Annotated in this window: 35 protein-coding genes and 2 pseudogenes; 21 read left to right on the top strand and 16 right to left on the bottom strand. The window is 69.8% G+C overall.

Annotated elements, in window-relative coordinates; translation table 11 throughout:
• Positions 1–423 precede the first annotated feature (423 nt).
• Entirely contained in the window at positions 424–1,653 is a 1,230-nt protein-coding gene (locus ACGFU7_RS21570; RefSeq protein WP_393697610.1) for a cytochrome P450, read from the top strand.
• A 133-nt stretch (positions 1,654–1,786) separates the two neighbouring features.
• On the opposite strand, the gene ACGFU7_RS21565 is transcribed toward ACGFU7_RS21570, so the two are convergent.
• From ACGFU7_RS21565 to ACGFU7_RS21545, 5 genes are all read right to left on the bottom strand, one after another.
• Positions 1,787–3,043 carry a cytochrome P450 gene (locus ACGFU7_RS21565; protein WP_393697609.1) on the bottom strand — a complete coding sequence of 419 codons (1,257 nt, stop codon included), beginning with the start codon at positions 3,041–3,043 and terminating at the stop codon, positions 1,787–1,789.
• Complete coding sequence (locus ACGFU7_RS21560; protein WP_393697608.1) at positions 3,040–3,657, bottom strand: ATP/GTP-binding protein; 618 nt, start codon at positions 3,655–3,657, stop codon at positions 3,040–3,042. The genes ACGFU7_RS21565 and ACGFU7_RS21560 overlap by 4 nt, the downstream gene beginning before the upstream one ends.
• Positions 3,638–3,994 carry a DUF742 domain-containing protein gene (locus ACGFU7_RS21555; protein ID WP_389803439.1) on the bottom strand — a complete coding sequence of 119 codons (357 nt, stop codon included), beginning with the start codon at positions 3,992–3,994 and terminating at the stop codon, positions 3,638–3,640. Before ACGFU7_RS21555 ends, ACGFU7_RS21560 begins: the two co-directional genes overlap by 20 nt.
• Positions 3,991–4,410, bottom strand: a complete 420-nt coding sequence (locus ACGFU7_RS21550; RefSeq protein WP_393697607.1) for a roadblock/LC7 domain-containing protein — start codon at positions 4,408–4,410, stop codon at positions 3,991–3,993. The genes ACGFU7_RS21555 and ACGFU7_RS21550 overlap by 4 nt, the downstream gene beginning before the upstream one ends.
• A 120-nt stretch (positions 4,411–4,530) precedes the next feature.
• Positions 4,531–6,321 carry an ATP-binding protein gene (locus tag ACGFU7_RS21545; RefSeq protein ID WP_393697606.1) on the bottom strand — a complete coding sequence of 597 codons (1,791 nt, stop codon included), beginning with the start codon at positions 6,319–6,321 and terminating at the stop codon, positions 4,531–4,533.
• A 599-nt stretch (positions 6,322–6,920) separates the two neighbouring features.
• Here ACGFU7_RS21545 and ACGFU7_RS21540 point away from each other — a divergent pair.
• Positions 6,921–7,235 (top strand): hypothetical protein, encoded by a 315-nt coding sequence (locus tag ACGFU7_RS21540; protein ID WP_393697605.1) that lies wholly within the window; start codon positions 6,921–6,923, stop codon positions 7,233–7,235.
• 85 nt (positions 7,236–7,320) lie between these two features.
• Positions 7,321–7,491: pseudogene (locus ACGFU7_RS21535) on the top strand (IS630 family transposase); the annotation flags it as partial.
• An 85-nt stretch (positions 7,492–7,576) separates the two neighbouring features.
• On the opposite strand, the pseudogene ACGFU7_RS21530 reads toward ACGFU7_RS21535, so the two are convergent.
• From ACGFU7_RS21530 to ACGFU7_RS21515, 4 genes and pseudogenes are all read right to left on the bottom strand, one after another.
• A pseudogene (locus tag ACGFU7_RS21530) lies at positions 7,577–7,965 on the bottom strand (dihydrodipicolinate synthase family protein); the annotation flags it as partial.
• 178 nt (positions 7,966–8,143) lie between these two features.
• Complete coding sequence (locus ACGFU7_RS21525; protein ID WP_393697604.1) at positions 8,144–9,325, bottom strand: FAD-dependent monooxygenase; 1,182 nt, start codon at positions 9,323–9,325, stop codon at positions 8,144–8,146.
• A 123-nt stretch (positions 9,326–9,448) separates the two neighbouring features.
• Complete coding sequence (locus ACGFU7_RS21520) at positions 9,449–10,186, bottom strand: FadR/GntR family transcriptional regulator (RefSeq protein WP_393697603.1); 738 nt, start codon at positions 10,184–10,186, stop codon at positions 9,449–9,451.
• Between the two features lie 170 nt (positions 10,187–10,356).
• Positions 10,357–11,151: a chaplin gene (locus ACGFU7_RS21515; RefSeq protein ID WP_393697602.1), complete on the bottom strand. Its 795-nt coding sequence runs from the start codon at positions 11,149–11,151 to the stop codon at positions 10,357–10,359.
• Between the two features lie 527 nt (positions 11,152–11,678).
• Here ACGFU7_RS21515 and ACGFU7_RS21510 point away from each other — a divergent pair.
• The 6 genes from ACGFU7_RS21510 to ACGFU7_RS21485 all read left to right on the top strand — a co-directional run bounded on the left by ACGFU7_RS21510 (position 11,679) and on the right by ACGFU7_RS21485 (position 14,746).
• On the top strand, positions 11,679–12,074 hold the full coding sequence (locus ACGFU7_RS21510; protein ID WP_393697601.1) for a rodlin: 396 nt from the start codon (positions 11,679–11,681) through the stop codon (positions 12,072–12,074).
• A 293-nt stretch (positions 12,075–12,367) separates the two neighbouring features.
• On the top strand, positions 12,368–12,601 hold the full coding sequence (locus ACGFU7_RS21505; protein WP_393697622.1) for a chaplin: 234 nt from the start codon (positions 12,368–12,370) through the stop codon (positions 12,599–12,601).
• A 241-nt stretch (positions 12,602–12,842) separates the two neighbouring features.
• Positions 12,843–13,133 carry a hypothetical protein gene (locus ACGFU7_RS21500; protein WP_393697600.1) on the top strand — a complete coding sequence of 97 codons (291 nt, stop codon included), beginning with the start codon at positions 12,843–12,845 and terminating at the stop codon, positions 13,131–13,133.
• Between the two features lie 206 nt (positions 13,134–13,339).
• Positions 13,340–13,750, top strand: coding sequence for a rodlin (locus tag ACGFU7_RS21495; protein WP_393697599.1), 411 nt, complete (start codon positions 13,340–13,342; stop codon positions 13,748–13,750).
• A 265-nt stretch (positions 13,751–14,015) separates the two neighbouring features.
• Complete coding sequence (locus ACGFU7_RS21490) at positions 14,016–14,216, top strand: hypothetical protein (protein ID WP_393697598.1); 201 nt, start codon at positions 14,016–14,018, stop codon at positions 14,214–14,216.
• 119 nt (positions 14,217–14,335) lie between these two features.
• Positions 14,336–14,746, top strand: a complete 411-nt coding sequence (locus tag ACGFU7_RS21485) for a rodlin (protein ID WP_393697597.1) — start codon at positions 14,336–14,338, stop codon at positions 14,744–14,746.
• Positions 14,747–14,907: 161 nt separating this feature from the next.
• On the opposite strand, the gene ACGFU7_RS21480 is transcribed toward ACGFU7_RS21485, so the two are convergent.
• Positions 14,908–15,408 (bottom strand): DUF5949 family protein, encoded by a 501-nt coding sequence (locus ACGFU7_RS21480; protein WP_393697596.1) that lies wholly within the window; start codon positions 15,406–15,408, stop codon positions 14,908–14,910.
• Between the two features lie 376 nt (positions 15,409–15,784).
• Here ACGFU7_RS21480 and rsgA point away from each other — a divergent pair, with 376 nt between their 5' ends.
• Together rsgA and ACGFU7_RS21470 are read left to right on the top strand one after the other, a co-directional pair.
• Positions 15,785–16,960: a ribosome small subunit-dependent GTPase A gene (rsgA, locus tag ACGFU7_RS21475; RefSeq protein ID WP_393697595.1), complete on the top strand. Its 1,176-nt coding sequence runs from the start codon at positions 15,785–15,787 to the stop codon at positions 16,958–16,960.
• Positions 16,961–17,031: 71 nt separating this feature from the next.
• A complete protein-coding gene (locus ACGFU7_RS21470) occupies positions 17,032–18,381 on the top strand; it encodes a DNA-3-methyladenine glycosylase 2 family protein (protein ID WP_393697621.1) in 1,350 nt (449 codons plus the stop codon).
• Between the two features lie 12 nt (positions 18,382–18,393).
• Here ACGFU7_RS21470 and ACGFU7_RS21465 read toward each other — a convergent pair whose 3' ends face one another.
• The 4 genes from ACGFU7_RS21465 to ACGFU7_RS21450 all read right to left on the bottom strand — a co-directional run bounded on the left by ACGFU7_RS21465 (position 18,394) and on the right by ACGFU7_RS21450 (position 22,998).
• A complete protein-coding gene (locus ACGFU7_RS21465) occupies positions 18,394–18,768 on the bottom strand; it encodes a PPOX class F420-dependent oxidoreductase (protein WP_393697594.1) in 375 nt (124 codons plus the stop codon).
• Between the two features lie 79 nt (positions 18,769–18,847).
• Positions 18,848–21,232: a glycoside hydrolase family 95-like protein gene (locus ACGFU7_RS21460; RefSeq protein WP_393697593.1), complete on the bottom strand. Its 2,385-nt coding sequence runs from the start codon at positions 21,230–21,232 to the stop codon at positions 18,848–18,850.
• A 170-nt stretch (positions 21,233–21,402) separates the two neighbouring features.
• Positions 21,403–21,885 carry a DUF456 domain-containing protein gene (locus ACGFU7_RS21455; RefSeq protein ID WP_393697592.1) on the bottom strand — a complete coding sequence of 161 codons (483 nt, stop codon included), beginning with the start codon at positions 21,883–21,885 and terminating at the stop codon, positions 21,403–21,405.
• Between the two features lie 123 nt (positions 21,886–22,008).
• Positions 22,009–22,998 carry a helix-turn-helix domain-containing protein gene (locus tag ACGFU7_RS21450; RefSeq protein ID WP_393697591.1) on the bottom strand — a complete coding sequence of 330 codons (990 nt, stop codon included), beginning with the start codon at positions 22,996–22,998 and terminating at the stop codon, positions 22,009–22,011.
• A gap of 210 nt (positions 22,999–23,208) precedes the next feature.
• Between ACGFU7_RS21450 and ACGFU7_RS21445 the strand changes: the two genes are divergently transcribed.
• The 3 genes from ACGFU7_RS21445 (at position 23,209) to ACGFU7_RS21435 (ending at position 30,611) form a co-directional block, all read left to right on the top strand.
• A complete protein-coding gene (locus tag ACGFU7_RS21445) occupies positions 23,209–26,976 on the top strand; it encodes a S8 family serine peptidase (RefSeq protein WP_393697590.1) in 3,768 nt (1,255 codons plus the stop codon).
• Between the two features lie 126 nt (positions 26,977–27,102).
• Positions 27,103–28,803, top strand: coding sequence for a protein phosphatase 2C domain-containing protein (locus ACGFU7_RS21440; RefSeq protein ID WP_393697589.1), 1,701 nt, complete (start codon positions 27,103–27,105; stop codon positions 28,801–28,803).
• A 65-nt stretch (positions 28,804–28,868) separates the two neighbouring features.
• A complete protein-coding gene (locus ACGFU7_RS21435) occupies positions 28,869–30,611 on the top strand; it encodes a pyruvate dehydrogenase (RefSeq protein ID WP_393697588.1) in 1,743 nt (580 codons plus the stop codon).
• 30 nt (positions 30,612–30,641) lie between these two features.
• On the opposite strand, the gene ACGFU7_RS21430 is transcribed toward ACGFU7_RS21435, so the two are convergent.
• Positions 30,642–33,779 carry an alpha-mannosidase gene (locus ACGFU7_RS21430; RefSeq protein ID WP_393697587.1) on the bottom strand — a complete coding sequence of 1,046 codons (3,138 nt, stop codon included), beginning with the start codon at positions 33,777–33,779 and terminating at the stop codon, positions 30,642–30,644.
• Between the two features lie 156 nt (positions 33,780–33,935).
• On the opposite strand from ACGFU7_RS21430, the gene ACGFU7_RS21425 reads away from it, so the two are divergent.
• From ACGFU7_RS21425 to ACGFU7_RS21395, 7 genes are all read left to right on the top strand, one after another.
• Positions 33,936–35,102 (top strand): NAD(P)/FAD-dependent oxidoreductase, encoded by a 1,167-nt coding sequence (locus tag ACGFU7_RS21425; RefSeq protein WP_393697586.1) that lies wholly within the window; start codon positions 33,936–33,938, stop codon positions 35,100–35,102.
• Between the two features lie 37 nt (positions 35,103–35,139).
• Complete coding sequence (locus tag ACGFU7_RS21420) at positions 35,140–35,466, top strand: (2Fe-2S)-binding protein (RefSeq protein WP_393697585.1); 327 nt, start codon at positions 35,140–35,142, stop codon at positions 35,464–35,466.
• Complete coding sequence (locus ACGFU7_RS21415) at positions 35,447–36,925, top strand: NAD(P)/FAD-dependent oxidoreductase (RefSeq protein WP_393697584.1); 1,479 nt, start codon at positions 35,447–35,449, stop codon at positions 36,923–36,925. Before ACGFU7_RS21420 ends, ACGFU7_RS21415 begins: the two co-directional genes overlap by 20 nt.
• 112 nt (positions 36,926–37,037) lie before the next feature.
• Positions 37,038–37,946, top strand: coding sequence for a dihydrodipicolinate synthase family protein (locus ACGFU7_RS21410; RefSeq protein ID WP_393697583.1), 909 nt, complete (start codon positions 37,038–37,040; stop codon positions 37,944–37,946).
• 89 nt (positions 37,947–38,035) lie between these two features.
• Entirely contained in the window at positions 38,036–39,037 is a 1,002-nt protein-coding gene (locus ACGFU7_RS21405) for a proline racemase family protein (protein ID WP_393697582.1), read from the top strand.
• Complete coding sequence (locus ACGFU7_RS21400; RefSeq protein WP_393697581.1) at positions 39,034–39,978, top strand: ornithine cyclodeaminase family protein; 945 nt, start codon at positions 39,034–39,036, stop codon at positions 39,976–39,978. The genes ACGFU7_RS21405 and ACGFU7_RS21400 overlap by 4 nt, the downstream gene beginning before the upstream one ends.
• A gap of 88 nt (positions 39,979–40,066) precedes the next feature.
• Positions 40,067–40,795, top strand: a complete 729-nt coding sequence (locus tag ACGFU7_RS21395; RefSeq protein WP_393697580.1) for a GntR family transcriptional regulator — start codon at positions 40,067–40,069, stop codon at positions 40,793–40,795.
• Positions 40,796–40,912: 117 nt separating this feature from the next.
• Here ACGFU7_RS21395 and ACGFU7_RS21390 read toward each other — a convergent pair whose 3' ends face one another.
• Entirely contained in the window at positions 40,913–42,385 is a 1,473-nt protein-coding gene (locus ACGFU7_RS21390) for an aminopeptidase P family protein (protein ID WP_393697579.1), read from the bottom strand.
• Positions 42,386–42,591: the final 206 nt, after the last annotated feature.

The raw sequence follows: 42,591 nt of genomic DNA, 5'->3' as shown, positions 1-42,591 counted from the left end.
GAGCTGCAGACACTCTTCGCGATCTGGACCGGCGCCTGCCCCACCTGTCACCGCGACATGCCAGACCTCGCACCAACATGACCAAGCCCTACTAGTGCCGTGACCGCATTGGTTCGCCGGGTTGATCAGGCTGCGATCTTGAGAGGGCGTCCGCCCCAGCGGATGCCTTTCTCACCGCGGATGCGGGCGCGTTCCCGACGTTGCTCGGCCTACACGGCGGACGCTGCCGCCCCCGAGGTGCAGGCGAACAGGCATGCAGGCATGGGCCGATACGACGGCATGGCCGCTTCGGCCAAGTTCAATTGGCGATTTTTAGCCAACGGTTGCCGGTGGGGCAGCAGGGAAGGCGGTGGGGGCTGTCTTGGTTGACCATTGATCAATTACCTTGTGCCGTAAGCCAGTCACTGACCTTGAGGGAGCCCCATGTCCACCGCGCAGCAGGTGCCCGACATCCTCTCGCCCGAGTTCGCCGCGGACCCCTACCCGGCGTACCGTCTGATGCGCGACACCGCGCCCCTCATCTGGCACGAGGCCACGCAGAGTTACATCATCTCGCGCTACGAGGACGTCGAGCGCGTCTTCAAGGACAAGAACGGCGAGTTCACCACCGACAACTACGACTGGCAGATCGAGCCCGTGCACGGCAAGACGATCCTCCAGCTCAGCGGCCGTGAGCACGCCGTGCGCCGCGCCCTCGTCGCCCCCGCCTTCCGCGGCGCCGACCTCCAGGAGAAGTTCCTCCCCGTCATCGAGCGCAACTCGCGCGAACTGATCGACGCCTTCCGGAACTCCGGCTCCGCCGACCTGGTCAACGACTACGCCACCCGCTTCCCGGTCAACGTGATCGCCGACATGCTGGGCCTCGACAAGGCGGACCACGCGCGCTTCCACCGTTGGTACACGTCCGTCATCGCCTTCCTCGGCAACCTCTCGGGTGACCCCGAGGTGGCCGCGGCGGGCGAGCGGACCCGTGTCGAGTTCGCCGAGTACATGCTGCCGATCATCCGGGAACGCCGCGAGAACCTGGGCGACGACCTGCTGTCCACGCTGTGCGCCGCCGAGGTCGACGGTGTGCGGATGAGCGACGAGGACATAAAGGCGTTCTGCAGCCTGCTGCTCGCCGCCGGCGGCGAGACCACCGACAAGGCGATCGCCAGCATCTTCGCGAACCTGCTGCTCCACCCCGACCAGCTCGCCGCTGTCCGCGCGGACCGCGACCTGATCCCGCGGGCCTTCGCCGAGACCCTGCGGTACACCCCGCCCGTCCACATGATCATGCGGCAGTCCGCGACCGAGGTGAAGCTCAGCGGCGGCACCATACCCGCCGGTGTCACCGTCACCTGCCTGATAGGCGCCGCCAACCGCGACGAGAGCCGCTACCGCGACCCCGACCGCTTCGACATCTTCCGCGACGACCTGACCACCACGACCGCCTTCTCCGCCGCCGCCGACCACCTCGCCTTCGCGCTCGGCCGGCACTTCTGCGTCGGCGCGCTGCTCGCCAAGGCGGAGGTCGAGATCGGCGTCAGCCAGCTGCTGGACGCCATGCCCGACATACGCCTCGCCGACGGCTTCGACCCGGTCGAGGAAGGCGTCTTCACCCGCGGACCGCAGCGCCTGCCGGTGCGGTTCACGCCCGTGACGGCCGCCTGACCGCCTTACCGGCACCACCGCCGAGGTGATGGGCCCCGCCCAAGGGCCCATGTGCCCGCGCTGCCGCACCACCGGGTGGGCCGGGCTGCCGCGCGACCGGGCGCCCGCCCTACCGGGTCATCGGGCGCCCGCTCTACTGCACCACCGGCGTGAACTGCACCGGCAGCGCCGTCAGCCCCCGCATCCAGATCGACGGACGCCAGGTCAGCGTCTCCGGCTCCACCGACAGCACCAGGTCGGGCAGCCGCTCCAGCAGCGTCTCGACCGCCGTCCGCGCCATCACGTCCGCAAGCAGCGGTGCCGGATAGGGGCAGCGGTGCTCGCCGTTGCTGAACGACAGGTGCGCGGCGTTCTCCGCGCCCACGTGCGTCTCCGGCCAGATCTGCGGATCGGTGTTGGCCGCGGCCAGCCCCAGCACCAGGCAGTCGCCCGCCCTGATCTGTCGCCCGCCCAGCTGGGTGTCCCGAACGGCCCAGCGCCCGATGAAGTTCTGCGTCGGCGTGTCCAGCCACAGCGCCTCGTTGAGCGCCTCGCCCACACTGAGCCGGCCGCCCGACACGTTCACCGCGAACCGCTCGTCCGTCAGCAGCAGCCGCAGCGTGTTGCAGATCCAGTTCGCGGTCGGCTGCTGCGCCGCGGCGATCACCGAGATCAGGTCCTGGACGATCTCCTCGTCCGTCAGTCCCGCCGGATCCAGCAGCATGCGCGAGGTGACGTCCGGACCGGGGCTTTCCCGCTTGTCCTTCACCAGCTGCCGCAGCCGCTCGCCCACGCGCCCGTACGCCGCCACCGGGTCGTCGCCCTCCGCCGCGTCCAGCGAGATCCGCAGGTCCTCGACGAGCTGCTGGGTGTCCTCACCCGAGGTCGGCATCCCGCACATCTGCACCACGGCCCGCATCGGCAGGGCGTGCGCGTATCCGGTCATCAGCTCCGCCTGCCCGCTGCCCGCGAAGTCGGCGATGAGCCGGTCGGCGATCAGCTGGCAGTTGCGCGCCAGCTCGAACTGGTCGACGCCCTCCAGCGCCTGAGTGATCACTCCGGCCCGCCGCCGGTGCTCGTCGCCCTCGGTGAACAGCACCGACGGCTGGTAGCCGACGTACGGCAGCAGCGGCCAGTCCGCCGGGATGTTCTCCCACTGGTTCCAGCGCCGGGAGTCCCGCGCGAACAGCTCGTCGTGGCTGGTCACGTACGTAACCTCGGAATAGCCGAGCACCAGCCAGGCCGGGATGTCCCCGTCGAGCAGCACCGGCGCGACCGCGCCGTGCTCGCGGCGCATCGCGCGGTACAGCTGCGACGGCGTCTGCTGGTACTCGAGCCCCGCCAGGCGCACCGCGTCGGTGTGGGCGGGGCAGCCCGGCGGAGCCGGTTGCGCGGAAGAGGGGTCGGTCATGGTGTCGCCTCCTGGGCCATCGCCCGTTCGTACAGGTGGTCCACGAGGGTGACCAGCACGTCCTTGCCGGACTGCCGGACCCGCGCGTCGCAGTCGAGCATCGGCACGTGCTCGGGCAGCGCGAGCGCCTGGCGGATCTCCTCCAGGGAGTACCGGTGGGTGTCGTCGTCGAACCGATTGACGGCCACCACGAACGGCGTCTTGTGGTGCTCCAGCCGGTCTATCGCGTACCAGGAGTCGTTCATCCGGCGCGTGTCCACGAGCACCACGGCACCCAGCGTTCCGGAGAACAGCCTGTCCCACAGGAACCAGAAGCGTTCCTGGCCCGGCGCGCCGAACAGGTACAGCACCATGCGTTCGTTGAGGCTGATCCGCCCGAAGTCGAACGCCACCGTCGTGGTCGTCTTCGTCGAGACCGCACTGGTCTCGTCGACGCCGACGCCGGCCTGCGTCATCACCTCCTCGGTGTTCAGCGGCCGGATCTCGCTCACCGAGCGGACCAGGGTCGTCTTGCCGACACCGAAACCGCCCACGATGACGATCTTCAGGCCGGTCTCCGCCGCGTCGGCCAGTGGCGTGCGGTGGGAGGGCAGCTCAGAGGTTGCGGAGCCCATGGAGCACCTCCTTGAGAAGGGCGGAATCGGGGAGCGAGGCGACGGACTGCGCCGCGCGCGGGTGGCGGGCGGTGATGCGGCCCATGTCGAGCAGGTCGCCGAGCAGGATCCGCACCACCGTGATGGGCAGTTTCAGCTCCGCGGCGATCTCGACGACAGCCGTGGGGTGTTGGCACAGCTCCAGGATCCGGGCGTGCTCCGACTGCATTCCCGCCGTGGGCCGGCACTCACTGACGATCAGGGTGACCAGGTCGAAGGAGTCGTCGGCGCGGCTCCGGCCGGCCGTGACCGTGTAGAGCCGGTCGGGGGCACCGGTGTCCACGGGCTTGCGCATCACGACGCGGCACTCCCCGGAACGGGCTCTCGGGGCTCGGCGCGCAGGTGCTCGCCGATCTGCTCCACCAGCTCCGTCATCTGATGGCCCACCACGCCGGGGTCGGCGTCCTCCTCGGCGAGGACGGCCAGATGCGCTCCCTCGCCGGCCTCCACGATGAACAGCAGGCCGCCGTGGAACTCGGTCATGGACTGCCGGACGCCGCCGGTGCCGTCGCCGAACTCCACGGACGCGCCTTGGGCCAGGGCCTGGATGCCGGAGCAGATCGCCGCCAGCTGGTCGCCCTGGTCGAGCGTCAGGTGTTCGGTCCAGCAGAGCTTCAGGCCGTCCCGGGACAGGGCCAGAGCGTGCCGGGTGCCGGGGGTGCACTTCAGGAGGCTCTGGAGGAGCCAGGTGAGGCTGTTGTCGGTGGTCTGCATGATGGGTGATGGGACGGTGGTGCCGGTTGACCGGTCACCGGCCCGTTCCTCCAATCTCAGGAACTCGAGCGGGAAGTGGGCGCCGACGCCCCGGGCGCCGTACGGGAAAGGGGTTGGCGGCTACGGGGCGGCCGGCGGCTCGGACTCGGGCCGGGCATCCGGTCCGGCGGTGCCGCCCGCGGCCCGGCGCCCGCGGTGGAAGGCGCCGAACCGGGCGCCCGCGTCGCGTGCCGGGCGCTGCTCCGGGCGGTCTCCGTCCGCCGTCTCGGACGCGGCCCCGGATGCCGCCTCGGACGCCGACCGGCGCTGCTCGCGCTCCCGCTCCGCCTCGGCCATGGTGCGGCCGGGGGCACGGACGGGCAGGCCGTTCAGCGTGGAGCCGGTGGCGCGCCGGGGCTGTCCCTGTTCGGGCAGCTCCGGCCGGGCGGCGGGCCGCTCCGGGACGCCGGGGCGCGAGGTGGGCTCGGACGCCGGGGCCGGGGCGGGCGAGGCGGCGGGGGCGGGGCCCGGCGTGGGCGCGGTCCCCGCGGCGGGGCGGCCGGCCGGCCCGCGCGACACCGACTCGCGCTGCTGAGCGAGCAGTTGCTGGGGCAGCAGTACGACGACGCCGGTGCCGCCGCGCGACGAGGGGCGGTAGTTGACGCTGATGCCGTACTTCACCGCGAGCCGTCCGACCACGGCGAGGCCGAGGCGGGTGCCCTGGAGCGAGGCGAGGTCGGTCATGTGACCGGACACCGCCTCCTCGGCGCGGCGCATGGCCGCGTCGGCCATCTTCAGGCCGCTGTCCTCGATGGTGACGACCATGCCGGCGCTGCGGTCCTCGACGTAGACGTGCACCTCGTCGATGGGCGGGGAGAAGTTCGCGGCGTTGTCCATCAGTTCGGCGAGCAGATGCATGACGCCCTCGGCGGCGAAGCCGGAGATCGCGGCGGTGGTGGAGCAGTGCAGGCGCACCCGCTGGTAGGCGGCGATTCGGCCGACGGCGCCGCGCAGGATGCTCTCCATCACGATCGGCTTGTTCCAGGCGCGGCTGGACCGGCCGCCCATGAGCAGCGCGAGCCGGTCGGTCATCAGGCCGAGCTGGGAGGTGCTGTGGTCCAGCTTCAGCAGGTCGCCGAAGACCTCCTCGCCGTATCGTTCCTGCATGTCCCGCAGGTCGGCGAGCATGCTGACGGACTTGGCCTGGACGCGGCTGAGCGCCCTGGCGGAGGCGGCCTGTGCCGCGGCGGCGCGCCGCTCGCTGTGGGCGAGTTCGCGGACGAACGACTCGGTCGGGGTGCGGACCATGGGCAGCCGCGGCAGGTCGAGTTCGGCGAGCACCGTGTCGGCAGACCGGCCCTCGCGCAGCCGGGCGACCACGGCGGGCAGGGTCTCCTGCGCCAGCCGCTCCAGCGCGGCGGCCGCCTCGTTCAGCTCGTACTGGGCCTGCCGGCGCTCGCCGTCCAGGGCGGCCGCGTGCTGTACGCCTTCCTCGACGGCGGCGGCGAAGGTGTGCACGATCCGGCCCGGCTGCGGGTCGGACGGCAGGGGCACGCTGCCCAGCGCGTCGGCCGCGCTCGTGCCGTCCCGCAGCTGCTTGGCCACGGCGGGCAACGTCACGTTGACCAGGTGCGCGGTCTCCGCCGACAGCTGCGCCGACTGCGCCTTGAGACGGCCGGTCTCGGATGTCTGCGCGGCGGCCGTGCGCCGGGCCCGCTGGACGAGCCGGTGGCTGACGAGGACGGCCGCGGCCACGCACACCCAGGCGACCGCCGCCACGGTCAGCGCCCAGGTGCGGGCGCCGGACGGCGCCAGGGCGACGGCCACGCCGCCGGCCGCGGCACTCACCACCAGTACGACCAGGGGCGTGGTCGGCGAGGTGCGCGGCCCCTTCGCCGGCCGGTGCTGACTGAGCGGTGCAGGCACTGACATTCCGCGGTCCCTCGGTCCATGAGATCAGAAGAAACGGGGCAGCCGACTCACGGCGGCCGCAGGTCGGAAAGGGGGTCGCCAAGTGGACGACGATCTTCCGACCGGGTACCTGCTCATGCTAGCCACACTGCCGCGCGAGAAGATCTGACTAGCTGCACAGTCCGCCGGTGACCCAAGTTCGTCGTGAACCAACCGCCTGAACGTCAGTCCGTGATAAAGGAGATGACGTCCCCTCAGTCCGGCTGACACACAGGGACAGGCTGCAAATGCGTTGACAAAGTGTCAAAATTGTAAAAGTGAACGCCTTCCACACGTCAACTTCGAACACCAACAACCACTTTCCAGCCAACCAAACGCAGGCCGAAGCCGAACCCAACCAACTTCCATTGCTGTTGGGACACCCGGCGAGGGCGGCGGCGACTGAGGTGAACCCCGGTCAGTGGAAGGACGGCACGCCCCGGGCGAGGTGAGCGGCAGACGAGTCGGGCTGTACGCCGGGTTCTGTTCCCCGGGTTCCTCGCGGAGCCCCGGGCGACGGCCATCCGTCTGGTGCCGTGACCGCATTGGTTCGCCGGGTGGGATCCGGCAGGATCTTGTGCATGTTCGAAGAGAAGCTCGAAGCGCTCTCGCAGGCGATGGCCGAGCACATGGCCATGCCGTTCCCGCCAAGCTTCCGCGGCCTGGACATCGAGGACCAGGACATGGTGATGCTTGATGCGGACGCCTACGGCTACGCCCTGGGCGTTCTCAAAGGCTCACTCGACGAACAGCGCGGTGAAGGCTTGATCCGGCTGACGGCGGTGTTCGAGAAGGTTCTCCCGGCGATCGACGACGAGTACGCGACCAGGTACTACACGCACGTCCGCGACATAGCTGTGCTGGCCGCCGAAGTCGAGACTCTGCGCGAGAAGTAGCCCTCCGACCGGGAAGATTCGCCCGGCTCGTTGTCGCGGCGGTTGGATGTGTGCGGTGACGTCCGATCCGACCGCTGGAGGCGCGATGGCCGGGCCTGTCCGTGTGCGCAGGTCAACCGACCAGGAGGGGCAGAAGCTGCAGCAGATCGTGCGCCGGGGCAGCACCGGTTCGGTGCGGTTCCGGCGCGCGATGATGCTGCTGGCCTCGGCCGGCGGGAACCGGGTCCCGGTGATCGCGAAGCTCGTCCAGGCCGACGCTCGCCACCCTGACGTGCCGGCCGGGCAACGTCGGGAACGCGCCCGCATCCGCAGTGAGAAAGGCATCCACTGGGGCGGACGCCCTCTCCGCGCAGTCGCCGGAAGTGCTGGGCGATCTCCTTGACATGGGTGCGGGTGTAGAACGGCGCGGTCGCGACCAGGGCGTCCGCGCCCAGCTCGGTGGCGGACCTGGCGTGCTCGACGACGCGCGCGGTGGTGGTGTCGATGACACCGGCCGGCACCGGAACCCTGCCGTTGGCCACATCGATCACGGTCTCCAGCGCCGTGGCGCGCTGTTCATCGGTGAGGTACGCGACCTCGCCGGTCGATCCGAGCGCGAACAGCCCCTGCACACCACCGGAGATGAGGTGCTCGACGAGCCGGGCGAGGGACGCGGTGTCGACGTCCCCCGGGAGTCGAGCGGGGTGCAGACCGGCGGGACGACGCCGTGCAGCGGTGCGGTCGGAGACATGGTGAGGGCTCCAGCTTGGTCGATGCACCGATCCGTGGCCGGGGCGGCCGCACGGAGTATGACATAAGATGTCCTATGTCTGGCGTCACCTTAGACAGATGCTTCTGTGACCGGTCAAGGGGAAAACGCGCCTCAGGACATGGATCGCCTCGCTGAACCCGCCCGGTGGCGGGGCCGGTTACCGCTGCTGGACGCTTCCGTACAGATAGCTTCTGGCGCCGTTCAACGTGGCACGGCTCCACGCGTCCACATCGGCGGGCCCCATCGCCGGCCAGTCCGGCGTGTTCTCCACCAATTCACGCCCCAGCCTGCGCCCCAACTCGACCAGGCGGGCCCCCTCGGCGGTGCGCTCGTCCGCGTACCGGTGCAATGCCTCGGCCGGCGAGGAGGAACCACGCAGTGCGCGCTCCAGACACAGTGCGTCCTGAAGCGCCTTGACCGCGCCGCTGGCGGTGTGCGGCCGGGTGACGCTCGCCGCGTCGCCCGCCAGCAGGAACGGCGGCTTCGCGGTCCGGGGCACGACGAAATCGGCGACCGGATGGAGCGCCTGCGAGGCGTGCTCGCCCCGGGCGACGACATCGGCCCACTCCGCCGGGAAGTGCTCCTCCGCGATGCTCCGTACATACGAGGCGGAGACCGGGACTTCCGACTCCGCCGCCACCGGGGGAAACCCGTAAATGGCGTAGGCCAGCAGACGCGATCCCGGAACGGCCCCCGGAATCAGATAGAAGACACCGTGCCCGCCCGGAAAACCCAGCGTGATCCAGGCGGTCCGCAGAAGTTCCAGCTGCTTCGGATGGTCGCGGAGCGCGCTCAGCGGAATCGTGCCCCGCCACACCAGATATCCGGCGGGAACGGGCGCCACCTCCGGTGCGATCAGCTCGCGGGTGACCGACCGGTGCCCGTCCGCCCCCACGACGATGTCGTACTCCTGCTCTCCGTCCGCGGTACGGACCAGAGCACGGCCGGAGGAGGTCCGGCCGACGGAACTGACGGGCAGCCCGCGGTGGTACACGCTCTCCCCGATGCCCGAACGCAACGCCCGCCACAACAGGCCCCAGTTGCACGGTGTCACCGGGCTCGCCTGCCGTGCCAGCTCACGCGCCGACCGCCGGCCCGGCGCCCGGGCGAGCCAGATACGGGTGGCGACGGGCGTCGTCGGCATGTCCGCGCCCAGATACCCGCCCGCGACCAACTCCTGATGCAGTAGCGGCGGGATGACGATGCCGAACCCACGGTCCTGCAACTCGCCGTTGCTGCGCTCGTGGACGGTGACATCCGCCCCGGCCCGCGCCCCTGCGATCGCCATGGCGCAGCCGGCGATGCTGCCGCCGACCACCCCGATGCGTAAGCCCGTCACTGCCACCGCGCTACCACCTGTTCTGACGCTCCGGGAGATGCTGAACACCCTCATCGTCGCACTAGCTTCCGACCCGCTGCGGCTGGTGCAATGCCACATCACGGGATGCGTGGCGAGCGGACCCTAGACAGCGTCCCCGGCGTTGTCGCGGGCGCGGGCTTCGGAGATCCGGCGCCTGACCGGGGCGTAGTGCTCGCTCAGCGCCTTCATGAAACCGGCGATGTCCCCGGCCCGCGCGGCGTCCACGATGTTCTGGTGCGCCGCGATCGTCGCCATCTCATCGGCGTGTGTGAATCCGTCGAGGTGCGGCGCGACGATCGCGTACACGTCCCAGAAGGCCATCGAGAGCTGGCCGATCAGTGCATTGCCGAGCGGGGCCACCAGCAGCGCGTGGAACGCCCGGTCCGCCTCCACGAAGCCGTGTTCCTCATGCGCGTCGGTCTCGCGCATGGTGGCGACCAGGTCGTTCAGCGCGTCGAGCTGGTCCGCGCTGAGCAGCGAGAGGATCCGGTCGGCCATCCCGCGCTCGACGAGCTCGCGTACGTCGACCAGGTCGGCCAGCACCTGGAAGTCGTCGTCGGGGGAGAGCAGTCCGCGGAAGGTCAGGCTCTCCACCAGGGCGGAGAGGCTCAGCCTGCCCACGTAGGTGCCGTGCCCGTGGCGCACCTCGACGATGTCCAGCGCGTCGAGGATCTTGACCGCTTCGCGGACGCTGGAACGGCTGGCGCCGAGCGCCTCGCACAGGGCCGGCTCGGTAGGCAGCGGATCACCGGGGCGGAGGCGCTCTTCGAGTATGTGGCGCTTGATGCCCTCGACGACTTCCTGCCGGAGCAACTGCCGACAGGGCCTCGCACCGGACATACGTGAGCTCCCCACCTCTTGCCCCCTTCCGGTCCATCAAGCCGCGTCCCACGCTATCAATACATCAGACATCCGATGTCTGAGGCTTGCTTGTAAACGCAGCAGGCCGGGTCGGACAGCATTTGCTGTCCGACCCGGCCTGTTCGTCTCCAGGCTGACTGATCCGTGGATCAGCTCTGCGAGCGGCGGACCCGGCGCATCAGCACCGCGCCACCGAGCAGCAGCGCGGCGCTCGCACCGGCAGCCGCGCCGAGGTCACTGGCACCGGTGTGGGCCAGCTGCGAGCTGGTGCGCACTGGCTCCCCGGCGGCCACCGGAACCAGAGGACCACCGTCGGTGGACGTGACCACCGGGGGTGTGACCACAGGGGGTTCGACCACGGGGGGCTCGACCACCGGGGGTGTGACCACGGGGGGTTCGACCACGGGGGGCTCGACCACCGGGGGTGTGACCACGGGGGGTTCGACCACGGGGGGCTCGACCACCGGCGGTTCGACCACGGGGGGCTCGACCACCGGCGGCTCGTCGCCCGGCCCGCTCACGTTGGAGCACTCGTTGCCGAACGCGGGGTTCAGCGCACCGACGACGTCGGCGCTGTTGCCGCAGGCGTTGACCGGGACGTCCACCGGAGCCTGGATGAGGTTTCCGGACAGCACGCCGGGAGAGTTGGTCGCGATGCCCTCGGCGCTCGCCCCCTGGCCGCCGTTGCCATTCCTGGCGCCGCCCTCGTTCTCGCACTCATTGCCGAACGCGGGATTCAGCAGACCGACCACATTGACCGTGTTGCCGCACACGTTGACGGGAACGTGCACCGGCACCTGCACGGTGTTGCCCGAGCCGACACCCGGCGAACCGATGGCGGCGCCATCGGCCGACGCGTCCGCGAATGCGTACCCGCCGGCCGCGGTCAGAATGCCTGACGCCGCCGCCATGACCAGCACGCTCTTACTCAAGGCTTTTCGCATTGGTTGCCCTTTCCTAGGACATTCCGTGCGAGCGGAACGCTCGCGTTTCATTCATCAGGCGATTACAGATTGCGCCGGGGACATCACCGCGGGAGTCTTCCTGCGTGAGTCGGCAAGCGGCGGTTGCGGAAAGGCGGAGAGACCACGAAGAAGCGCTCTTCATGTGATAAGTCCCATTTCTGCTCGGTGAACGCCCAAGCTGCACGCTTGATGAAATCCATAACGAGGAGGAATTGTTGAGGAAACTCAAAAGGTCGTGGAAATTTTGTGACCACTCGAACGGATTACTTATGCGCGTTCATGCTGACGTCGTTCGCCGCGCGCGGACGCTCAACACTGCATGGATTCCGGACCGTTGGTTCCTTGGAGAAGAGGCTCGGGCTGCTGAGTGCTCCTGCGGCCTCAGCGGCTTCGCCTCGTGCTGTCCGTGCGCCTCGGCATTCGGGTGAATGGCGAGAACTAAACGCCCGGTCACGAGTTGGGCAGGGGGCTCCGGTACGGGGCATCCAGTACGAGAAGGGTTAATCGTGATCAAGAAGGTTCTGGCTACGGGTGCCGTTGCCGCCTCCATCCTCGGTCTGGGCGCGACGCAGGCCATGGCGATCGGTGACGACGGCGGTACGACCTCGGTCAACGGCGACGGAGCCTCGCAGTCGTTCGGCAACTCCGAGACCCATGGTGACGGCAGCCCGCAGTTCGGCCTGGTCCAGGGCAGCCTGAACAAGCCGTGCATCGGCCTGCCGGCCAAGGCCAACCCCGGCTCGCTCGTCGGCTTGGTCCCCGTTGCGGTCCAGGACGTCAATGTCCTGTCCTCGCCGCAGAACCAGCAGTGCACCGAGAACTCCACCCAGGCCAAGGGTGACGAGCCGCTGTCGGACATCCTGGACGGCATTCCGGTGCTCTCCGGCAACGGCAACAGCTGATCCAGCCGCAATGGCAGACCCAGGCCGTCGGCACTCCTCCCCGCGCGGCCCGGGCCCGTTGCTGTCTTTCCCGGTACCGGCGCATCGGATTGTCCGATGATCGCGCTCGCGGCATCGAGTGGTCGATGCTGCGTCATTCGGGCGGTTTTTCAGGAATCTTCTTCTTGAAGAGTTTCGCCTACGGTCTTAAATCGTTACGAATTGCAGCGGCGGAGTTACGAGTGATCAGGACCGCGCTCGTGCGGCACGAAAGACGTGGCCGCTCCGGACTCCGTCAAAGAAAGGGAAAAAAAGTGAAGTACACCAAGGTTGCCGCCATCGCCGCCGGAACCCTGATGGCGATGGGTGCCGCTGCACCCGCCTTCGCCGATGCCGGTGCCGATGGCAGCGCCGCCAACTCCCCGGGCGTGGTGTCCGGCAACGTCATCCAGGCTCCGGTCCACGTTCCGGTCAACCTCTGCGGCAACACCGTGAACGTGATCGCCCTGCTCAACCCCGCCTTCGGCGACGCCTGCGCCAACAGCTGATCTCCGGTCCCGAGCCGGACGCTCATGGCCGGAAGGCCCCGGTGCGCATTCGATGCGTACCGGGGCCTTCCCCTTTTCCGTTATTCGATCGAGTGGTCCGGAGAAAAACGGCACCGTCCAGTTGCTGTGTCGCAACCGCATCGTTACCCAGGGTGAAAGCGGTAGAAGTCACAGCTAAAGAAGGCTTGTGCGGCGCGAGTGCGCGACCGAAACAAATGCCGCTGCAGAAGGGAACCCGAAAGTGAAGTACGCGAAGACTGCTGCGTTTGTTGCCGGTTCCGTGGTTGCTCTCGGAACGGCTGCTCCCGCCTTCGCCGTTACCACCGCCACGGCCCCCAACTTCAGCCTCAACGGCGGCGTCAACCAGGTGGCGGAAAGCGCCCCGCAGGCTGTCGACCCGATCGTCGACACGGTTGGCGGCGCCGCCGATTCGGTCCAGAAGAGCGGCTCCGTCACCAAGCTGGCCGGGCAGGCCACCGGTGCGGCCAAGGGTGCGGCCCCGCTGATGGGCGGGCTGCCGATCGGCGGCTGATCCGTCGCGCCACGGCAGTTCCCCGCTGCATTCGGCGAACAGCCGGACAGCAAAAGCACCGTTCGAGTGAACCGGCACAACCGTCCCCATCGCCGTGAGTTGAGTCAGAGCGCTCCGGACAGGTGGGCAACAGAGAACCCCCAACAGGTGGGCAACAGAGAACCCCCAACAGGTGGGCAACAGAGAACCCCCAGAAGGGCTATTTAATGATCAAGAGGATTATGGCCTCGGCAGCCGTCGCTGCTTCGATCGTCGGCGTCTCCGCCGCGATCGCCCCGCAGGCCATGGCCGTCGGCAACGACGGTGGTACGACGTCGGTCAACGGCAACGATGCCGTCCAGTCGTACGGCAACTCGGCCACCCACGGTGACTGGAGCCCGCAGTTCGCGCTCATCCAGGGCTCGCTCAACAAGCCCTGCATCGCCCTGCCGGCCAAGGCCAACGTCGGTTCGGTCCTCGGCGCCGTTCCGATCCCGGTCCAGGACATCAACGTCCTGGCCTCGCCGCAGAACCAGCAGTGCACGGAGAACTCCACCCAGGCCAAGGGTGACGAGGCCCTGTCGCACATCCTGAGCGGCATTCCGATCCTGTCCGGCAACGGCACCGGCAACAACTAGAGCCGTACCGCCCCGGGCGATCCTCGCCGATTCCTCGAACTCGCCGAGGACGGCGAAGCGGGCGGCTTCGAGCTTGCTTGCCTGCAGTGTGTGAAACATCCGTGGGGCCGGCACATCCACGCGGCAGCCGTTCTTCGGCGGCCCGGATGCGCCGGCCCCACGTCGCGCGTCCTGGACACCGCCGGCCCCTCGAAGGGACGGGCTGACTGGGCCGGTTGCCGTAGTGACGGCAGACGTCACCCGTCGCACCGGGTAGGGGCCATTCATGGACCAGTACGACAGCCAACGCCCCAGCGGCCGGCAGCGGCACGCGCAGGACGCCACACCCATCTACGACCGGCTGCTCGCCGAATGGCAGGCGGCCCGCGGCGGCCCGGAGCCGGCACCGCCCGCGCAGCTTCATCGACCTTGTGCGGGAAGCCGCGTTCCTGCAGCCCGTATCTCCGAAGAAGACGTCGACGGGTGAGGGCGGAGCGTCGAACTCGCGCCGGATCGAACCCATTTGAGTGGTACTGCGGAACCGACGCTTCCGTAACAGGTTGATCAGTACGTTCCACAACGGGACGCCCCGAAAGGTGAAGCGTGATGAAGAAGATGATGGCCGGCGCAGCAGTGGCCGTGTCCCTGGTCGGTCTGTCGGCCGTCGCGGCCCCGGCGGCCATGGCGATCGGTGATGACCAGGGGACCACGTCGGTCAATGGCAACAACGCCGTGAGTGAGTCCGGCAACAGCGTGACCCAGGGTGACGGCAGCCCGCAGCTCCAGCTTGTCCAGGGCGCGCTGAACAAGGCATGCGTCGGTGTGCCGGTCAAGGCCAACGCCGGTTCGCTCGCCGGTCTGCTGGTGCCGGTCGCGGTTCAGGACGTCAATGTCCTGGCCTCGCCGCAGAACCAGCAGTGCACGGAGAACTCCACCCAGGCCAAGGGTGACGAGGCGCTGTCGCACCTCGTGGACGACATCCCGGTGCTCTCGGGCAACGGGGCCGGCAACAGCTGAGACGCTCGAAGCGCGGGCGGTCCGGGGATCCGCCCCGCAGTCGCCCGCACTCCGGTGTACGGCACCGCCGAGCAGTATCCGGGGTGGAGCCCCAGGGCTCCACGCATGACGATGCCCACCGTTCCACGGGGGGCGGTGGGCATCTGGCGTACGGGGGCGGCTCAGCCCAGGCTGCGTACCGGAAGGACACAGTGGGCGGAGGTCATGATGATCTCTTCGTCGCCTGCGAAGGACCGCAGCAGCTCCTCGCTCACCGGCCGGCCCGGCGTGCCCTGGGGCCACGGACGGGTGGCGAACATCGCGTGCACCTCGCCCCGCTCCTCGGCCGCGGCCAGCCACTCGGGCGGTGCGGGGTACTGCGCGGTGAAATGAGGCAGCGTCAGGACCGCCTGGCCGGCCTGGACAAGCAGCTTCACCGGAAGGCCCGGGGCCTCGGTGGCGTACACCGGACCGGCACCGACCGGCAGTCCACTGCGGTCCAGGGCCACGCGCATGGCGGCCTCACCGGCGGCCGGGCCGTCCGTCCCGTCGCCCAGTGAGTAGACGAGAAGGAAAGCGACGTCGTGGCCGCCAACGGGGTGTTCGCCGCTCCACCCGATCAGCGTGATCGTGCCCAACTGGGCTTGTGAGAACGTGCCGGTGGCGGTCTGGGGTGCGGTCATGCTCGGCACCATAACGGCCAGGGGCCGGTCGTTGTGCATGTGTATCACCTGATCGAGGGAGATCTGCGGATATCTCCGATGAATATGGTCGTGAAGCACTCCGGGCCGGGTCCTGCCGGATGCCGTGGATTAAATGCGTTGACGCCACCCGACGGCCGCGCGCTATCGTGTGCAGTGTTCCGGACGGCGGACAAGAACCGCCGATATCGGCCCCGTGCTTGAACCAGGAGGTGAGGACATTGATGACTGTCGCTGCGGTGGGCGCTGCCCACAACCAGAAGAGCATCGTTCCCACCCCCGTGGTCGCCGGCTGACCTTTCCGTAACTCTCCGCGCCTGTGTGCGCGTTGCCGGGGCCACCCTTTGAAGGGTTTCCCTTGTCTTTCCCGTCTTCTCCGTCCTTCGCTTCTTCTCTTCAGGGCTCGTCCGCGTCGCATCCGCTGTCCCCGTACGGCTGGGACGACGACTGGGCCGCCGAGTTCGCCCCGTACGCCGGACAGGGTCTGCTGCCCGGACGCGTGGTGCGGGTGGACCGCGGGCAGTGCGATGTCGTCACCCCGCACGGCACGCTCCGGGCCGACACCGCCTTCGTCGTCCCGCGCGATCCGATGCGGATCGTCTGCACGGGCGACTGGGTCGCCGTCGACCCCGACGGTGATCCGCAATTCGTACGGACGCTGCTGCCGCGGCGTACGGCCTTCGTTCGCTCGACGTCGTCGCAGCGCTCCGAAGGGCAGGTGCTCGCCACCAACGTCGACCACATCGCCATCTGTGTCTCGCTCGCCGTGGAGCTCGACCTGGGGCGGGTGGAGCGCTTCCTCGCGCTCGCCATGTCCAGTTCCAGTGGCGACGCACTGCTGCGCGACGGGGCGTCCGCCGGGGACGGCGCCGCCCAGCCGATCGTGGTGCTGACCAAGGCCGATCTGGTGCCGGACACCGCCACGCTGTCGTACCTCGTCCAGGACATCGAGGCCATCGCGCCCGGTGTGCAGGTGCTGCCCGTCAGCTCCGCCACCGGGGAGGGGCTCGATGTGTTCGCCGCCATCGTCTCGGGCGGTACGAGCGTGCTGCTCGGGGTGTCCGGCGCGGGCAAGTCGACCCTCGCCAACACCCTGCTCGGCCGCGACGTGATGGAGGTGCAGGCCGCCCGTGATGTCGACGGCAAGGGCCGGCACACCACCACGACCCGCAATCTGCTGGTACTGCCCTCCGGGGGCGTGCTGATCGACACCCCCGGACTGCGTGGCGTCGGCCTCTGGGACGCGGAGACCGGCGTCGGCCAGGTCTTCTCCGAGATCGAGGAGCTGGCCGCGCAGTGCCGGTTCCACGACTGCGTCCATGAGTCGGAGCCCGGCTGCGCGGTACTCGCCGCGATCGAGGACGGTTCGCTGGCCGAGCGGCGCCTCGACAGCTTCCGCAAGCTGCTCCGCGAGAACCAGCGCATCGTCGCCAAGACCGATGCCCGGGTGCGGTCCGAAATGCTGCGTGAATGGAAGCGCAGGGGCGCCGAGGGCCGGGCCGCCATGAATGCGAAGCGGGGCAGGGCCCGGTAGCCGCAGCGCCCTGGTCGACGTCCGAAAACTGCCAGTGCGGTACCCGGAGGTGCCGCACACTGGGCGGTGTGATGGACGAACAGACGAGGTACGAGGCGGTGAGCAGCCGCGACGCCCGTTTCGACGGGGATTTCTTCTTCGCCGTCGAAACCACCGGCATCTACTGCCGGCCGAGCTGCCCCGCCGTCACCCCCAAGCAGAAGAACGTCCGCTTCTACCCGACCGCGGCCGCCGCCCAGGGCAACGGCTTCCGGGCGTGCCGGCGCTGCCGCCCGGACGCCGTGCCCGGCTCCGCGGACTGGAACGTCCGGGCCGATGTCGTCGGCCGCGCCATGCGGATGATCGGCGACGGCGTGGTCGACCGGGAGGGCGTGCCCGGTCTCGCCCACCGGCTCGGCTACAGCTCACGCCAGGTGCAGCGGCAGCTCAACGCGGAGCTCGGCGCCGGACCCGTCGCGCTCGCCCGCGCCCAGCGGGCCCACACCGCGCGGGTGCTGCTCCAGACGACCGGGCTGCCCGTGACCGAGATCGCCTTCGCGTCCGGTTTCGCCAGCGTGCGCCAGTTCAACGACACGATCCGGCAGATCTACGCCCGTACGCCGAGCGCACTGCGCGCCGAGGCCGGGACGGGGCTGGGAGCGGCGGTACGGGAGGCGCGCACCACCGGGATTCCGCTGCGGCTCGCCCACCGGGGGCCGTACGCGGCCCGCGAGGTCTTCGATCTCCTGGCCGGGGAGACGGTCGCCCGGATCGAGGAGGTCAGCGGGGAGCCCGGCGCCCGTACCTACCGGCGCACCCTGCGGCTCCCGTACGGCACGGGCATCGTGGCCGTCGACGAGCGGTCCGCCGGGTCCTGGCTGGATGCCCGGATCCACCTCACGGACCTGCGGGATCTGACGACGGCCGTGCAGCGGCTGCGGCGCCTCTTCGACCTGGACGCCGATCCGTACGCCGTCGACGAGCGGCTCGGCACTGACCCGCGACTCGCACCGCGTGTCGCCGCCCGCCCGGGGCTGCGCTCGCCGGGTGCCGCGGACCCGGAGGAGTTCGCCGTACGGACGCTGGTGGGCAGGGCCGGGGCGGAGCGGGCTGTCGAGATGTACGGGAAGCTCCTCGACGTCCCCTGCGGCGGGCTCACGCATGTGTTTCCCGAGCCGGGAGTGCTGGCCGGTGCGGTGGACGATCCGGCGCTGCGGGCTCTGGCGACCGCGCTCGCCGACGGGGACGTACGGCTCGACGCCGGGGCCGACCGCGACGAGGCCGAGCAGGCGCTGCTGCGGCTGCCGGGGATCGACCAGGCGACCGCGGCGCTCATCAGGATGCGTGCGCTCGGCGACCCCGATGTGGATCCGGACGGGAGGCCCGAGGCGGAGCGGTGGCGGCCCTGGCGTTCGTACGCCGTACGCCACCTGAGTCTCTAGGGCCGTCCGCCTTCATGCCTCTTCGTCGAGGCCCCAGCTGTGGATCTTCTGCGGGTGAATGCGGATGAGCTCTTCGCTGAAGTGGGCGCCGAGATCGTGCGGTCCGGTGAGGAGCTCGGCCTCGCCGCGGATGTCGATGCCGCGGACCGCCCACGGCCGCAGGCTCACGATGTCGTCCACGACCAGGGCCACCTTCGGGTTGGCCTGGAGGTTGCGCCATTTCTTCGTCGTCCCGAGTGCGTAGCCGCCGACCAGGATCGTCCCGTCGTCCTGCGGAAAGAAGCCGACGGGATTGGCCTGCGGCTGGCCGTTCGGGTCGACGGTGGCCAGCCGCCCCAACCGTTGGGTGCTGAGGTACGCGCGCTCGGCCTCGCTGAATCCGATCATGGAGTCAGCCTCACACGCGCACCCCTCACCCGCATCGTCCGATGTATCGGACACTGGTCCCAGGACTTCGGGCCGGGGCTCAGGCCGGCAGCCCCCAGCGTGGTGCGGGCTCGTTCGCAGTGACCGGGCGGACGGTCAGGTCCGGGCGGTCGCCCTCTGCCGTGATCAGCGCCGAGTCGCCCTTGCGGAGGCGGATGCGTACCGCACCGTCGGCCAACTCCTCGTGACTCAGCGGGCGTCCGTGCCGGTCGCGGACCTCGATCCGTCCCTCGATGCCGTGGCGTACGACGCAGGGCGCGCCCGCCTCGCTGGTCAGCCGCACCCAGCGGGTCCGGCCCTCCTCCCGTACCGCACTGAGCAGGAACGCGCCCTGTGTACGGAAGTCATGGACGGTCATCTCCCGCCAGGCGGCGGGCAGCGCCGGGAAGACCCTGATCGTGCCGCCCCACGACTGGCACACCATGTCGTGCAGCGACTGGGCCGCCGAGAGCGGGGTCTCGATGACCGGGCCCGACTCCTTGTACATGGTGTTCGCCTGGATGAAGCGGCTCATCAGCTCGCCGAGATACTTCAGCGCGTCCTCCCCCTTGCCGAGCAGCGCGGACATCGAAGCGGCACCGGTGAAGGTGTAGCCCTGCAGGGCGCCTTCGAAGCCCACCCAGTGGGCGAGGGACCTCTCGATCAGGGCGCGTTCGTCGGCCGTCGTACCCGTCAGCTCGTACAGCGGGTAGACGGCGAGCATGTGCGAGTAGTGGCGGTGCGACTTCGCGAACGGCACTCCGGCGCCGATCATGAAGCCGTTGGCGTCGACCGGGTACGGCGCGAGCCTGGCCAGGACCTCCTGCCAGCGGGCGGTCAGCGGGTCGTGGACGCCGAGCTGCTCCGCCGAGTCCAGCAGGGTGCGGCAGCCCCAGCGCAGCAGCATCAGGTCGTAGTTGCAGTCCGGGGCGTTGACGCCGTACTCGGGGGAGAACGTCGCCGGGAGATGCAGCTTGCCGTCCGCGCCGGGCGTCAGGAAGTGCAGGTAGTAGTTGACGGCCTTGCGCAGCAGCGGGAAGAGCGTGTCGCGCAGGATCGACTCGTCCATGGTGTGGCGGTAGGAGAGCCATACGTTGTGCAGCGCCCAGGTCAGATTGCCGACCTCGGGGGTGGGCGGGTCCTGGCCGGGGATGCCGACGCCGTAGCCGCCGTCGGCGACCGACGCACCATTGACCAGCTGGGGGTCGGTGGTGCGGGGCATGCCGGCGGAGTCCGCCCGGTAGGGGGCGGCGACCTCGCGGGAGAGCTGGTCCCGGAATTCGCTCAGCGCGCGGGTGACGGCGTCCAGTTCGAGATGGTTGGAGCCGTGGATCAGCCAGTACTCCAGCTGGACGTTGAGGTTCCACCAGGTGTTCGGCCAGGGCGTGGGCTCCAGCCAGGGGCCGGAGGTGGCCATCACGGGCGCGTCCTTGCGGGCCGCCGAAGCCGTCTTGTACAGCTGGATCCAGTAGAAGCGCTGCAGCCGGGCGTCGGGCAGGGACAGGAAACTCTTCCGGTAGAACCGGTCCCACCAGGTGCGATGGGGTGCGGCGAGCAGACCGTACGGGAGCGCGGAAGCGGTCTTGACGGTACGCAGCGCACGGTCGCGGGCCGTCGTCCCCGGGTGGGAGTGCGTGACCGTGACATACAGGGTGCGGCTCGTGCCCCTGGTGCGGTCCTGCCAGGCGGTGACGTGCTGACCGCCCGCGAGCAGCGGCTGGACGGCGGCGGTGATCTCGCCGTGCTGTTCGGTCACCGCGGGCGGGTTGCCGGTGTAGCCGTCCGGGAGGGGCTTGAAAGCGGCGCGCGGGCTGATCGCGTCGGCCGGGTGGAAGACCCAGCGGAAGGCCTGCTCGCCCGCGCTCGGGGTGACCTCCACGGCGAGCAGATCGCTGGAGGAGTGGACGAAGGCCCGGAGCTTCAGGGTGCCCGCGGTCGTGGTGACGGTGCCTTCGAGTTCGGCGGTGCGCAGCCGCATCCACCACTCGATGCCCGTGATGGTGCCGGCCGGCTCCAGGGTGAAGTGACCGATCGGGAGACGGGCGAGGCCGAAGAGGGAGCCGAACTCGGGGCGGTGGTCCTGGACCTCGGAGTGCTGGACGTTGAAACGGATGGCCGTGGTGGTGGCGCCGGGCTCGGCGTAGATGCCGGAGCCGAGGCGGCCGTTGCCCAGATACGGGCCCTCGTACCAGGTCTTCGGCAGCTTCTGCCAGAGCAGGTCGGCGTCGTCCAGGACCGTGTGCCAGCTGTCGTCGGGGGAGCGCACGGTGACGGGGGCCGGGGCAGCGGGTGCCGGGGCGGCCGGTGCCGCTGCCTGGGCGGGGACGGCCGCACCGCCCACTACGAGTGCGCCGCCGATCGCGGTGCCGGTGGCGAGAACACTTCTTCGGGAGGGGGACGGGGCTTCGTTCCGGGGCAGGCGGGCAGGGTCCGGTGCTGTAGGCAAGGCGTCTCCTGGCGACTCGTACGCAGGCGCAGCAATTCATCCGAGCTATTCCTTCAGGGAAGGTAGGCACGGGGCATCCTTGCGTCAATAGAGCGGGAGAGATCCGATGTGTCTCCGTCTATCTGGACAGCATCCATCCAGATAGTCAGGGGGAGGGAGGACGGGGGAGGTCAGGCCCAGATCACCGCGCCCAGCCAGGCCCCCGTCACCAGCAGACATGCGAAGAGTTCGACGAGCACGGAATAGCCGGTCGCCCGCATCACCGAGCGGACCGATGCCCACCCCGCCCCGCGGCTGCCGAGCCGCAGCCGCTCCACCCCGTAGATCGCCCCCACATATCCGGCGATCCCGCCCACCACCGGCACCACGAAGAAGCCCACGATCGCGCCGGCCCCGCCCAGCATCAGCGTCTTGCGCGGCGCACCCGACTCGCGGGGGCGGCGCGGCGGCAGCAACGGCTTCAGCGCCTGGTTCAGCAGCAGCAGTGCGGTGGCACCTATGAGTACGCCCCAGGCGACCGGAGTCATATCGGTCAGCGCCCACCACAGCACGGCGGCCCAGACGATCGCCTGCCCCGGCGCCCCCGGCACCAGCACACCGACCAGGCCGAGAAGCATGACCAGGCCGACGGCGAAGAGCTGCCACACACCCATCTGACCAGCCTGCCGGAGTCCGGCCGGTCCCGCCTGTCAGCGCGGCTCGGGGACCGTCGGTGCAGCTCGGAGCCGTAACGATGCGGCGGGAACACCGGACCGGGGCATTCGGCGGGGCCTCGTTCAGGTCCGTGGTGTCCGGGACACCCAGCCCCGTTCGTACGCATGCCAGCCCAGCTGCAGCCGGGTCGACACCCCCGTCAGCTCCATCAGGCCCTTCACCCGCCGCTGTACGGTCCGCAGCCCCAGCTCCAGCTGTTTCGCCACGCTCGCGTCCGTCAGCCCGGCCAGCAGCAGCGACAGAATCTCCAGGTCCGTCGCATCGGGCCCGGTGGACTCCTCCTCCAGCCGGCTGCTCTCGCCGAGCCTGAGCGGCATGGCATCGCGCCACACCGCCTCGAAGAGCCCCATCAGTGACTCCAGCAGCCCGGAGGCATGAACCACCAGCGCCGCGGGTTCGGCGCCCCGTCCGGTCAGCGGCACCATCGCCAGGGCCGTGTCGGCGATGATCAGCTTGGTGGGCACCCGGTCGACGACCCGGCACTGCTCGTCACGGCTCAGCGAGGCCGCCAGCTCCGTGATCCCGGACGGCAGCGCGAGCACCTCGCGCTCGACCACCACCCGGAACAACACCCCGCGCGTGGCGGCCTGCTCCTCGGACTCGTTCTCCAATCCGGTCACCGCGATCGGCTTCCCGGTGACCAGGGCGCACACCTCGCTCGTCGCCCCCAGCTGCAACTGGTGGAAACGGTGCGCCACCGCGCTCGCGCCCGTGACCACCTCGACCAGATCGTGCACGGCCGAATCGGTGGCCTCCGCCCGGTAATCCGCGGCGAGCAACGCCGCCGCCAGCTCCGCCTGCTCCAGCTCATGGCGCTGCTGGGTCAGCAGCGCACCCAGTGCCACGCCCGGCGGCGCCGCCACCCAACGGCCCGTGCGGGCCGACGACTGGGCGGCCAGCCCATGCTGTTCCAGCCGGCGCAACGCCCGTTCGGTGTCCGATTCGGGAAGCGCCAGCCGGTGCGCGAGATCGGAGACCTCCGCGGCTCCCACCACCACGAGCGCGCGGTACGCCGACTCCTGTATCTCGTCGAGACCTATGGCTCCCAGCATTACCGGACTCCTCCCGGACGCATTGATTCCGCACGATGTCGCAGTCTTCGGGCGCCCGGGCGTGGCGGAAAGCGGCCACGGCGTAAACCCGCCCTGTACATCATCCCTTTATCGCCCGTCGCTCTGCCAATGTGGCGCCACCGCAGTACCAACAACCTCCGGAATGCCGCGGTTTGTTCATAGGTATTCCGGTTTCACTTGGGGAGAGCGATGCGTCCGATATCGCGTACGGCACTGGGAGCGGCCACCGCCGCCGTCCTGGCCGTCACTGCGATCGCACCGTCCGCGGCAGCGCCGCAGGACGACACGACCGCGAAGAGACCACTGACCGGCAGTGCGGCCGCCGACGCCAAGGAGGGTAAACCGGTCACCGTGACCCTGGTCACCGGTGACAAGGTCCTGGTGAGCACGGACAGTTCGGGTGCCGCATCGGTCACCGCACTGCCGCGCGAGGACGGCACTGTCCCCCTCGTACAGACCAGGCAGTCCGGCAAGGACCTCTACGTCTACCCCGACACCGCCGCCGACGCGCTGGCCGCGGGCACGGTCGACAAGGAACTCTTCAACGTCACCGGACTCATCCGCCAGGGCTACGACGACGCGAGCACCAAGTCGCTCCCGCTGATCGCCGTCTACGGCAAGGACGTGGCCCGCTCCGCGCCCGCCACCCCGCGCGGCGCGAAGCGCGGGCTCGCGCTCGACGCGATCGACGGCGTGGCGCTCAAGGCGGACAAGACGAAGGCCGCCGACTTCTGGTCGGACGTCACCAACACCCGTTCCCGTTCGGCCTCCGGTCTGAAGAAGCTCTGGCTCGACCGCAAGGTTCAGGCCACTCTCGACAAGTCGACCAAGCAGATCGGCGCCGACCTCGCCTGGGCCGCCGGATACGACGGCAAGGGCACCAAGGTCGCCGTGCTCGACACCGGTGTCGACGCCGAGCACCCCGATCTCAAGGGCCGGATCGCTGCCTCGGAGAACTTCACCGACTCCGACACCACCGACGACCGGCAGGGCCACGGCACCCACACCATCTCCACCGTGGGCGGCACCGGCGCGGCCAGCGACGGCAAGAAGAAGGGCGTCGCCCCCGGCGCCGACCTGCTCGCGGGCAAGGTCCTCAACGACAGCGGCTCCGGCGCCGAGTCCTGGATCATCGCCGGTATGCAGTGGGCCGTCGACCAGAAGGCCGACGTCGTCTCCATGAGCCTCGGCAGCCCGACGCCGACCGACTGCACCGACCCGATGAGCGTCGCCGCCGAGGAACTCGCCCAGAGCAAGAACACCCTGTTCGTGATCGCGGCCGGCAACTCCGGCCCCACGCTCAACACGGTCTCCTCGCCGGGCTGCGCCCCGAGCGTGCTGACCGTCGGCGCCGTCGACCGTGACGACTCCACGGCCTCCTTCTCCAGCCGCGGACCCGTGATCGGATCGCACACTCTCAAGCCCGAGATCACCGCTCCCGGCGTCAACATCTCGGCCGCCGCAGCAGGCGGCCGCGGCGTCTACGCCTACCAGACGATGTCCGGTACGTCGATGGCCACCCCGCATGTCGCGGGCGCCGCAGCCATCGTGAAGCAGCGTCACCCGGACTGGACCGCTCAGCAGATCAAGGCGGCCCTCGTGTCGTCCGCGAAGAGCGACATCCCCGGCGACGTACGCGAGACCGGCGGCGGCCGCCTCGACGTGAAGGCCGCCATCGACACCACCGTCGTCGGCGCTCCCGCCGTCCAGGGCGGCACCTTCAACTGGCCACAGGACAAGAGCGACCGCACCACGGTCGACGTCCCGTACACCAACTCCGGCACCGAGCCGGTGAAGCTGTCGCTGAAGGTCCAGGGCGTCACCGGCAACGACGGCTCGGACGTCCGCTCCTCGGTCGCGAAGCTCGACGCGAGCACCGTCACCGTCCCGGCCGGAGCCACCGTCAAGGTCCCGCTGGAGATCGACCCGACCGCGAAGCTGAAGGCATCCCAGTACGGCGATGTCACCGGACGCGTGCTCGCCACCGGGCCCGGCGACGTGAAGGTCTCCACCCCGTTCTCAATGTACGTCGGACCGGAGACCGTCACCCTGCGCGTCAAGCTCGTCGACCGCACCGGCAAGCCCGCCGCGGGCTCCTCCTCGCTGGACGTCATCGGCACCGACACCGCCGGCGGTGAACGCCGCTTCAACGACGGCGCCACCGACCAGGTCTACCAGGTGCGCCCCGGCGCGTACTTCGTCTCCAGCTTCATCACGTCGCCGGACCTGAAGGACACCACCGGCAGGATGGTCGAGTCCGTCGGCTACCTCGCCAGGCCGCAGCTGAACGTCACCAAGGACACCACCCTGGTACTGGACGCCCGCAGGGCTCATCGGGTGCAGGTGCGGACCGAGGACCGCAAGTCCGAGAGCCGCTCCACGACGCTCACCTTCGGCCGCAGCTGGGACAACACCTGGCTGCACTCGGGTTCCATCTCCGGCAGCCGCGCCATCAAGAACTACCTGGTCGACGTCGAGGGCAAGGCGAGTGACGGCGACTTCGAGTTCGCCAGCTACTGGCGTGCGTACGCTCCGCAGCTCGAGAAGCTCTCGGTCGTCGGCGGCGCCGAACTGCACGCGCAGCCGGCGAGCACCGGCTCCGTCAACCTCGACGGTACGGGCGAGGCCGCGCTCGTCGACGCGGGCACCGGCACCCCCGCCGAGCTGAAGGCGGCCGATGTCACGGGCAGGATCGCGCTGGTCAAGATCGCCGACGACGGCCTGATGGCCGTCCAGGCGCGGGACGCCAAGGCCGCCGGAGCAAAGGCGATCATCGCGTACCGGCCGTCCGCGGGACCCTGGCTGCCGTCCGTCGGCTACGGTTCGGCGCCGGTGCCCTCCCTCGGAATCGAGGCGAGTGAGGCCGCCGGCCTGAAGACCGCCCTGGCCGACGGCCCCGTGACGCTGCGCTGGAAGGGCACCGCCGCCAGCCCGTTCGTCTACAACCTCGGTTTCCCCGAGACCGGCCCGGTCACCTCGGACCGTACGTACAAGGTCCGTGACAGCAAGCTCGGCAAGTCCACCGCCACGTACGAGGCGATGGGTGTCGCGGCCGACTACGTCGACTCGCTGGTCTTCAACCGGCCGTACGGCGGACGCTACTCCGCCGGTTCCTTCGACACCGTCGCCGTCCCGGGCAAGCGCACCGAGTACTACTCGGCGGGCGACACCGGCTGGGAGCGGTACCTCTCCTCCAGCTTCCCCTGGGGCGAGACCATGTCCGACCCGTCCCGTACGTACACGGCAGGCTCCAAGCGTACGGAGAACTGGTACCGGGGTATCCCGGGCCCGGCCGCTCCGCGTGACGCCGAGGGCAAGGTCCTGCTCGCCGCCGAGCGGCAGGACAACCTGATCGGCGTCGCCCCGGGCTTCTGGAGCGACACCGAGCACGCTGGTCAGCAGGGCTCCTTCGGAGACCTCGGCAGCATGCGGCTGACCAGCGATGGTCAGGTGCTGGGCGAGTCCGGCTGGCCGTCCGGGGTGTTCACCGTCCCGGCCGAGGACGCCGCGTACGAACTCACCATGGAGACCTTCAAGTCCGGTCAGCCCGCCGCCGTGTGGAAGCGGTCCACCCACACCGAGACCACCTGGAAGTTCCGCTCGAAGCGGGACGAGAACGTGTACTCGCAGGGGATCCCGCTGCTCTTCCCGGGCTACGACCTGGAGACCGACGGGCTCAAGACCCTTCCGGCGAAGGACGGTCGGACGATCGGCCTGAGCGTCACCGGCCACGCGGGCTACACGCCCGGCAAGCTGGTCGCCGCCAAGGTCTCCTACTCGTACGACGGTGGCGAGACCTGGACCCAGGCCACCACCGCGCAGCAGGGCGGCCACTGGACCGCGACCGTGAACCACGCGGGCGCGGCCGGCAAGCCGGTCACCCTGAAGACCGAACTGACGGACGCCAACGGCAACTCCGTCATCCAGACCGTGAACGACGCTTACGCCGTGCGCTGATCACGACCTGACCGGTCCGCCGGGCGTCCTTCCCGTGGGGGGTGGGGCCGCCCGGCGGACCTTTTTCATGGCCACTATTTCCGGATGACCCGTTTTCGTACGGCCCCTGCGGTGGACAATAAGGGCATGAGTCAGCAGGGGGAGAGGCCCGCCGCCCACGAGGACGACTGGTGGCGCAGGCTGTACGACGAGACCGCGAGGGACACCGGGGCGAGCAACGCGGCCGACAGCCTCGACGACCGCTTCCACTCGGCATCGGACGCGGTGAGTCCGGGCGGGCGCGGGGGGTTTGACGGGGCCGGGGTGCCTTGGGTGACGGATGCACTGGGGGAGGTCTCTGAACCGCAGGTGGTGGACGCACCGGGGGAGGTGGCCGGGCCTCCGTCTCCGCCGTCCGCGCCGGTCGCGCCATCCGGGCCTCCGCCTCCGCCGTCTGCGCCGGTGGTGCCTGAGCCCCTGCGGGTGCGTGCTCCGTGGGAGCCGCCTGTTGCGGCCGTACGCGTCCCGGGGACGTCCCCGGGACGTCCGTCGCAGCCGCGCACCTTTGCCGCACCGCCGGTTCCGGCCGGTCCTCCGGCCGTCCCTGACCTGTTGTCGGGGGCTGAACCGTCGCCCGAGCCACCCGTCGCCGATGGGGCGTCCGCGCCGGTGCCGCCTCTGCCCAGGCGGCCGGCCGGTGAGAGACCCGCCGCCCCGCAAGCCCCCGTGACCACGGTCACCGCACAGGCACCTGCACCCGAGCCCGAACGCTTAACCGCACCCGCACCCGCACCCGCACCCGCACCCGCACCCGCACCCGCACCCGCACCCGCACCCGCACCCGCACCCGCTCCACTCCGCCCCGTGATCGGCCATGTGGGTGACCGGCCGCCCACCTATGACGCCGAGCCCACCGCGCTGCCCGCCACCGTCCCCCAGGAGCTGGACGGTCTCGTCGCCGACACCGTGCTCGACGGCGCCCGGTACGGCACGTACACCCTGCGCGCCGCCTCCGTGCGCGGAGACTCCGCGCGGTTCCGGGGCGAGCCCCGCCGCGATGCGCTGCTCACCGTGCGCTTCGGCACCGACAGGAGCGCGCTCGTCCTGGTCGCCGTCGCCACCGGAGCCCGCGCCACCGAGCGGGCACATCTGGCGGCGGCCGACGCCTGCCGCTGGATCGGCGGTGCCGTCGGCCGCAGCCATGTCCGGCTCTCCGAGGACATAAGGGCCGGCCACCGCGGTGACCTCAAATCCGGCCTGCATCGGCTCACCGACCGCAGCTACGGCAAGCTGCGCGCCCGAGCCGCCGAGCTGGGACTCCAACCGCAGCAGTACACGGCCGGCCTGCGCTGCCTCCTGCTGTCGGCAGACCCCGACTGCCGTACCAGGGTCTTCTTCGGCGTCGGCGCCGGTGGGCTCTTCCGGCTGCGCGACGGAGCGTGGCGGGACCTCGAACCGGAGATTCCGGAAGCCGGTGACGTCAGCGGTGAAGCCGTGGTCGGATTCGGATCCCCGTCCCCGTCCCCCGGGAGCGGTCCCGACGGCGACCACCTCACCAGGGATCTGGGCATCAGCACGCCCCCGTCCCCGCATGCCGAGAGCCCGCTCGCCCCGCCCGCCGAACCGTTCCGGTTCCGGGCCTCGGTGGCCCGGCCGGGCGACACGCTGCTGCTGTGCAGCACCGGCCTCGCCGAACCGCTGCGCGGCGAGCCCGATCTGGCCCGGGAGCTCGCCGATCGCTGGGCCCACGACGAGGCACCCGGGCTCGCGACGTTCCTCGCGGACACCCAGCTCAGGGTGAAGGGCTACTCCGACGACCGTACGAGCGCCGGCGTCTGGGAGGCGTAACCACGCGCGTCATGGGTTGATGGATGCGAAGTCCGGAAGCCGAAGCGCGGAAAGGGTACGCACCCATGGCCAAACAGAACGTGTCGGAGCAGTTCGTCGACATCCTCGTCCGGGCGGGCGTCAAGCGTATGTACGGCGTCGTCGGCGACAGCCTCAACCCGGTCGTCGACGCCATCCGACGCAATTCGGCCATCGACTGGATCCAGGTCAGGCACGAGGAGACCGCCGCGTTCGCCGCCGGAGCCGAGGCCCAGATCACCGGCTCGCTGGCGGCCTGCGCCGGATCCTGCGGCCCCGGCAATCTGCACCTCATCAACGGCCTCTATGACGCACACCGGTCCATGGCGCCCGTTCTCGCCCTCGCCTCGCACATCCCTTCGAGCGAGATCGGTCTCGGCTACTTCCAGGAGACCCATCCGGAGCTGCTCTTCCAGGAGTGCAGTCACTACAACGAGATGATTTCCAACCCACAGCAGATGCCGCGGCTGCTGCAGACGGCCATTCAGCACGCGATCGGCCGAGGCGGGGTCAGCGTCGTCGCGATGCCGGGTGACATTGCATCGCAGCCGGCCCCGGAGAAGTCGATCGAGCACGCCCTGGTCACCTCGCGGCCGACGGTACGGCCCGGTGACGAGGAGATCGAGAAGCTCTGCCGGATGGTCGACGAGGCGAAACGCGTGACATTGTTCTGCGGCAGCGGCACGGCGGGTGCCCACGCCGAGGTGATGGAGTTCGCCGAGCGGGTGAAGGCCCCGGTCGGGCATGCGCTGCGTGGTAAGGAATGGATCCAGTACGACAATCCGTACGACGTCGGCATGAGCGGACTGCTCGGCTACGGCGCCGCCTACGAGGCGACCAACGAGTGCGATCTCCTCATCCTGCTCGGCACCGATTTCCCGTACAACGCCTTCCTTCCCAGCGATGTGAAGATCGTCCAGGTCGATGTGCGTCCCGAGCACCTCGGCCGCCGATCCAAGCTGGATCTCGCGGTCTGGGGCGATGTCCGCGAGACGCTGCGCTGTCTGACCCCGCGGGTCAAGACAAAAACCGACCGCAAGTTCCTTGACCGGATGCTGAAGAAACACGCCGACGCGCTGGAGGGCGTGGTCAAGGCGTACACCCGCAAGGTCGAGAAGCACATCCCGATCCACCCCGAGTACGTCGCCTCGGTGCTGGACGATCTGGCGGACGACGACGCCGTGTTCACCGTCGACACCGGTATGTGCAATGTCTGGGCCGCCCGCTATCTCTCACCCAACGGCAAGCGTCGCGTCATCGGTTCGTTCAGCCACGGCTCGATGGCCAACGCGCTGCCGCAGGCCATCGGCGCCCAGTTCACCGACCGGAACCGGCAGGTGGTGTCGATGTCCGGCGACGGCGGATTCACCATGCTGATGGGCGACTTCCTCACCCTGGTGCAGTACGACCTGCCGGTGAAGGTGGTGCTGTTCAACAACTCTTCGCTCGGCATGGTCGAGTTGGAGATGCTGGTCGCCGGCCTTCCGTCGTTCGGTACGACCAACAAGAACCCGGATTTCGCGGCGGTCGCCCGGGCCGCCGGGGCGTACGGCGTACGGGTGGAGAAGCCCAAGCAGCTCGAAAGCGCCCTCAAGGACGCCTTCAAGCACAAGGGCCCGGCGCTCGTCGATGTCGTCACCGACCCCAATGCGCTCTCCATCCCGCCGAGGATCAGCGCGGAGATGGTGACCGGATTCGCGCTCTCCGCCAGCAAGATCGTGCTGGACGGCGGAGTCGGCCGGATGGTCCAGATGGCCCGCTCCAACCTGCGGAACGTGCCCCGCCCCTGAACCGGCCGAGGAATGGGGCGGGGCGTTCGCTCACGCCGGGGACAGTCGCACCGTCAGGATCTGGAACGGCCGCAGCGCCAGTGCGAGACCGTGCTCACCGGGCGTCGCCTCGTGCAGCGGCCGCTCCAACAGGTCGGTGATCTCAGCCCGTGCGACGGGGAAGGCGACCCGGAGCGCGGCCTCGGCCCGGCCGCCCGCCGACTCGTACAGCCGCACGATCACATCGCCGCTGCGGTCCTCGGCGAGCTTCACCGACTCCACCGTGACCGCCGGATGCCCGGTGGTGATCAGCGACGGCACCGCGGGGGCCACCGCCGCCCGCAACGGCAGGTTGAGCGCGAGCCCCTCACGTACCGCGTCCGTGACCTCCGCCCCGGGCGCCAGCGCATACCGGAACCGGTGCGTGCCGAGGTCGGTCTCCGGATCCGGGCTGTGCGGGGCGCGCAGCAGCGTCAGCCGTACGGTCGTGCCGAGACCCGAATCGTGCGGGGTCCGGGTCACCTCGTGCCCGTACGTCGAGTCGTTGAGCACCGCGACCCCGTAACCCGGCTCGCCGACCCGCAGCCAGCGGTGCGCGCAGATCTCGAAACGGGCCGCGTCCCAGCCGGTGTTGTCGTGTGTGGGGCGGTGGATGTGCCCGAACTGGATCTCGGCCGTGGACCGTTCGGCGTGCACATCGAGCGGGAACGACACCTTGAGGACCTTCTCCGACTCCTGCCAGTCCACCTCGGTGTCGATGTCGATCTGCCGGCTTCCCGCCGCCAGCCGGATCTCCTGCACGATGCGCGATGCCCCGAACGACCGCATCACACGAACGGCGGCCCGCAACGGCCCCTCCTCGATCAGTTCAACGGAGTCGGCTGCGATGAGATCGGTGCGGGTACGGCGGTAGTGGCGGTCGATGTCCCAGGCGTCCCAGTGATTGGGATGATCCGGGTGCAGCTGGAGGAGGTTGGCCCGGTGACCGGGGGCGAGGACGTCCCGCCCCGCGCCGAGATCGCGGACGGCGGCGATCAACCCGTCGCCGTCGACCGTGACCCGCAACAGCCCATTGTCGAGTACGAATTCCTCGCCCGCCGAGCCGCTTGCCGACTTGCCCGCCGACCCGGTCGCCGTGACCGCGTGCTCCGGAACCGCCGAGCCGTCCAGCAGACCGGCGCCCAGCCCGGGTGTCTCGGCCAGCACCGCCGCACGCCCGCCGCCCAGCGGCTGCACATGCGCGCCGGAGGGCAGCACCGCGCTCGCCTCGGCGTCCAGCTCGATCACCTGACTCCGGTGGTACGGCGATGAGTTGAGCGCCACCAGACCCTCGGCCCCACCCAGCGCCGCCACCGCGTCCGCCACCAGATCGGCCAGTTCCTCCCGCACCCTTTCGTATGTCTCGCGTGCCTCCCGGTGCACCCACGCGATCGACGAGCCCGGCAGGATGTCATGGAACTGATGCAGCAGCACCGTCTTCCACAGCCGGTCCAGCGCCTCGTACGGATAACGGTGGCCGGGAGTCCGCAGCGCCGCCGTGGTGGCCCACAACTCGGCTTCCCGGAGCAGGTGTTCGCTGCGGCGGTTGCCCTGCTTGGTCTTGGCCTGGGTGGTGTACGTGGCCCGGTGCAGCTCCAGATACAGCTCGCCCGACCAGACCGGTGCCTGCGACCCGTACTCCTCCTCGGCCGCCGCGAAGAACGCCGACGGCCTCTCGATCTCGACCCGCGGCGAACCCTCCAGATCCCTGAGCCTGCGCGCCTTCTCCAACATCTCGCGGGTCGGTCCGCCCCCGCCGTCACCCCAGCCGAACGGGACGAGGGAACGGGTCGCCAGCCCCTTCTCCGCGAAGTTCCGTTCAGCGTGAGCGAGTTCGCGGCCATGGAACTGCGCGTTGTAGGTGTCCACGGGCGGGAAGTGAGTGAAGACCCTGGTCCCGTCGATGCCCTCCCACCAGAAGGTGTGATGTGGCATTTTATTGCTCTGGTTCCAGGACAGCTTCTGCGTCAGGAACCATTTCACCCCCGCCAGCCGCGCCAGCTGCGGGAAGGCGGCCGTGTAGCCGAAGGAGTCCGGTAGCCAGATCTCCTCCGTCTCCACCCCCAGTTCCTGCTCGAAGAACCGCTTGCCGTGCACGATCTGCCGGGCCAGCGCCTCACCGCCCGGCATATTGGCATCGGACTCCACCCACATAGAACCCACGGGCGCCCACTGCCCGTCCGCCACGGCCTGCTTGATCCGCTCCCAGATGTGCGGCTGATGCTCCTTCACCCAGGCGTACTGCTGGGCCTGCGACGCGGCGAAGACCAGCTCCGGATAGTCCTGGGCCAGCGCGGTGACATTGGCGAAGGTGCGCGAGGCCTTCCGCACCGTCTCGCGCAGCGGCCACAGCCACGCCGAGTCGATGTGCGCATGACCGGCGGCCGAGATCCGGTGCGCGCTGGCCGACGCCGGGCGGGACAGCGCATCGGCCAGCCGGTCCCGGCCGGCTCGCGCCGTGCCCGCCACATCGTGCAGATCCAGCGCATCGAGCATGCGTTCCAGCGACCGCAGGATCTCGTACCGCCGCGAACGGTCGACGGGCAGTTCCCGCATCAGCTCGGAGAGCACCTCGATGTCCAGAACGAGATGCCAGACCTCTTCGTCCAGCACAGCGAGGTCCGCGGAAGCGAACCGGTAGAGGGGCCGGTCACCAGCGGTCAGTACGTCCCCGAGCGGCGTCGGCGCGAAGCCGTGCTCCAGAACTGCCGGGTTGGCCGCCGCCTCCAGGAGCAGCGAGACCGGCTCGCCGCCGGCGGCCGGGGACGCGACCGTCAGATGCCGATTGCGCGGATGGATGCCCTTGAGCGGGATGCCCGCGGTGTCATACAGCATCCCCTCGGCCTGGAATCCGGGCCCCTGACCGGAGAAGCCCGGGTCGACGACCACCTCGACGCGCCGCCCCGCCCAATCCTCGGGCACCGTCCCCTCCAACCGGAACCAGCTGGTGGACCACGGCTTCCCCCACTCCGTACCTGTGCTGAACGGCTCGTACGTTCCCTCCAGTGCCTGAGCCACCGGTACGGGTTCGCCGGGGATGTGCCGGACGGAGAGGGCGAGCGGGGTCCGTGCCGGGTACTTGGCGGGACGGATGAACTGGTGAAGGGCCCTTTCGAGGCGGTCCTCCACCAGGGTGCGGTCGTCGTGCATCACGGCTCCTCGGGGTCGGCGCCTTGGGGTGTCCTTGGCTCCACTTCCCCGGCGGCGCAACCGGCACCCCTGCGAGCGGTGCGAGGGGGTGATGGTTGATCAACCGGCCCTGTACGCACCCTTGGCGGCCTCAAAGCAATGTGACATATTACTGTCGTGCTCATGAGACAGCCCCTGGATGTCGTCATCGTCGGGGCCGGAGTGGTCGGTGCCGCCTGCGCCTATTACGCCTCCCGGTCCGGACTGTCCGTAGCCGTCGTCGACCGCGGCCCGGTCGCCGGAGGCACTACCGGAGCCGGAGAGGGCAACCTCCTGGTCTCCGACAAGATGCCAGGACCCGAACTGGAACTGGCTCTGGTCTCCGCCTCCTTGTGGAGCCAACTGTCGGAAGAACTTTCTTCGGACATCGAGTACGAGAGCAAGGGCGGCCTGGTCGTAGCGGCGTCCGAGGAATCCTTGACCACCCTGTCGACGACGGCCGCCGACCAGCGAGGAGCCGGAGTCGAGGCGTACCACGTCACATCCGACCGGCTCCGCGATGTCGAGCCTCACCTCGCACCGCACCTTGCCGGAGGCTGCCACTACCCGCAAGACGCGCAGGTTCAACCAGCTCTGGCGGCAGCCGAGTTGTTACGGGCAGCCAGCCGCTCCGGAGCACGCCTGTGCCCGGGGGAGGAAGTCGTCGGGATACTCAGGGACCGGAAGGGTGCGGTACGCGGGGTGCGCACCGCACGGAGTGAACTGCGCGCCCCGATGGTCGTCAACGCGGCGGGCACCTGGGGCGGTGACCTGGCCGCAATGGCCGGGGTGGACCTGCCGGTCCTGCCGCGCAGGGGGTTCGTGCTCGTCACCGAGCCGTTGCCGCGGCTGATCCGGCACAAGGTCTATGCCGCGGAGTACGTGGCCGATGTGTCGAGCGGGTCCGCGGCGCTGCAGACCTCGCCCGTGGTGGAGGGAACCCCGTCGGGGCCGGTGCTGATCGGGGCCAGCCGCGAACGGGTCGGCTTCGACCGGACGTTGTCGGTTCCGGTGATCGCCCGGCTGGCTTCCCAGGCCGCCGCTCTCTTCCCCGTACTGGCGGATGTGCGGGTGATGCGCGCCTACCACGGGTTCCGTCCCTACCTGCCCGATCATCTGCCGGCGATCGGCCCGGACCCCCGGGTGCCAGGGCTCTTCCACGCCTGCGGCCATGAAGGAGCCGGGATCGGGCTGGCCCCCGCGACCGGACTGCTGATCGCCGACGCGATCGCCGGGCGGCAGCCGGTGCTCGATCTCGGACCGTTCGCCCCGGACCGGTTCGACACCACGTGCCATGTCACATGACTGCGGAGGGGGCTCGTGTGCCCCAGGAGAGGACCCTGTGAGACGTACCCGTGCACGTACCCCGGCCGAGCTCGTCGCGGCCCAGCCCGAACCGGAATTCCAGCTGACCCTCGACGGGCGCCCGATCCGTGGACTGCCGGGCCAGAGCATCGCCGCGGCCCTCTGGTCGGCGGGCATCCTTACCTGGCGCACCACTCGGATCCACGGCCGGCCGCGGGGAGCCTTCTGCGGCATCGGTGCCTGCTACGACTGCCTGGCCACGGTCAACGGCCGGCCGAACCAGCGCGCATGCCTGCTTCCCGCCCGCCCCGGCGACGCCGTCACCACACAGGAGGGCGACGGGCATGCCGCACTCGGCAGATGAATGCCGCCCAAGTGACGCGGACTGCGCCGGACTCGCCGTGGTGGGCGCGGGACCGGCCGGCCTGGCCGCAGCCGTCACCGCGGCCGATCACGGGCTCGACGTGGTTCTGCTGGACTCGGCCGTCACGCCCGGTGGACAGTACTACCGCAGCCCGGCCGACGGGCTCGGCGCCACCCGGCCCGGCGCCCTCCACCACGGCTGGCCCGTCTTCGCTGAACTCTCCGCACAATTTGCCGCGCACCGCGGCTCCGGCTCGATCCGTCATCTTTCCAACCACCAGGTGTGGACGGTCGAACGAGCCGGTGGCGGCGACTGGATCCTGCACGCCGTCACCGGAGCCGAAGGGGATCACCGTTGCGCTGTCCGGGCCCGCCGACTGCTGCTGGCGACGGGTGCCCATGAACGTCAACTTCCCTTCCCCGGCTGGACACTTCCGGGCGTGGTGAGCGCGGCCGGCGCCCAGGCCATGCTCAAGTCCGGCCTGGTGCTGCCCGGCCGCCGGATCGTGGTCGCGGGGAGTGGCCCGCTTCTGCAAGCCGTCGCCCTCTCGCTGACGCGCGCCGGTGCGAGCGTTCCCGCACTCATCGAAGCATCCGGTTACGGGGCGTACGCGCGTGCTCCCCGGGTGCTGGCCGCCAACCCCGGCAAGATGGCGGAAGGGGTCCGGTACGGGGCGGCACTGACCGGCGCCGGAGTTCGCGTGCTGACGCACCGGGCAGTCACGGACGTGCACGGCGACGACCGGGTGGAGGCGGTGACCGTCAGCCGGGTCGACCGCCGGTGGCGTCCCGTGCCGGGGACCGGCCGCAAGATCGCCTGCGATGCCCTCGCCGTCGGACACGGGCTCGTTCCTCAGCTGGAACTCGCCGTGGCGGCGGGCTGCGGTACGCGCGTGTGCGCGGACGGTACGCATGCGGTCACCCTCGACGAGCAGCTCGGGACCACCGTGCCGGGCGTCTGGGCGGCGGGAGAGACCGGTGGCATCGGCGGCGTCGAACTCGCCCTTTGTGAAGGAGAGTTGGCCGCGCTATCGGTCATTCGCGAGATACGGGGCAGTGTGCCGCGGGCAGCGGCGCGCAGAGCAGTCGCTCTGCGTCGTTCCCGACGCCGTCTGCGGGCCTTTGCCGCGTTGATGGGAGCCGTGCACCGGCCGGGGGCGGGGTGGAGCGAATGGCTGACCGGCGACACGGAGGTCTGCCGTTGCGAAGAGGTCACCGCGGGCCGGATCCGTACCGCGTGCGAGGAGCTCGGAGCCGGTGACACCAGGACCGTCAAACTGCTCACCCGGGCCGGAATGGGATGGTGCCAGGGCCGGACCTGCGGATTCGCCGTCCGTGAACTGGCCGACGCGCACGGCAGCGGACGCAGCACGGGCGAAGAGCCGGACGGCCCCGACCGGCGCCCGCTGGCCTGCCCGGTAAGGCTGTCCACGCTCGCCGACCTGGCCGAACCCGGATAGACGCGCAGCCGCTCCCCGACACCCCTCGGCCGCGCCTCGGTACTTCGCGCCGCCGGCTGTTGCCCATGCTTCCCCCCCACGCCGTAAATGTCACACCACTCAAGGAGCCACGATGCAGACGAACGCCCACCCGCGCACCCGCCCCTGGCACGGGGTCATGGTCGCCACCCCGATCACATTGCGCGATGACTGCACGATCGACTACGACGCCTATGCCACGCATGTCCAACAGCTCATCGCGGAGGGTTGCGACGGTGTGGTGCCCAACGGGTCACTGGGGGAGTACCAGACCCTGACCGACAGCGAACGCGAGCAGGTGGTCCGGGTCGCCGTCGAGGCGGCAGGCGACGGCAGCCGCGTCATGCCGGGCGTCTCCGCCTACGGCAGCGCGGAGTCGCGGCGCTGGGCGGAACAGGCCGCAGAGGCGGGCGCCGGTTCCGTGCTGCTCCTGCCGCCCAACGGATACCGCTGCGAGGACGCGGCGGTCCGAGCCCACTACGCCGCTGTGGCCGAAGTCGGGGTTCCGGTCGTCGCGTACAACAACCCGTACGACACCAAGGTGGATCTGACACCGAGCCTGCTCGCCGCTCTCCACCAGGAGGGCAGCATCGTGGCGGTCAAGGAGTTCAGCGGCGATGTCCGAAGGGCCTACGAGATCGCCGAACAGGCGCCCGGCCTCGACCTGCTCGTGGGCGCCGACGACGTACTGCTGGAACTGGCACTTGCCGGGGCCGTCGGCTGGATCGCCGGCTGTCCGAACATGCTGCCGTCCTGCTGTGTCGAGCTGTACCGGGCCGCTGTGACCGGTGACATGGCAACTGCCCTGCCGCTGTACCGCGAGCTGCATCCCCTGCTGCGGTGGGACTCGAAGCCGGAGTTCGTCCAGGCCATCAAGGCATCCATGGACGTTGTCGGACGCCATGGCGGCCGTACCCGTCCGCCACGCCTTCCCCTGCCCGCCGACGACGAGGCAGCCGTACGTGCCGCGACGGAGAAGGTACTGGCCGGGGGCCTCGGCTGAGCGCGGTTCGGTCGTTGTACGTCCGGACAGCGCCCGACCCGGCCCGTTCTTCGTGTTGTTCATGACGAACTGACGAACCAGGAGAAGCCTTGCAGACACGTCACATCTTCCACGCAGTCGACTCACACACCGAGGGCATGCCCACCCGCGTCATCACCGGCGGCATCGGCACCATTCCCGGTGCCACGATGGCTGAACGGCGCACGTACTTCCGGAAACACCGGGACGCCGTGCGAACGCTGCTCATGTACGAACCGCGCGGCCATGCCTCCATGAGCGGCGCGATCCTCCAGCCGCCCACCCGGCCCGACGCGGACTTCGGCGTCCTCTTCATAGAGGTTTCCGGGTATCTGCCGATGTGCGGGCACGGCACCATCGGGGTCGCGACCGTTCTGGTGGAGACCGGAATGGTCGAGGTCACCGAACCCGTCACCACCGTACGGCTGGACACCCCGGCCGGACTCGTCAGCGTCGACGTCCGAGTGAAGGACGGCGCGGCCACCGCTGTCACCCTGACCAACGTTCCCGCGTTCAGCGTCGCACTCGACCGGACGGTGGACGTACCCGGCTACGGACCGGTCCGCTACGACCTCGCCTACGGCGGCAACTTCTATGCGATGGTGCAGCTGTCCGACCTCGGGCTGCCCTTCGACCGGGCGCGCAAGGGCGACATCCTGGCGGCCGGACTCGCCCTGATGGACGCGGTCAACGCCGCTGACCGGCCCGTTCATCCGGAAGATTCCGACATCAACGGCCTCAAGCACGTGCAGTTCATCGCACCCGGTTCCGATGCCCGCCACTCCCGACACGCGATGGCGATCCACCCCGGCTGGTTCGACCGGTCGCCCTGCGGAACCGGCACCTCGGCACGCATGGCCCAACTGCACGCCCGTGGTGAATTGGCCCTGGACACCGACTTCGTGAACGAGTCGTTCATCGGAACCTCGTTCACCGGGCGTCTCGTCGAGAAGACCACCGTGGGCGGGCTTCCCGCCGTCGTCCCCACCGTCACCGGCCGCGCCTGGATCACCGGTACCGCGCAATTCTTCCTGAACCCGTCCGACCCCTTTCCCGAAGGATTCCTGCTGTGAACCTGCCCCTGCTCGGTGCCGACGACATCGAGGCACTGGGACCGACCGGAGCCTTGGACGCCCTGGAGGCGGCGCTGAGCGGGGGACTCGATCCGGAGACGTCCCCGGCCCGGCACCATGTCACAGTGCCAGGCGGAGAACTGCTGATCATGCCTGCCACCACCCATCAGGTGACCGGAGTGAAGATCGCAGGAGTCGCCCCCGACAACCCGGCACGCGGCCTGCCACGGATCACTGGAAGCTATCTGCTGCTCGACGGCCCCACTCTGCTGCCGCTCGCCCTGCTCGACGGGGCCGCGCTCACCACACTGCGCACACCGGCCGTGTCGGCACTCGCGATCCGCCACCTCACCCCGCCCGTCCTGCGCCATCTGGTGCTCTTCGGAACGGGCCCCCAGGCGTACGGACACCTTGCCGCGGTGCTCGCGGAACGGCACGTCGAACGCGTCACCGTGGTCGGCCGTACCCCGCGCCGGGTCGCCGCACTGGTCGAGCACGCCCGTCAACTCGGCGTGGACGCCGGGGCGGGTGAGGCGCACGGGACGGAGGAGGTCGTCACGGCCGATCTGGTGCTCTGCTGCACCACATCCGCAACCCCGCTGTTCGACGGCACCCTGGTGCCGGACGGGGCGACGGTCGTGGCGGTCGGTTCGCACACCCCGGACGCCCGGGAGGTCGACACGGCTCTGGTGTCACGCTCCACCGTGATCGTCGAATCGAGGGCGGCAGCCCTGCCGGAGGCGGGCGATCTGCTGATCCCGATGGCGGAAGGAGCCTTCAGCGCCGAGGACATCGCCGGCAACCTCGCAGACCTGGTGACCGGTCGGATCCTCGGTGAGAAGCCGGCCGCCTTCGAGCGCCCCCGGTTCTTCAAAAGCGTCGGAATGGGGTGGGAAGACCTCGCGGTCGCCGCGGCGGTGCACCGGAAGTCGGCGCCCTGACCAAGTTGTCCACAGGTCAGGAGCGACGGGCCCGAGCGGAAAGGTGACATTGTATTCTGAGGGCCCGTACGGCGTTGGAGGAACAATCATGGCCCGCCTGTCGACGCTCAATGTCATCTCGGCGCAAGAGCACTTGCGCGACCGGGTGGCGAACGCTCTCAGGGCGGCCCTGATCGCCGGAGACCTCCGTCCGGGCATGATCTACTCCGCCCCCGCCCTCGCTGCCGAATTCGGGGTGTCCGCCACCCCGGTCCGCGAGGCCATGCTGGACCTGGTGCGTGAGGGCCTGGTCGAAGCGGTCCGCAACAAGGGTTTCCGCATAACGGAGTTGACCGACCAGGACCTCGACGACTTCACCGAACTCCGCGCCATGATCGAGGTACCCACCGTCGGCCGCATTGCCCGGATGGGCAAGGTCAGGGAGCTGAAGGCACTTCGGCCGCTCGCCCTGGCGATCGTCGCTGCTGCCGCCGAGCACGACATCATCGGTTATCTGGAGGCCGACCGCCGCTTCCATCTCGAACTGCTCGGTCTGGCGGGTAACCGCAGGCTGGTGGAGGAAGTCGGCAACCTGCGCAAGCGATCGCGCCTTTTCGGATTGAACCGGCTTGACGCGACGGGGAAGCTGACCGTATCGGCCGAAGAGCATGTCCAACTGCTCGACCTCGTGATCGCCGGTGACGCCCAGCGCGCCGAGGCCTGCATGCTGGCCCATATGTCACATGTCAGGTCGATATGGGCCGAGGGGGACGGCGACGACGCCGGCGCCGGAGGCACCCGGGGCAGAAGGGCGTCGCTGCCGGTCGCAGAGGCCTGAGCCACCGGCCCCGCGACGCCGCCCCCCATGTGCCGGTCGGTCTTAAGCGGCACTCCGTCCTCCACCGGCCGCCCCCGTCCCCTGCGCGGGGGCGGCCGGTGGAGTGGGCCGTCCGGTTCAACCGTCCAGCAGGGCGGCCATCCACTCCTCGATTCCGTCGGCAGTGCGCGGCAGCGCGGACGACATGAGGCGTGCGCCGTCGGCCGTGATCACGAGGTCGTCCTCGATCCGCACCCCGATTCCGCGCAGTGACCGGGGCAGCGTCTCGTCGTCGGGCTGGAGATAGAGCCCCGGTTCCACGGTCAGTACCTGGCCGACTTCCAGGCGCCCGTCCACATAGCGGTCGGCGCGCGCCTGGGCGCAGTCGTGGAGGTCCATGCCGAGCATGTGACCGCTGCTGCAGAGCGTGTACCGGCGGTAGAAGCCGTTGTCGGCGTCGAGTGCCTCCTCGGCGGACACCCGCAACACGCCCCATCCGTACAGCCCTTCGGTGATGACGCGCATGGCCGCCAGGTGGAAGTCACGGAATCGTGCCCCAGGGCGCAGGGCCGCGATGCCCGCTTCCTGCGCGGCGAGCACCAGCTCGTAGACGCTGCGCTGTGCGGGGGAGAAGCGGCCGGACAGCGGCAGGGTGCGGGTGATGTCGGCCGTGTAGAGCGAATCGGTCTCCACCCCGGCGTCCAGGAGCAGCAACTGGTCGCGGTCCAGCGGACCGTCATTGCGGATCCAGTGCAGGGCACAGGCGTGCGCGCCGGCTGCGGCGATCGTGGAGTAGCCCGGACCGTTCCCCTCCAGCCGGGCCCGCAGATTGAAAACGCCCTCGATCCAGCGCTCACCCCGCGGGTGCCGCAGCGCCTGCGGAAGGCTTCGCACCACATCCTCGAAACCCGTCACCGTCGCATCCACGGCTTGCTGCAACTGGCCTGTCTCCCAAGGATCCTTGACCAGTCGGAGCTCGCTGAGCACTGCCTCCAGTCCTGCCGGCGCCGACCGTCGGCGCTGGAACGAGTGGCAGGAACGCAGTAGTTCGTCGACGGCAGGGTCCACCCCTCCCAGCGCCCGTACCGGTGGCTGTGGCCCGGTCAACAGCTTCTCCCAGGCGTCCAGGTGTGCACAGCGGATGCCGGTCATCCGGGCGGCTTCCTCCAGGTCGGGTCTGCGCCCGACCCAGAACTCCCCGTATCTGCGGTCGCGGTAGAACTCGCGGCCGGTGCGAGGTGACCTGGGCCGCAGATACAGCACCGCCTCGTGCCGCTCGTCGCCGTCGGGTTCGAGGACGAGGACGTGTCCGGCCTGGTCCTCGCCGGTGAGGCCGGTGAGCCAGGCATAGCCGGTGTGCGGCCGGAAGCGATGGTCCGTGTCGTTGGAGCGGACTGAGAGCGCACCCGCCGGGATGACCAGGCGCTCGCCCGGGAAGCGGGCGGCGAACCGAGCGCGGCGGGCCGGGGTGACGTCGTGCGAGGGGACGCGGATGTCCGCAGGCAGTGGGGTATCCGCCCACGCCGTGCTCATGAAGGCGTCCAGTGCGGGCGACACCGGCAGGTCATGGCTGCCAGTGCGGGGCGCGGAGAGGGAATGGGTCACGGGCATTGCTCCTCAGGGTTCTGTCGGCGCTCTGTCGAGGTTCTGTCGGGGCGCAACGGTTCGGCGGTCAGCAATCCGAAGTCGGCGGCCGGTGCGTACGCGAGGCGCGACTGAACTCCGGTGTCGTGGCGTGGAGTTGGTGCCGAGATGAATGCTGCGAAAAGACTTCCGAAGAACATGTGACATGTGCCATTGTACAGCGCGTGGAAGGA

Origin of the sequence: Streptomyces sp. NPDC048473 (assembly GCF_043200155.1) — a bacterium.
Taxonomy (GTDB): Bacteria; Actinomycetota; Actinomycetes; order Streptomycetales; family Streptomycetaceae; genus Streptomyces.
The sequence above is the reverse complement of the archived record's forward strand: the minus strand, read 5'-3'. Positions and strand labels throughout refer to the sequence as shown.

Excerpts from the sequence above, each read along its gene's own strand:
- ACGFU7_RS21570 (WP_393697610.1), top strand. The coding sequence starts at position 424 with ATGTCCACCGCGCAGCAGGTGCCCGACATCCTCTCGCCCGAGTTCGCC.
- ACGFU7_RS21565 (WP_393697609.1), bottom strand. The coding sequence starts at position 3,043 with ATGACCGACCCCTCTTCCGCGCAACCGGCTCCGCCGGGCTGCCCCGCC.
- ACGFU7_RS21560 (WP_393697608.1), bottom strand. The coding sequence starts at position 3,657 with ATGGGCTCCGCAACCTCTGAGCTGCCCTCCCACCGCACGCCACTGGCC.
- ACGFU7_RS21550 (WP_393697607.1), bottom strand. The coding sequence starts at position 4,410 with ATGCAGACCACCGACAACAGCCTCACCTGGCTCCTCCAGAGCCTCCTG.
- ACGFU7_RS21545 (WP_393697606.1), bottom strand. The coding sequence starts at position 6,321 with ATGTCAGTGCCTGCACCGCTCAGTCAGCACCGGCCGGCGAAGGGGCCG.
- ACGFU7_RS21540 (WP_393697605.1), top strand. The coding sequence starts at position 6,921 with ATGTTCGAAGAGAAGCTCGAAGCGCTCTCGCAGGCGATGGCCGAGCAC.
- ACGFU7_RS21520 (WP_393697603.1), bottom strand. The coding sequence starts at position 10,186 with ATGTCCGGTGCGAGGCCCTGTCGGCAGTTGCTCCGGCAGGAAGTCGTC.
- ACGFU7_RS21515 (WP_393697602.1), bottom strand. The coding sequence starts at position 11,151 with ATGCGAAAAGCCTTGAGTAAGAGCGTGCTGGTCATGGCGGCGGCGTCA.
- ACGFU7_RS21495 (WP_393697599.1), top strand. The coding sequence starts at position 13,340 with ATGATCAAGAGGATTATGGCCTCGGCAGCCGTCGCTGCTTCGATCGTC.
- ACGFU7_RS21490 (WP_393697598.1), top strand. The coding sequence starts at position 14,016 with ATGGACCAGTACGACAGCCAACGCCCCAGCGGCCGGCAGCGGCACGCG.
- ACGFU7_RS21485 (WP_393697597.1), top strand. The coding sequence starts at position 14,336 with ATGAAGAAGATGATGGCCGGCGCAGCAGTGGCCGTGTCCCTGGTCGGT.
- ACGFU7_RS21480 (WP_393697596.1), bottom strand. The coding sequence starts at position 15,408 with ATGACCGCACCCCAGACCGCCACCGGCACGTTCTCACAAGCCCAGTTG.
- ACGFU7_RS21470 (WP_393697621.1), top strand. The coding sequence starts at position 17,032 with ATGGACGAACAGACGAGGTACGAGGCGGTGAGCAGCCGCGACGCCCGT.
- ACGFU7_RS21465 (WP_393697594.1), bottom strand. The coding sequence starts at position 18,768 with ATGATCGGATTCAGCGAGGCCGAGCGCGCGTACCTCAGCACCCAACGG.
- ACGFU7_RS21455 (WP_393697592.1), bottom strand. The coding sequence starts at position 21,885 with ATGGGTGTGTGGCAGCTCTTCGCCGTCGGCCTGGTCATGCTTCTCGGC.
- ACGFU7_RS21450 (WP_393697591.1), bottom strand. The coding sequence starts at position 22,998 with ATGCTGGGAGCCATAGGTCTCGACGAGATACAGGAGTCGGCGTACCGC.
- ACGFU7_RS21445 (WP_393697590.1), top strand. The coding sequence starts at position 23,209 with ATGCGTCCGATATCGCGTACGGCACTGGGAGCGGCCACCGCCGCCGTC.
- ACGFU7_RS21440 (WP_393697589.1), top strand. The coding sequence starts at position 27,103 with ATGAGTCAGCAGGGGGAGAGGCCCGCCGCCCACGAGGACGACTGGTGG.
- ACGFU7_RS21435 (WP_393697588.1), top strand. The coding sequence starts at position 28,869 with ATGGCCAAACAGAACGTGTCGGAGCAGTTCGTCGACATCCTCGTCCGG.
- ACGFU7_RS21430 (WP_393697587.1), bottom strand. The coding sequence starts at position 33,779 with ATGCACGACGACCGCACCCTGGTGGAGGACCGCCTCGAAAGGGCCCTT.
- ACGFU7_RS21415 (WP_393697584.1), top strand. The coding sequence starts at position 35,447 with ATGCCGCACTCGGCAGATGAATGCCGCCCAAGTGACGCGGACTGCGCC.
- ACGFU7_RS21410 (WP_393697583.1), top strand. The coding sequence starts at position 37,038 with ATGCAGACGAACGCCCACCCGCGCACCCGCCCCTGGCACGGGGTCATG.
- ACGFU7_RS21395 (WP_393697580.1), top strand. The coding sequence starts at position 40,067 with ATGGCCCGCCTGTCGACGCTCAATGTCATCTCGGCGCAAGAGCACTTG.
- ACGFU7_RS21390 (WP_393697579.1), bottom strand. The coding sequence starts at position 42,385 with ATGCCCGTGACCCATTCCCTCTCCGCGCCCCGCACTGGCAGCCATGAC.